The sequence below is a fragment of the Streptomyces cavernae genome (assembly GCF_004023625.1).
Taxonomy (GTDB): domain Bacteria; phylum Actinomycetota; class Actinomycetes; order Streptomycetales; family Streptomycetaceae; genus Streptomyces; species Streptomyces cavernae.
Genome location: NZ_ML137711.1, coordinates 147,207 through 204,877 on the forward strand (window position 1 = coordinate 147,207; position 57,671 = coordinate 204,877).

General features: G+C 70.7%; 44 protein-coding genes and 1 tRNA gene (1 of these 45 only partly in view). 31 read left to right on the forward strand and 14 right to left on the reverse strand.

What is annotated here, in order from left to right; all coding sequences use genetic code 11:
* The first annotated feature begins 185 nt into the window (after positions 1 to 185).
* The 8 genes from EF387_RS05610 (at position 186) to EF387_RS05645 (ending at position 13,652) form a co-directional block, all read left to right on the forward strand.
* Positions 186 to 773 carry a small secreted protein gene (locus EF387_RS05610; RefSeq protein ID WP_128375347.1) on the forward strand — a complete coding sequence of 196 codons (588 nt, stop codon included), beginning with the start codon at positions 186 to 188 and terminating at the stop codon, positions 771 to 773.
* Positions 774 to 1,077: 304 nt separating this feature from the next.
* Positions 1,078 to 2,613 (forward strand): DUF7059 domain-containing protein, encoded by a 1,536-nt coding sequence (locus EF387_RS05615; protein ID WP_128375348.1) that lies wholly within the window; start codon positions 1,078 to 1,080, stop codon positions 2,611 to 2,613.
* Positions 2,614 to 3,132: 519 nt separating this feature from the next.
* Positions 3,133 to 3,330 carry a hypothetical protein gene (locus tag EF387_RS05620; RefSeq protein WP_128375349.1) on the forward strand — a complete coding sequence of 66 codons (198 nt, stop codon included), beginning with the start codon at positions 3,133 to 3,135 and terminating at the stop codon, positions 3,328 to 3,330.
* A gap of 498 nt (positions 3,331 to 3,828) precedes the next feature.
* Positions 3,829 to 6,699 (forward strand): type I DNA topoisomerase, encoded by a 2,871-nt coding sequence (topA, locus tag EF387_RS05625; protein ID WP_128375350.1) that lies wholly within the window; start codon positions 3,829 to 3,831, stop codon positions 6,697 to 6,699.
* A gap of 290 nt (positions 6,700 to 6,989) precedes the next feature.
* The gene (tmk, locus tag EF387_RS05630) at positions 6,990 to 10,211 is read left to right on the forward strand and encodes a dTMP kinase (RefSeq protein ID WP_128375351.1); all 3,222 of its coding nucleotides are present in this window, start codon (positions 6,990 to 6,992) and stop codon (positions 10,209 to 10,211) included.
* Positions 10,212 to 10,532: 321 nt separating this feature from the next.
* Positions 10,533 to 11,738: a DNA polymerase III subunit delta' gene (locus tag EF387_RS05635; protein WP_128375352.1), complete on the forward strand. Its 1,206-nt coding sequence runs from the start codon at positions 10,533 to 10,535 to the stop codon at positions 11,736 to 11,738.
* Positions 11,739 to 11,867: 129 nt separating this feature from the next.
* Complete coding sequence (locus tag EF387_RS05640) at positions 11,868 to 13,469, forward strand: alpha/beta hydrolase (protein WP_128375353.1); 1,602 nt, start codon at positions 11,868 to 11,870, stop codon at positions 13,467 to 13,469.
* A 109-nt stretch (positions 13,470 to 13,578) separates the two neighbouring features.
* Positions 13,579 to 13,652: transfer RNA gene (locus EF387_RS05645), tRNA-Thr, on the forward strand.
* Between the two features lie 218 nt (positions 13,653 to 13,870).
* Here EF387_RS05645 and EF387_RS05650 read toward each other — a convergent pair.
* The 3 genes from EF387_RS05650 to EF387_RS05660 all read right to left on the reverse strand — a co-directional run bounded on the left by EF387_RS05650 (position 13,871) and on the right by EF387_RS05660 (position 20,243).
* A complete protein-coding gene (locus EF387_RS05650) occupies positions 13,871 to 15,979 on the reverse strand; it encodes a glycoside hydrolase (RefSeq protein ID WP_128375354.1) in 2,109 nt (702 codons plus the stop codon).
* 486 nt (positions 15,980 to 16,465) lie between these two features.
* Positions 16,466 to 18,025 carry a sigma-70 family RNA polymerase sigma factor gene (locus EF387_RS05655; RefSeq protein WP_128375355.1) on the reverse strand — a complete coding sequence of 520 codons (1,560 nt, stop codon included), beginning with the start codon at positions 18,023 to 18,025 and terminating at the stop codon, positions 16,466 to 16,468.
* A 223-nt stretch (positions 18,026 to 18,248) separates the two neighbouring features.
* Complete coding sequence (locus tag EF387_RS05660) at positions 18,249 to 20,243, reverse strand: ALF repeat-containing protein (protein ID WP_128375356.1); 1,995 nt, start codon at positions 20,241 to 20,243, stop codon at positions 18,249 to 18,251.
* Between the two features lie 761 nt (positions 20,244 to 21,004).
* Here EF387_RS05660 and EF387_RS05665 point away from each other — a divergent pair.
* Together EF387_RS05665 and EF387_RS05670 are read left to right on the forward strand one after the other, a co-directional pair.
* Positions 21,005 to 21,586 (forward strand): hypothetical protein, encoded by a 582-nt coding sequence (locus EF387_RS05665; RefSeq protein WP_128375357.1) that lies wholly within the window; start codon positions 21,005 to 21,007, stop codon positions 21,584 to 21,586.
* A 47-nt stretch (positions 21,587 to 21,633) separates the two neighbouring features.
* A complete protein-coding gene (locus tag EF387_RS05670; protein WP_128375358.1) occupies positions 21,634 to 23,850 on the forward strand; it encodes a trypsin-like serine protease in 2,217 nt (738 codons plus the stop codon).
* Positions 23,851 to 23,952: 102 nt separating this feature from the next.
* On the opposite strand, the gene EF387_RS47050 is transcribed toward EF387_RS05670, so the two are convergent.
* Entirely contained in the window at positions 23,953 to 24,264 is a 312-nt protein-coding gene (locus EF387_RS47050) for a hypothetical protein (protein WP_162467080.1), read from the reverse strand.
* 204 nt (positions 24,265 to 24,468) lie between these two features.
* On the opposite strand from EF387_RS47050, the gene EF387_RS05675 reads away from it, so the two are divergent.
* A complete protein-coding gene (locus EF387_RS05675; protein ID WP_238431354.1) occupies positions 24,469 to 24,900 on the forward strand; it encodes an MBL fold metallo-hydrolase in 432 nt (143 codons plus the stop codon).
* A gap of 384 nt (positions 24,901 to 25,284) precedes the next feature.
* Positions 25,285 to 26,340: a glycosyltransferase family 2 protein gene (locus EF387_RS05680; RefSeq protein WP_128375359.1), complete on the forward strand. Its 1,056-nt coding sequence runs from the start codon at positions 25,285 to 25,287 to the stop codon at positions 26,338 to 26,340.
* A 399-nt stretch (positions 26,341 to 26,739) separates the two neighbouring features.
* Here the strand turns inward: EF387_RS05680 and EF387_RS05685 are convergent, their stop codons facing one another.
* Complete coding sequence (locus EF387_RS05685; RefSeq protein WP_162467086.1) at positions 26,740 to 27,501, reverse strand: SDR family NAD(P)-dependent oxidoreductase; 762 nt, start codon at positions 27,499 to 27,501, stop codon at positions 26,740 to 26,742.
* A 468-nt stretch (positions 27,502 to 27,969) separates the two neighbouring features.
* Here EF387_RS05685 and EF387_RS05690 point away from each other — a divergent pair, with 468 nt between their 5' ends.
* Positions 27,970 to 29,229, forward strand: coding sequence for a mandelate racemase/muconate lactonizing enzyme family protein (locus EF387_RS05690; RefSeq protein ID WP_128375361.1), 1,260 nt, complete (start codon positions 27,970 to 27,972; stop codon positions 29,227 to 29,229).
* A gap of 489 nt (positions 29,230 to 29,718) precedes the next feature.
* On the opposite strand, the gene EF387_RS05695 is transcribed toward EF387_RS05690, so the two are convergent.
* Entirely contained in the window at positions 29,719 to 30,501 is a 783-nt protein-coding gene (locus EF387_RS05695; protein ID WP_162467087.1) for a FadR/GntR family transcriptional regulator, read from the reverse strand.
* A 290-nt stretch (positions 30,502 to 30,791) separates the two neighbouring features.
* Here EF387_RS05695 and EF387_RS05700 point away from each other — a divergent pair, with 290 nt between their 5' ends.
* The 6 genes from EF387_RS05700 (at position 30,792) to EF387_RS05725 (ending at position 41,242) form a co-directional block, all read left to right on the forward strand.
* On the forward strand, positions 30,792 to 32,054 hold the full coding sequence (locus EF387_RS05700; RefSeq protein ID WP_128375363.1) for an ABC transporter substrate-binding protein: 1,263 nt from the start codon (positions 30,792 to 30,794) through the stop codon (positions 32,052 to 32,054).
* Positions 32,047 to 33,015: a carbohydrate ABC transporter permease gene (locus tag EF387_RS05705; protein ID WP_128375364.1), complete on the forward strand. Its 969-nt coding sequence runs from the start codon at positions 32,047 to 32,049 to the stop codon at positions 33,013 to 33,015. Before EF387_RS05700 ends, EF387_RS05705 begins: the two co-directional genes overlap by 8 nt.
* Positions 33,012 to 33,929 carry a carbohydrate ABC transporter permease gene (locus tag EF387_RS05710; RefSeq protein ID WP_128375365.1) on the forward strand — a complete coding sequence of 306 codons (918 nt, stop codon included), beginning with the start codon at positions 33,012 to 33,014 and terminating at the stop codon, positions 33,927 to 33,929. Before EF387_RS05705 ends, EF387_RS05710 begins: the two co-directional genes overlap by 4 nt.
* Complete coding sequence (locus EF387_RS05715) at positions 33,926 to 36,190, forward strand: hypothetical protein (RefSeq protein ID WP_128375366.1); 2,265 nt, start codon at positions 33,926 to 33,928, stop codon at positions 36,188 to 36,190. The genes EF387_RS05710 and EF387_RS05715 overlap by 4 nt, the downstream gene beginning before the upstream one ends.
* 281 nt (positions 36,191 to 36,471) lie before the next feature.
* Entirely contained in the window at positions 36,472 to 37,320 is an 849-nt protein-coding gene (locus tag EF387_RS05720) for a glycosyltransferase family protein (protein ID WP_238431357.1), read from the forward strand.
* Between the two features lie 271 nt (positions 37,321 to 37,591).
* Positions 37,592 to 41,242 (forward strand): AfsR/SARP family transcriptional regulator, encoded by a 3,651-nt coding sequence (locus EF387_RS05725; RefSeq protein ID WP_128375368.1) that lies wholly within the window; start codon positions 37,592 to 37,594, stop codon positions 41,240 to 41,242.
* Positions 41,243 to 41,321: 79 nt separating this feature from the next.
* Here EF387_RS05725 and EF387_RS05730 read toward each other — a convergent pair whose 3' ends face one another.
* A complete protein-coding gene (locus EF387_RS05730; RefSeq protein WP_128375369.1) occupies positions 41,322 to 43,034 on the reverse strand; it encodes a bifunctional 3'-5' exonuclease/DNA polymerase in 1,713 nt (570 codons plus the stop codon).
* 195 nt (positions 43,035 to 43,229) lie between these two features.
* Positions 43,230 to 43,955, reverse strand: coding sequence for a Clp protease N-terminal domain-containing protein (locus EF387_RS05735; protein ID WP_128375370.1), 726 nt, complete (start codon positions 43,953 to 43,955; stop codon positions 43,230 to 43,232).
* Positions 43,956 to 44,123: 168 nt separating this feature from the next.
* On the opposite strand from EF387_RS05735, the gene EF387_RS05740 reads away from it, so the two are divergent.
* Positions 44,124 to 45,296, forward strand: coding sequence for a DUF2786 domain-containing protein (locus EF387_RS05740; RefSeq protein WP_128375371.1), 1,173 nt, complete (start codon positions 44,124 to 44,126; stop codon positions 45,294 to 45,296).
* 245 nt (positions 45,297 to 45,541) lie between these two features.
* Here EF387_RS05740 and EF387_RS05745 read toward each other — a convergent pair whose 3' ends face one another.
* The 3 genes from EF387_RS05745 to rpmB are packed head-to-tail and all read right to left on the reverse strand — an operon-like array spanning position 45,542 to position 46,652.
* Positions 45,542 to 46,060, reverse strand: coding sequence for a hypothetical protein (locus EF387_RS05745; protein ID WP_128375372.1), 519 nt, complete (start codon positions 46,058 to 46,060; stop codon positions 45,542 to 45,544).
* A gap of 50 nt (positions 46,061 to 46,110) precedes the next feature.
* Positions 46,111 to 46,416 carry a 30S ribosomal protein S14 gene (gene rpsN, locus EF387_RS05750; RefSeq protein WP_128375373.1) on the reverse strand — a complete coding sequence of 102 codons (306 nt, stop codon included), beginning with the start codon at positions 46,414 to 46,416 and terminating at the stop codon, positions 46,111 to 46,113.
* Positions 46,416 to 46,652, reverse strand: coding sequence for a 50S ribosomal protein L28 (gene rpmB / locus EF387_RS05755; RefSeq protein WP_128375374.1), 237 nt, complete (start codon positions 46,650 to 46,652; stop codon positions 46,416 to 46,418). Before rpmB ends, rpsN begins: the two co-directional genes overlap by 1 nt.
* Before the next feature lie 61 nt (positions 46,653 to 46,713).
* Here rpmB and rpmG point away from each other — a divergent pair, with 61 nt between their 5' ends.
* From rpmG to EF387_RS05780, 5 genes are all read left to right on the forward strand, one after another.
* Positions 46,714 to 46,878, forward strand: coding sequence for a 50S ribosomal protein L33 (gene rpmG, locus EF387_RS05760; RefSeq protein ID WP_128375375.1), 165 nt, complete (start codon positions 46,714 to 46,716; stop codon positions 46,876 to 46,878).
* 5 nt (positions 46,879 to 46,883) lie between these two features.
* The gene (locus EF387_RS05765) at positions 46,884 to 47,138 is read left to right on the forward strand and encodes a type B 50S ribosomal protein L31 (protein WP_128375376.1); all 255 of its coding nucleotides are present in this window, start codon (positions 46,884 to 46,886) and stop codon (positions 47,136 to 47,138) included.
* Positions 47,138 to 48,292: a GTP-binding protein gene (locus tag EF387_RS05770; protein WP_128375377.1), complete on the forward strand. Its 1,155-nt coding sequence runs from the start codon at positions 47,138 to 47,140 to the stop codon at positions 48,290 to 48,292. The genes EF387_RS05765 and EF387_RS05770 overlap by 1 nt, the downstream gene beginning before the upstream one ends.
* A complete protein-coding gene (gene rpsR / locus EF387_RS05775) occupies positions 48,293 to 48,526 on the forward strand; it encodes a 30S ribosomal protein S18 (protein WP_128375378.1) in 234 nt (77 codons plus the stop codon).
* A 406-nt stretch (positions 48,527 to 48,932) separates the two neighbouring features.
* Entirely contained in the window at positions 48,933 to 49,175 is a 243-nt protein-coding gene (locus EF387_RS05780; RefSeq protein WP_128375379.1) for a DUF397 domain-containing protein, read from the forward strand.
* A 140-nt stretch (positions 49,176 to 49,315) separates the two neighbouring features.
* On the opposite strand, the gene EF387_RS05785 is transcribed toward EF387_RS05780, so the two are convergent.
* Entirely contained in the window at positions 49,316 to 49,801 is a 486-nt protein-coding gene (locus EF387_RS05785) for an ATP-binding protein (protein WP_162467088.1), read from the reverse strand.
* Between the two features lie 288 nt (positions 49,802 to 50,089).
* Between EF387_RS05785 and EF387_RS05790 the strand changes: the two genes are divergently transcribed.
* From EF387_RS05790 to EF387_RS05815, 6 genes are all read left to right on the forward strand, one after another.
* Entirely contained in the window at positions 50,090 to 50,956 is an 867-nt protein-coding gene (locus EF387_RS05790) for a helix-turn-helix domain-containing protein (RefSeq protein ID WP_128375381.1), read from the forward strand.
* Between the two features lie 64 nt (positions 50,957 to 51,020).
* Complete coding sequence (locus EF387_RS05795; protein ID WP_128375382.1) at positions 51,021 to 52,478, forward strand: aldehyde dehydrogenase family protein; 1,458 nt, start codon at positions 51,021 to 51,023, stop codon at positions 52,476 to 52,478.
* A 92-nt stretch (positions 52,479 to 52,570) separates the two neighbouring features.
* On the forward strand, positions 52,571 to 53,119 hold the full coding sequence (locus EF387_RS05800) for a DinB family protein (protein WP_128375383.1): 549 nt from the start codon (positions 52,571 to 52,573) through the stop codon (positions 53,117 to 53,119).
* A 44-nt stretch (positions 53,120 to 53,163) separates the two neighbouring features.
* A complete protein-coding gene (locus EF387_RS05805; RefSeq protein WP_128375384.1) occupies positions 53,164 to 53,805 on the forward strand; it encodes a PadR family transcriptional regulator in 642 nt (213 codons plus the stop codon).
* A 105-nt stretch (positions 53,806 to 53,910) separates the two neighbouring features.
* A complete protein-coding gene (locus EF387_RS05810) occupies positions 53,911 to 54,864 on the forward strand; it encodes an ATP-binding cassette domain-containing protein (RefSeq protein WP_128375385.1) in 954 nt (317 codons plus the stop codon).
* Positions 54,861 to 55,622: an ABC transporter permease gene (locus tag EF387_RS05815; protein ID WP_128375386.1), complete on the forward strand. Its 762-nt coding sequence runs from the start codon at positions 54,861 to 54,863 to the stop codon at positions 55,620 to 55,622. The genes EF387_RS05810 and EF387_RS05815 overlap by 4 nt, the downstream gene beginning before the upstream one ends.
* On the opposite strand, the gene EF387_RS05820 is transcribed toward EF387_RS05815, so the two are convergent.
* Both EF387_RS05820 and gad read right to left on the reverse strand, forming a co-directional pair.
* Positions 55,619 to 56,245, reverse strand: a complete 627-nt coding sequence (locus tag EF387_RS05820; protein ID WP_238431355.1) for a Uma2 family endonuclease — start codon at positions 56,243 to 56,245, stop codon at positions 55,619 to 55,621. The genes EF387_RS05815 and EF387_RS05820 overlap by 4 nt on opposite strands.
* A 105-nt stretch (positions 56,246 to 56,350) precedes the next feature.
* On the reverse strand, positions 56,351 to 57,671 hold the 3' portion of the coding sequence (gad, locus tag EF387_RS05825; RefSeq protein WP_128375387.1) for a glutamate decarboxylase. The gene runs 92 nt beyond the window's last position; the window shows 1,321 of its 1,413 coding nt (coding positions 93-1,413); the start codon falls outside the window, past its right edge; it ends in the stop codon at positions 56,351 to 56,353.

The window sequence follows — 57,671 nt, forward strand, 5'->3', positions numbered from 1 at the left end:
TTCTTGTTTTTTTTGTTCTTGCCGTGGGGGGGGGTTGGCTGGGGTTGTAGGCCCCCCCCCCCCCCGCCCGTGTGTATGTCGTGAGCCTTCTCTCGTGCATGACAAATACTCACCAAAGCATATATATCGGTCATCCTGCCTGCGGCTGTCGTCCCTCCTGCGTGTATGTTCCGGGGCCGAGAGCCATGGAAGGGACCAATCCGGTGAACAAGAAGCTCGCGGTCGCACTGTCCGGCGGTGCGGTACTGGTACTGGCGCTGTCCGGATGTAGCAGCGACGACAGCAGCGAGAAACTGAACGCCTGGGCCAAGGAGGTCTGCGACGCGGTGCAGCCGCAGGCCAAGAAGATCGAGGCCGCGAACGCCGCGATCCAGAAGCAGACCTCGGACAACAGCACGCCGGAAGACGTCCAGAAGACCGATTCGCAGGCGTTCAAGGACATGTCCGATGCGTACCGGGCGATGGGCACGGCCGTTTCCAAGGCCGGAGCGCCGGACGTGGAAGAGGGCAAGGCCAAGCAGAAGAACGCGGTCGAGGAGCTCAACTCCATCGCCTCCGCCTACGCCGACCTCCAGAAGAAGGTGGAGGGGCTCGAGACAAAGGACCAGGCGAAGTTCGCCGAGGGCCTCAAGGACATCGCCACCCAGCTCGACCAGCTGAGCAAGACCGGGAGCGACGCCCTGAAGAAGCTGGAGGAGGGGGACGTGGCCAAGGCCATGACCCAGCAGAAGAGCTGCCAGGCCGCGACCACGGCACCCGCCACGCAGAGCTGAGGTTCCGTTTCACGACGGCAAACACGCTCGGTCGGGGGTGGGGTCTGCGGTGCGTGCGGTTTGCGGTGCGTGCGGTCTGTGGTGCCTGCGGTTTCAGGTGCATGGGGTCTGTGCCGCGTGCGGTTTGCCCTGCGTGCGGTTTGAGGTGCGTGCTGTGCGCGCGGTTTGCGGTGCGGTCCGGGCACCGTCGCGTCGGTGAACGCCGGTGGCGGGGCCGTCCCGCGGGGATGCGGCCCCTTCGGCGACCGTCGGGGGCGGAGTCGGTGAGCGTCCCCTCGGGGCCGTGGAACGTCACAATGGGGCCGTGAGTACCTCCAGCCTGCCCCCTCTGCCCCCTCTGCCCTCCTCCGGCCGACGCGACGTCGCCGACCGGCTGCGGGCTGCCCTCCTCGAGGCCTCCTTCACCGCTGACGGGTTGCTCGAACTCCTCGGTGCGCCCGCGTACGCGGCGCTCGCGCGGAGTGAGACCGTGCCCGCGCTACGGGCCACCCGCGGTGACACCCCGCTGGAGGCGCTCGTACGACTGTTCCTGTTGCAACAGCCCGTGCCGTACGCGCGCGTGGCGGGCGTGCTGCCCGTCGATGACTGTCTGGACGCCGGATGGCTCTCCAGGGTGGGTGACGAGGTCGCGGCCACCGTCGATGTCCGGCCCTACGGCGGGCCCGGGGGCGAGGACTGGTTCGTCGTGTCCGACCTGGGGTGCGCCGTCGGCGGGGCGGGCGGCATCGGCAGCCGGGGCCGTCAGGCGGACGCGGACGTCGTACTCGGTGTGGGCGGTGCGTCCACCACGCTCGCCGGCATCACCGTCCGGACACCGGTGTCCGCCGCCCTCGATCTCGGCACCGGCTCCGGGATCCAGGCCCTCCACGCCGCCCAGCACGCCACCCGGGTGACCGCCACCGACCTCAACCCCCGCGCGCTGCACATCACCGCGCTGACCCTCGCCCTGTCCGGAGCCCAGCCGGCGGATCTGCGCGAGGGATCGTTGTTCGAACCGGTGGGAGAGGAGAGGTACGACCTCATCGTCTCCAACCCGCCCTTCGTGATCTCGCCCGGCGCCCGGCTCACCTACCGGGACGGGGGCATGAGCGGGGACGATCTGTGCCGGACGCTCGTTCAGCAGGCGGGCGAGCATCTGAACGAGGGCGGGTTCGCGCAGTTTCTCGCCAACTGGCAGCACGTGGAGGGGGAGGACTGGCAGGAGCGGCTGCGCTCCTGGGTGCCGCGCGGCTGCGACGCGTGGATCGTGCAGCGCGAGGTGCAGGACGTCACGCAGTACGCGGAGTTGTGGCTGCGGGACGCGGGTGACCACCGCGGGGACATGACGGAGTACCAGGCGCACTACGACGCCTGGCTCGACGAGTTCGAGGCACGCAAGGTGAGGGCGATCGGCTTCGGCTGGATCACCCTGCGCAGGACGGACGCTGACGAACCGTCGGTCACCGTGGAGGAATGGCCGCACTCGGTCGAGCAACCGCTCGGGGACGCGGTGCGCGCGCACTTCGAGCGCGTCGACTACCTCCGTACGCACGACGACGCGGCACTGCTCGCCGACCGGTTCCGGCTCGCGGCCGAGATCGTGCAGGAGCAGGTCGGGCTGCCCGGCGCCGAGGACCCGGAGCACGTGGTCCTGCGACAGCACCGCGGCATGCGACGGGCCACCAAGGTCGACACGGTGGGCGCCGGCTTCGCGGGGGTGTGTGACGGGTCGTTGAGCGCGGGCCGGATCCTGGACGCGATCGCGCAACTGATGGGCGAGGACCCTGTTCTGCTGCGCGACCGGACGCCCGCTCAGATCCGCGTTCTGGTCGAGCAGGGGTTCCTGGTGCCGTCGGCCTGAGGCCTGCGGTGTCAGGGCCCTCGGCTACGCCCTGACGCCGACGAAAGAGGGTTCGGCGCGGCGGTGACCGTACGGCAGGTCTCGTACTCGGCCGGCATGCCGCGATCGGTGGCGAAGTCGGCCGGTTCCGTGACGCCGGCCGGCTGCGCCGAACCGCGCCCCGAGAAGGTTCCGGCCGGCGCGGGACCAACTCCGGGCGACGTATTCGAGTCGACTTGCGCGCCCGGATCGGGCCGCGGGGGCCTCGGCCGGACCCGCGGCGACGACGACCGGAACGCCTGATCCACCGCGGTCGTGTGCACGGTGACGCACGGCACGGAAGGATCAGCCCCCGGAGAGAACCCGGAGAGACGCCCAAGCCCGGCACGCCGAGACCCCGGGCTGTGGCAGCCGCGGGCAAGGGCCATGAGGTACGCATGGGCCGCTGTCCCCCCGGTGTTCATCCGGGGTTCGCGTCCCGGTCGCCCGGGCGTGTGAGCCTCCCGGTCCTGGGAACCCAGGGGGCGGAAGGAACCAGTCATGGAGAGCGGACCGGCGGTCTTCGCGGGGACGGTGTTCGCACTGTTCGGGGGCGGTCTGCTGATGTGGACGACGGTTCGGCTTAGGCAGGGCGCGCCGGTCGCCCGAGGTGTGAGCCAGATCGCTTCGGCGGCCCTCGCGAGTGTGACGGGAGTGGCGGCGCTGCTGCTCGGTGTCTGGTGCTTCACACAGATCTGACAACGCCTCCGGGATCATCCGCAGGCGGTGCGACGGTGATCCGACGGCGATCCCGACGGCATTCCGCAGGCGATCCGACGGTGACCCGGAGGCGACCTGAGGGCGATCTGAGGTGATCTGAGGTGATCTGAGGTGATCTGAGGGTTACCTCAAGGCGATCTGAAGGCGTTCCGACGGCGATTCGAGTACGGCGTTCCGGGCGGCGTGGAGCGTCTCCCTCCGGGAATCGCGGGCTGGACGGCCGGTAACTGAGAGGGCACCCTCCGGATGGGCCCGAAAGTGCCGGTGAGCACTCCGGGCGGCAGGAATGCCGGTAGTCGGGTTACCGTTCGAGTGGCCGTTGTGGGCTTTTCCCGTTTGACACGGGGGCGGGATGTACCGTCACACTCCGCAGCGTCAGCACGACCCCGCCCCAGGACTCAAGGCCTGGGGGCAGACCCGACCCCCGGGACGAAGGCCCTGGGGAGGACCCAGCGTCGACCGGAGAGAAGAGCGAAGTTGTCCCCGACCAGCGAGACCGCACGAGGCGGCCGCCGACTCGTCATCGTCGAGTCGCCTGCCAAGGCGAAGACGATCAAGGGCTACCTCGGCCCCGGCTACACCGTCGAGGCGAGCGTCGGGCACATCCGCGACCTTCCCAACGGCGCCGCGGAGGTGCCCGAGGAGTACACGGGCGAGGTGCGCCGCCTCGGCGTGGACGTCGAACATGACTTCCAGCCCGTCTACGTGGTCAACGCCGACAAGAAGTCGCAGGTCAGGAAGCTCAAGGAGCTGCTGCGCGACTCCGACGAACTCTTCCTCGCCACCGATGAGGACCGCGAGGGCGAGGCCATCGCCTGGCACCTCCTCGAGGTGCTGAAGCCCAAGGTCCCGGTCCACCGGATGGTCTTCCACGAGATCACCAAGGACGCGATCCGCGCGGCCGTCGCCAATCCGCGCGGTCTGAACCAGCGCATGGTCGACGCCCAGGAGACCCGCCGTATCCTCGACCGGCTCTACGGCTACGAGGTCTCGCCGGTGCTGTGGAAGAAGGTCATGCCCCGGCTGTCGGCCGGCCGCGTGCAGTCCGTCGCGACCCGCCTGGTGGTGGAGCGGGAGCGGGAGCGCATCGCGTTCCGCTCGGCCGAGTACTGGGACCTCACCGGCACCTTCGCCACCGGCCGCGCCGGTGACGCGTCGGACCCGTCGTCCCTGGTCGCGCGGCTGAACACGGTCGACGGCAGGCGCGTCGCCCAGGGCCGCGACTTCGACTCGCTCGGACAGCTCAAGACCGCGAACACGCTGCACCTGGACGAGGCGAACGCCCGGGCGCTGGCCGCCGCGCTGGAGAACACCCGGTTCGCGGTGCGCTCGGTCGAGTCCAAGCCGTACCGCCGCTCCCCGTACGCGCCGTTCCGTACGACGACGCTGCAGCAGGAGGCCAGCCGCAAGCTCGGCTTCGGCGCCAAGGCGACGATGCAGATCGCGCAGAAGCTGTACGAGAACGGCTTCATCACGTACATGCGTACGGACTCCACGACGCTGTCCGACACGGCCGTCGCCGCCGCCCGTGCCCAGGTCACGCAGCTGTACGGCGCCGACTACCTGCCGCCGCAGCCGCGGACGTACGCAGGCAAGGTCAAGAACGCGCAGGAGGCGCACGAGGCGATCCGGCCCTCCGGTGATCGCTTCCGTACCCCGGCCGAGACGGGACTGACCGGCGACCAGTTCAAGCTCTACGAGCTCATCTGGAAGCGGACCGTCGCCTCCCAGATGAAGGACGCCACCGGGAACAGCGTCACGGTGAAGATCGGCGGCACGGCTGCCGACGGCCGCGACGTCGAGTTCACCGCGTCCGGCAAGACGATCACGTTCCACGGCTTCCTCAAGGCCTACGTCGAGGGCGCCGACGACCCGAACGCCGAGCTCGACGACCGCGAGCGCCGGCTGCCGCAGGTGGCCGAGGGCGACGCGCTGACCGCCGAGCGGATCTCGGTCGACGGCCACGCGACCAAGCCCCCTGCTCGTTACACCGAGGCTTCGCTGGTCAAGGAGCTGGAAGAGCGGGAGATCGGCCGCCCGTCCACGTACGCGTCGATCATCGGCACGATCCTCGACCGCGGCTACGTCTTCAAGAAGGGCACGGCCCTGGTGCCGTCCTTCCTGAGCTTCGCCGTGGTCAACCTCCTGGAGAAGCACTTCGGGCGGCTCGTCGACTACGACTTCACCGCCAAGATGGAGGACGACCTCGACCGCATCGCGCGTGGCGAAGCGCAGGCCGTGCCGTGGCTGAAGCGGTTCTACTTCGGCGAGACCGCGCCCGACGCCGGCTCCGGCGCCGACAACGGCGTGGGCAGTGCCGCCGAAGCCGGCAACGGCGACGGGGACCACCTCGGCGGGCTCAAGGAACTCGTCACCGACCTGGGTGCCATCGACGCCCGCGAGGTGTCGTCCTTCCCGGTCGGCAGCGGCATCGTGCTGCGCGTCGGGCGCTACGGCCCGTACATCGAGCGCGGCGAGAAGGACTCCGAGAACCACCAGCGCGCGGACATCCCCGATGACCTGGCGCCGGACGAGCTGAGCGTCGAACTCGCCGAGGAACTGCTCGCCAAGCCGAGCGGTGACTTCGAGCTGGGGACGGACCCGGCCACGGGCCACCAGATCGTCGCCAAGGACGGCCGCTACGGCCCGTACGTCACCGAGGTGCTCCCGGAGGGCACCCCGAAGACGGGCAAGAACGCCGTCAAGCCGCGCACCGCCTCCCTCTTCAAGTCGATGTCCCTGGACACCGTGACCCTGGAGGACGCGCTCCGGCTGATGTCCCTGCCGCGGCTCGTCGGCAAGGACGCGGAGGGTGTGGAGATCACCGCGCAGAACGGGCGCTACGGCCCGTACCTGAAGAAGGGCACGGACTCGCGGTCGCTGCAGTCCGAGGACCAGCTCTTCACGATCACCCTGGACGAGGCTCTGGCGATCTACGCCCAGCCCAAGCAGCGCGGGCGGGCCGCCGCCAAGCCCCCGCTGAAGGAGCTGGGCACCGACCCGGTCAGCGAGAAGCCGGTGGTCGTCAAGGACGGCCGGTTCGGTCCGTACGTGACCGACGGCGAGACCAATGCGACGTTGCGCTCAGGCGACAGCGTCGAGACGATCACCCCGGAGCGGGGGTACGAGCTGCTCGCCGAGAAGCGTGCCAAGGGGCCCGCCAAGAAGACGGCGAAGAAGGCGCCCGCGAAGAAGACCGCCAAGACGGCCAAGACCGCCGCGGCGGCTCCGGCGAAGAAGGCGGCGGCCAAGAAGACCGCCGCGAAGAAGACGACGGCCAAGAAGACGACGGCTGCGAAGACGGCCGCGAAGAAGGCGACGGCCGCCAAGGCCGCCGCGGAGGACTGAGTCTCCGGCTCGCGGGCTGGCGGGCACTCGGGCTCTCCGGCCCCCTTCCGGCTCTCGCGGCTGCTGCCGCCTGTGCCGCTTGTGGCCGCGTCCGCGTTCTGGCGCTTTCGGCTTCTCCGGCTGTTCGGCTTCTCCGGTCCTTCCGGCTCTTCGGTCCTTCCGGCCGTTGTGCCGCTTGCCGCTTCACCGAGGGTTCGCAAAACGAACGCCCCGGCACCACTTGGTGTCGGGGCGTGCGCATGTTCGGACGGTCTTTCCAGGCTGTCGGTGGCCTTGGATAGTCTGTCAGGATGATGCGAGCCGACCAGCCAACGGCCCACACCTCCGACCCTGACGACGCGCTCGTGAAAGATTCCCGAGAGCGCGCCGTCCGTTCACTGCTGCGCACACCTCAGTTGAAGCGGTTGTGGAGCGCGCAGCTCGTCGGCGGCGTCGCGGACGTCCTCGGCGTGCTCGTCCTGGTCGTCCTCGCGCTCCAGGCGGCGATCGCCGAGGGGTCGTTCGGGGGCGGCTACCGCGGCGCGGCACTCGCCGTGGCGGCGGTGTTCGCGGTGCGCGCGCTGGCGACACTCCTCTTCGGAGCTGTCCTGCTCGGCCCGCTCACCTCGCTGACCTCGAAGGACGGGCCCCTCGACCGACGCTGGACCATGGTCGGCGCGGACGGACTGCGCGTCGTGCTGCTGATCATCGCCCCCCTGTGGATCGACTGGATTCCGGCCAACGCACTCGCCGTCCTCCTGGTCACTGCCTTCGTGACCGGTGTCGCCGAGCGGCTGTGGACGGTGTGCCGGGAGAGCGCGGCGCCCGCGTTGCTGCCCGCGCCGCCCCTGGAGGGTGCGGCGGTCCGCCCGCTGCCGGACCATCTGGACGCGCTGCGCCGGCTGTCGCTGCGCACGGGGTTCGTCGCCGTCCCGCTCGCCGCCGCGACGCTGGTCGTGGCCTCGCTCGTCAACAATCTGCTGGGCGCCGGACTCGACTGGTTCGGCACACACCAGGCGGCGCTCGCCTCGTACGTGGCCGCCGGCCTGTTCGCGGCGTCGCTGTCCGTGCTGATCTTCCTCGAACTGCCCGACACCCGCACGCCCCGCGCGCGGTCGCCCCTGGAAGGACTGCGCCGGCCCAGGTCCGGCAACGGCGCCGACAAGGGGCGCACGGGCGCGCTGACACCGCTGGTACTCGCCTGCGCCGCCGTGGCCGGAGCGGTTGCCGTCGCCGTCTCCGTCTCCGTCCTGCACGCCAAGGACCTCGACGGCGGGCCGGTCCTCTACGGGCTGCTCGTCCTCACGCTGACCGGCGGAACGGTCATCGGCATCAGGACGGCGCCGCGGCTGCTGCCCGCGTTCTCCCGACGGCGTCTGCTCGCCCTGGCCATCGCCTGCACGGGGATAGCGCTGCTCGCGGCCGGGCTCGTCCCGGACGTCACCACCGTGCTGCTGATCGAGGCGTTCGCGGGCTTCTGCGCGGGCGTCGCCGCGAACACCGGGCACACGCTCCTCGACCAGGAGACCGAGGAACAGCGCCGGGCACGCGTCACCGAGCACCTGCACGCGGTCGTGCGGGTCTTCCTGGCGCTGGGTGCGCTGCTGGGCCCCTGCGTGGCCGCGCTGATCGGACCGCACCGCCTGGAGAACGGCAAGTTCGTGTTCGCGCACGGCGGCGCCGCCTTCACCCTCATGCTGGTGGGCGCGCTGCTGCTGCCGGTCGCGGCGCTGGTCCTGGCGAAGGCGGACGACCGCTCCGGAGTCCCGCTGCGGCAGGACCTGCGGGATGCGCTGCGCGGCGGCGACGACCCGGCGCAGGCACCCGCCGCCACCGGCTTCTTCATCGCCCTGGAAGGCGGCGACGGGGCCGGCAAGTCGACGCAGGCGGAGGCCCTCGCCGAGTGGATCCGGGCCAAGGGTCACGAGGTCGTGCTGACCCGGGAGCCCGGGGCGACCCCGGTCGGCAAGCGGCTGCGGTCGATCCTGCTGGACGTCTCCTCGGCCGGGCTCTCGCACCGGGCGGAGGCGCTGCTGTACGCCGCCGACCGCGCGGAACACGTCGACACGGTGGTACGGCCCGCGCTCGAGCGGGGCGCGGTCGTCATCTCCGACCGGTACATCGACTCGTCCGTCGCCTATCAGGGGGCCGGGCGGGACCTGTCCCCGACCGAGATCGCGCGGATCTCCCGGTGGGCCACCGCCGGGCTCGTACCGCATCTGACGGTTCTGCTGGACGTGTCACCGGAAACCGCCCGGGAGCGGTTCACGGAGGCCCCGGACCGGCTGGAGTCCGAACCCGCGGAGTTCCACACGCGCGTGCGGTCCGGTTTCCTCACCCTCGCCGCGGCCGACCCGGGCCGCTACCTCGTCGTCGACGCAGGCCAGGAGGCCGAGGCCGTCACCACGGTGATCCGGCACCGGCTCGACATGATGCTGCCGCTCTCCGAGGCCGAGGTGAAGGCCCAGGAGGAGGCCCGGCGCAAGGCCGAGGAAGAGGCGCGCCGCAGGGCCGAGGAAGAGGCCGCGCGCAAGGCCGAGGAGGAGCGGCTGGAGCGCGAGCGCCAGGAACAGCTCGCCCGGCTGCGGGCCGAGGAGGAGGAACGCAAGCGGCGCGAGCTGGAGGAGGCCCAGCGGCGCGAGGCAGAGCGGCAGGCGGAGGAGGCCCGGCGGCGTGCCGAGGAGGCCCGCCGCCTGGCCGAGGAGGAGCGGGCGCGGCGTCTCGCCGAGGAGCAGGCCGCCGCCGCCGAGGCGGAACGGCGGCGCAAGCAGGCCGAGGAGGAGGCCCGGCTGCGGGCCGAGGCCGAGGCACGCCGCATGGAGAAGCAGCGCAAGGCGGAGGAGGCCCTGCTGCGGGCCGAGCAGGCGCGCGTGGCAGCGGCCGCGGCAGCGGCGGCCGAGGTCTCGTCGGCGGCCGAGGCCGTCGGTTCCGGTGCCGAGGCCGGTGGTTCCAGTGCTGCCGCCACGGACCAGCAGGTCACCGAGGAGACGACGGTGTTGCGGCCGGTCACCGAGGAGACGAAGGTGCTGCGGCCGGTGCGGCACCCGGAGCCCGGTCCGGCGCCGGCGGCGGGCCCTGAGCCGGCCGTTGGCACCGAGCCTGCGTCGGGCCCCGAGCCGGCCTCGGGCCCCGACGCGGAGGAGACGGCCGTGCTGCCGCAGCCACCGCATGGAGCCGCGGACGAGACGGCCGTGCTGCCTCCCGTGCCCGCCGACAACTCCGCGGACGAGACTGCGCTGCTGCCCCCCGTGCCGGCCGACAACTCCGCCGATGAGACCGCAGTGCTGCCCCCCGTACGGGACGATCGCGTGCCCCCGGGATACTTCCGCGACGAGCGGCCCGGAGCCGAGGACCGGACCCGGCCGCTTCCGCAGGTCGACGAGGAAGGCCGACCGCGTCGCCGCTCCCGCTCGGACTGGGCGGAGGAGACACCGCTGGACGACCTGCCGACGCTGGCCGACGAACTGCTCGGACCGCACCAGGACGACGAGCGGGACGACCGCAACGGCCGGCGGGGACGCCGCGGGCGCTGAGTCCTCGGCGGACCGTGAGTCTTCCGCGGGCTGAGCCATGGGCGGGCGAATGAGTCGTGCGCGGGCGCTGAGTCTTCCGGGGCGGTGAGTCCTCCGAGCGGTGAGGCGGCCCGCAGACGCGGAGTCCGTGGAGCCGGTGTAGTTGCGAGTCCGTGGAGTCCGTGGAGTCCGTGGAGTCCATTGAGTCCCACGAGTCATGGAGTCCGTGCAGCCATGGAGTCCATTGAGTCAGTGGTCGGTGGAGTCCGTGGCCCCGGCTGTCAGTGCCCTCCCGCACAATGGGACCCGACGAGTCGGTGTGCGACAGAAGGGCGGCACTCCATGCCCGTGTGGGACGACCTGGTGGGCCAGGAGAAGGTCAGCGCCCAACTCGACGCCGCCGCCCGGGACGCCGACGCTCTGGTGACGGCCGTCGGCACGGACGCCCCGCTGCCCGATGCGTCCAAGATGACGCACGCCTGGCTCTTCACCGGCCCGCCCGGCTCGGGCCGCTCCACGGCCGCCCGCGCCTTCGCCGCCGCCCTCCAGTGCGTCAGCCCCGACCGCGCGCTCGGCGGAGCCCCCGGCTGCGGGTTCTGCGACGGCTGTCACACCAGCCTGGTCGGCACCCACGCCGATGTGGAGATCGTCCGCACGGACCTGCTGTCGATCGGCGTCAAGGAGACCCGCGAGCTGGTGCGCCGGGCCCAGCTGTCACCGGCCGGCGGACGCTGGCAGGTCATCGTCCTCGAGGACGCCGACCGGCTCACCGAGGGCGCGGGCAACGTCCTGCTGAAGGCAGTCGAGGAGCCCGCTCCGCGTACGGTGTGGCTGCTGTGCGCGCCCTCGCTGGAGGACGTGCTGCCCACCATCCGCTCCCGCTGCCGCCACCTCACCCTGCGCACTCCGCCGGTGGACGCGGTCGCGGACGTCCTCGTCCGGCGCGACGGCATCGAGCCGGACGTGGCCGCCGCGGCGGCCCGCGCCACGCAGGGGCACATCGGTCGTGCCCGCCGCCTGGCCACGGACCAGCGCGCCCGGGAGCGCCGCGCGGCCGTACTCAAGCTTCCGCTCCGCGTCGACGAGATCGGCGGTTGCCTCAAGGCCGCCCAGGAGCTGATCGACGCGGCGTCGGAAGAGGCCAAGCAGGTCGCCGAGGAGATTGACGTCAAGGAGACGGAGGAGCTGAAGGCGGCGCTCGGCGCGGCGCAGGGCGGGCGCATGCCACGTGGCACCGCGGGGGTGATGAAGGAGTTGGAGGACAAGCAGAAGCGCCGCCGGACACGTACGCAGCGCGACAGCCTCGACCTGGCCCTCATCGACCTCACCGCCTTCTACCGCGACGTCCTCGCCCTCCAGTTCGGCTCGCAGGTCGCCATCGCCAACACGGAGGCGCGGGACGTGCTGGAACGGCTGGCCCGGGGATCGGCGCCGGAGGCCACGCTCCGCCGTATCGAGGCCATCTCGGCGTGCCGAGAGGCCCTGGACCGCAACGTGGCGCCGTTGCTGGCGGTGGAGGCCATGGCAGTGGCCCTGCGGGAGGGGTGAGCCGGCAGGGGCGGGCCGGTCGGGTCAGGCCGGCTCAGGTCGGTCACCGCTGGTCCCGCCCTGTCACTCGTACGAGCCAGATCGGCGACCCTGAGCAATGCAGTGATCGCTTACGGTTACGCTCGCCCAATGCACATCAGGCGCCACCTCCGGAACCGGGGCAACCGTTCCCTCCGCCGCTGCGGCACGCTGCTGGCCGCGGCCGGACTGCTCCTCACGGCCCTCCCGTCCTGTTCGCCGGGCAACTCCCCGGCCAGTTCACGGACGACGATGGCGGTCACGGGAGACGCGGCGCCCGCCGGGCCGTACGCGCCCACGCCTGCCGCGCTCGCACCGTTCTACGGCCAGAAACTGCAGTGGCGCGGTTGCCCGGAAGCCGGTTTCGAGTGCGCCACGTTCAGGGCACCGCTCGACTACGACAAGCCGTCCGCGGGTGATATCCGGCTGGCCGTGGCCCGCAAGAAGGCGACCGGCCCCGGGAAGCGGCTCGGTTCGCTGCTGGTCAACCCCGGCGGGCCGGGCGGCTCGGCGGTCGACTACCTCCAGTCGTACGCCGCCCTCGGCTACCCGGCCCAGGTCCGGGCCCGCTACGACATGGTCGCCGTCGACCCCCGCGGTGTCGCCCGCAGCGAGCCGGTCGAATGCCTCACCGGCCCGCGGATGGACGCGTACACCCAGACCGACAGCACACCGGACGACCGCTCGGAGGCCGATCGGCTGGTCGCCGCGTTCAAGGAGTTCGCCGAGGGGTGCGGGCGGCGCTCGGCGGGCGTACTGCGGCATGTTTCCACGGTCGAGACGGCCCGTGACATGGACGTGCTGCGCGCGGCGCTCGGGGACCCGACGCTGACGTACGTGGGCGCCTCGTACGGGACCTTCCTCGGCGCGACCTACGCGGAGCTGTTTCCCAGGCGGGTGGGCCGGCTGGTCCTGGACGGTGCGATGGACCCCGCGCTGCCCTCGCGCCGGCTGAGCCTGGACCAGACGGCGGGCTTCGAGACGGCCTTCCGGTCCTTCACCGAGGACTGTGTGCGGCGCGCGGACTGCCCGCTGGGCACGCGCACGGACCGGGCGACAGCCACCTTGAAGGCGTTCTTCCGGCAACTGGACGAGACCCCGCTGCCCACGGGCTCGGCGGACGGCCGCAGGCTGGGGGAGGCGCTCGCCACGACGGGGGTGATCGCGGCGATGTACGACGAGGCGTCCTGGCCCCGACTGCGCGGTGCGCTGACCGCGGCGATGCGGAAGAAGGACGGGACGGGTCTGCTGGGCTTCTCGGACAGCTACTACGAACGGGACCAGCGCGGCCAGTACGGAAACCTGATGTTCGCGAACGCGGCGGTGAACTGTCTGGACCTGCCCGCGGCCTTCGCCTCGCCCGCCGAGGTGGAGGAGTCGCTCCCGGCCTTCGAGAAGGCCTCGCCGGTCTTCGGCCGGGCGCTGGCGTGGGCGTCGCTGAACTGCGCGTACTGGCCGGTGCGGGCCACGGGTGTGCCGCACCGTATCGAGGCGAAGGGCGCGGCCCCGATCGTGGTGGTGGGCACCACCCGAGACCCGGCCACCCCTTACGTGTGGGCGAAGTCCCTGGCCGCCCAGCTGTCCTCGGCCCGGCTGCTCACCTACGACGGCGACGGACACACCGCCTACGGCCGGGGCAACGACTGCGTGGACCGGGCGATCAACCGCTACCTGCTGAACGGAACCCCGCCCACCGCGGGAATGCGCTGCTGAGAGCCCCCACCCGCCCCGGAAGCCCACCGCCCGGGCCCCGTGGTCGGAGCACCCCCGGAAACTGTGTAGAATTTCCACCGTTGCCGACGACACCATGGTCGGACGACCAGCCGCCTTAGCTCAGATGGCCAGAGCAACGCACTCGTAATGCGTAGGTCTCGGGTTCGAATCCCGAAGGCGGCTCTACCCTTTGATCAGGGAAAACGGTTCCAACAAAGACCCTCCGTGAAGATCACGGAGGGTCTTTGCATGAGCGGATGACGAAGCGCCGGAGCGGGGGCCCGCGGCCACCGCACGATCTTCGGGATTCCACACAACCCCCTGTCGATCGCGCGGTGGCCGCTCCCGTACCCGGCCCGGCCAGAAGGGCCGACGCAAGGTGGCGAAGTGGGACCGGAGTATCAGCAGGCGGAGTTGGATTGAGTCAACAGCCCGAGTCGCCAGGGCAGGCTGTTGTAGTCGGTGCTGGAGTTGGGGTCTCTGCCTTGGTACAGGTACTGCATCCCGCAGGGGCTGATGGTCAGGGTCTGGTCGTACCCGGCGCGGATCATCTCCCCGTGGCTGATGTCCCTGGTCCAGGCGCCCGCGGGGAAGGTGACGTTGGCGGCCCCTGCGAACGGGCTGCTCTCACTGGCCGCCAGTGCGGTCCATGAGCCGTCGATGCTGTTCGACGTCCAGGATCGGAAGTAGCGTCGGCCGTCCGACCCGATCGCCTCCACGATCAGCAGGTACTGGTTCTTGCCCTGGACCTTGTAGACGTTGGCCGCCTCGAAGAGGTTGTTGCGGTTGGCGTCCTGCGCGGCGATGACGGTGTTGGTCATCCCGTTGGGGAACTGCGACAGAGTGGTCTGCGACCGGTACAGCTGGCCGTTGTCGTCGGAGGAGAACAGATAGCAGTTCGCCGAGTCGCAGATCACCCACATGTCCACCCAGTACCCATTGCCGATGTTCTGCGAAATGATCGTCGGCATTGAGGAGTAGAAGCCCTTCGGGGCGCTCCACCCGTTCGGGTTGCTGATATCCGCATTGGTCGAGTACGACGCGTTGTCACCGGTCTGGTACACCAGGTACCACAGCTTCTGTGGTGCGAAGTAGAACACCTGCGGCGCGGCCCGGTACCCTCGGCCGATCGGCGATTGGTCCAGGTAGTACTGGGTGGCCGAACCCGCCTGCGACCAGTCGGTGAAGCTCAGGTACACCATGCTGTACCCGGACGAGTCGGCCACGCTGGCGAACACGTGGTATTTGCCGTTGTAGTAGACCACCGACGGGTCCTTGATCCCGGCGACGTTGTGGCTCGCATCCGGCTTCGGCGCGATCAACACCCCGCTGGAACTCCATTGGAACGTCGACGGCAGGGAGCCGCTGGCGGACGGGGAGGGGGACGCGGTGGTCCCGCTGGCCGTCGGGCGAACTCGTCGGGTCTTGGTGCGCGGCTGATCAGTCGACGACGAGCTGGTGGACGGGCCGGCGGACGGACTGGCGGACGAGCCGGTGCCGGCGCCCAGGGTGCTGATCACGGCGTCGTAGGCCGGCTTCGGATTGCCGCCGCTGTCGAACAGGAGCGGGTTGTCCGTGCTCCGCCACGAGTCGCTGTCGCGGATGCCCCACACGGTGATGCCGGTGCACCGCGACACGTTCAGGCACGCCTTGACGGTGTTGGCGTACGCGGTCGGCGGGGCGGTGGCGATGTCCAGCTCGGTGATCTGCACGTCCACGCCCAGCGCCGCGAAGTTCGACAGCGTGGTGCCGAAGCCGGCCGGCGGCCCGCCGGTGCCGAAGTGGCTCTGGAACCCGACACAGTCGATGGGTACGCCGCGGGACTTGAAGTCGCGCACCATCGCGTAAACGCCTTGAGTCTTGGCGTCCGTCCAGTTCTCGATGTTGTAGTCGTTGTAGCAGAGCTTGGCCGCCGGGTCGGCCGCCCGGGCGGTGCGGAACGCCTCCTCGATGAACCCGTCGCCCAGCACGTTCTGGAACACCGAGCTGCGGTGCTGGGTGGATCCGTCGGCGAACGCCTCGTTGACCACGTCCCAGGAGTGGATCTTGCCCTTGAAATGGGTCATCGCGGTGGTGATGTGGTTGTTCATCACGCTGCGCAGCGTGGCAGCGTCGGTGATGCCGCTGACCCAGGTGGGCAACTGGGAGTGCCACACCAGAGTGTGACCGCGCAGCTGCTGCCCGTGGGAGGCCGCGTGGCTGACGATCTGGTCGGCCGGACCGAAGTTGAACGATCCCCGGGACGGTTCCGTGGCGTCCCACTTCATCTCGTTCTCCGGGGTGATCATGTTGAATTCCCGGTCCAAGATCGTGGAGTACGTCGAGTCACCGAGCCTTCCGGCGGCCACGGCGGTGCCGAAGTACCTGCCCGAGGGGGCCGCCTGCGTACCCAGGGTGGCGGCTCCGGCGGAGTTGGGGAGGAGCGTCACGGCACCGGCCACGGCCGCAGCGGCTGACAGTCCTATCACCACTGCTCGGCGACGCCGGCCGAGCCGGTGCAGGCCCTTCATGATTCTCCTCGAAGGTCGCGGGTCACCCTGAGTGCCGTGATCGTGTGCGCATCGGCCGGTACGGCCTGATCCGTCGCGGGGTGGGTGCGGTGCAGGACGTGGGGCCGTCTCTGCGTACCGGTCGCCCGGGGTTCGTGGGTGTGTCGCGTCATTGGAGCGGCTTTCTTCAGGGGATACGTCAACGGGGGAAGTCGGGGAACCTGCCACGTCGGCACGTCATGGTGAGCGGCGGGAAAGGCGCCCCACGAAGTGGAGGCCTCCGAACTCGCGTCCTCGTAACAGAAAAGTCGCGCCGTCCCGACGATTGCTCAGTGATGTATCTCGCGGGCAAAAAGCGTTATGCCGAGCCCCGCCGTCCGGCCGTCCCTGTGGAAAGGGTGCGCCGCTCTGATCGTCAGTGAAGGTATTTGGAGTGAGCTCAAGCAGCTCAAGCAGCTCAAGCAGCTCAAGCAGCTCAAGCAGCTCAAGCAGCTCAAGGAGCGGTTTTCAAGCCCAGGCCCTGCGTACGACGAAGGAAGCCTGGCCGGCGAAGGCCCTCGTGCCGTCGGAGCCGTCCAGCCAGATGCCACCGTCGCGGTGGCGGATGACCGATCCGGGATAGTTGTGCGCGTGCAGGGTCACCGACCCGGCGACCGCCCCGGTGCGCGGACAGAAGGTGGCGTCTTCGCGGAAAAGTTCGCTGCCGTCGTTGGTGCTCAGCCGTAGCCGCAGGTAACTATGGCGCAGATAGCGGCCGTCGGCGGCGCGGAAGGTGACGCACCGTGTATCGGCCAGCCCCCGGACAACCGTGAAGGTGACCCGCTGCCGCGTCTGCGCGCTGCTGGACGCGGAGACCCGGCCGAGCGTCGCGAAGCCGCCGGCATACGTGAGGTACAGGCCGGGCTCGTCCACGGACTCCAGCGACTGTGCGCCCAGCGGAACCATGCCCGCGACGGCGGACGGACTCACCGGGGACGGTCCGGCCGACGTGGTGGAGCGCGACGGGGCCGGCGTGGGACTGCCGACCGTGGGAGCGGCGGTGACGCCGGGCACCCGATGCGCCGGTTCGGGCCAGGTCGCGTAGGTGGCGGTCCCGGCGATGACCACCGCGCCGGTGGTGAGACCCACCAGCGGATGAGCGGTCACCGCGTAGAGTTTGCCGATCAGCGAGCTGTGCAGACCGCCTGCTCCCGACGACGCCGCCGCCGTGCCGACGGCGACCTGTGCCGTGGCCAGCCCGGCGGCGCTCGCGGCCGTACCCGACAGCAGGCCCTTGGCGGCCAGCGCGGCGAGGAGCCCGGCCGGGACGGCCAGCGGCGCGAGGCTGAGGAGCAGTAGTTCGGCCGGAACCCGTTCTGTGGTCCTCGCCATGCAGACCGGGCAGCCGCGGGTGTGCCGCGCGATCCGCTTGCGCCACACCGAGGTGCGAAGACCGTCCCAGCCGACGACGGTCTCGTCCAACTGCGGACAGCGCGGGTCGGCCTCCAGCGCGGCGACGATCGTCCGGCTCAGTTCCAGCTGTTCGCGCATGCGTTGCAGGCTCACTCCGACGTGGGCGACCGTGAGCCCCGTCGCGGCGGCGATGTCGTCACGGCTCAGCGAGCCGGCGCGTTCCTGCCACCACAGCGACAGCAGCACCCGATGGTCCGGGTCGAGCCACCGGCCGGCTTCGACAACCTGACGGCGCTCGTCCGAAGCATGCAGACGCAGGATCGCCATGTCCTCAGGTTTGGCGTCGGCGTCCGGTATGTGGTGTGCGTCGTCGATGACCGTGGTCCGGCCGGCGAAGGCGCGTTGCCGGTGCCAGTGGGTACTGATCTGGCGGAGCGTGATCGACACCAGCCAGGACCGGAAGCTCTCCGGGGCACGCAGGGCAGGCAGGTCGCGCACCACGCGCAGCAGGGTTTCCTGGACGACGTCGTCGACGTCGGCATGTCCGCTCAGGCTTCGCCCGACGATGTTGTAGAGCAACGGCAGGTACGCGGCGATCAGCTCCTCGCGCGCCCGATCGTCACCGGCCTGCGCCGCGACCACGAGCCGCGCGTGGTCCGCATCCGTGAGCCTCATTCCCACCACCTCAGGGGAGCGATCCGCCGGTATGGCGCCACACCATAGCGTTTGCAAACTTATGCGGGTAGCCGACGGCCAAAACGGCCCATTCCAGACCGACGATCCCGGAGGGAGACAGCTTCGACCCAGGAGATGCCGTGCCGTGCAAAAAAGGTCGTGGCCACGTCAACGGCGCCGAACGCGTGGGACGGGGTCGGAACGGCCGGGGCGGACGCCGTCGTCATCTTCTGGCTGCTCCATCTGCTCGGCGAGGCCACACCGGCGATCGCCAAAGCCGTCCAGGTGCTGCGGCCCGGATCACTCCCGAGGTGATGAAGTCGCCCACCGCCTGGGAACTGGAGCTCGCCAGAGCGCTCTGTGCCGCCGCCGCGATGGCGGGGCTGGATATCTGGGCGATGTACAGGACGGTCTCCCGGTCGTCCTGGTGCTGGGCGATGCCCCGGTCCAGGTCGACCCAGGAGAGAACGTCGTCGTCGCTGCCTGCCAGTGCGAACTGTGCGGCGTCCCGCGTCCACGCGCCCTTCGCCTTCAGCAGATTGGTGGCGGCCCTGCGGCCCAGCGTGGCGGCGAGTTCCAGGTCGCCGTCCTCCCACAGGGCCTTCTCGGCCTGGCGGATCAGGTCCTTGGTGGCCTGGTCCATCTGGGCTTCCTGAGCGCGCTTGTTCTCGTACTCGGCCCGCTCCTCCACTTCGGCCTCGGACAGCAGTCGGGCCTCCTCCAGGCCCTGCTGCTTCTCCTGTTCCAGCCGGGCGAGCTCCGCTTCCCGGGCCGCCTTCTCCACCGCGATGGCGTTGTTCACGGCCTTGGTCGCGGTGTCGGCCGCCTTGACCGCCGCGGCGGCGTGGGCGGTGGACTTGTTGGCGAAGTCGATGGCCTGGCCGGCGAACTTCACCGCCTCATCGGCCGCGTCGGCCGCCTTCTCGGCGTGCTCCGCGGCGGAGTTGGCGGCGTCGCGTGCCGCGCGTGCCGCTGTGGCGGCCGTATTGGCCAGGGCCCGCGCGGTGGAGGCGGCGTTGGTGGCGCGGTTGGCGGCGGCGGTCGCGATGGACGCCTGCCGCTTGGCCTCCGCCGCCTGCGACTGGGCCACTCCGGCCGCGGCGGCGGCCTGGGCGGCGGCGGTGGCGGCGGCGGCGGTGGCGGCGGCGGCGGAGTTGCGCGCGGCGGAGGCCGCCGCGTCTCCGGCGCTGGTGGCCTGAGCCGAGGCGGCCGCGGCGTAGTCGGCGGCCTTGGCCGCGGAACGGGCCTTCGCGGCGGAGTTGCGGGCGGCGACCGCGGCGTTCTTGGCGGCATCGGCCTTGGTGGCGTCCTTGGACGCGGCGATGGCGGCGTTGTAGGCGCGGGACGCGGCGCCGCCGGCGGTCGAGGCGGCCTGCGAGGCGGCGGTGGCCGCCCAGGACGCGCGGCGGGAGGCGGCCACCGCGGCGTTGGAGGCGTTGATGGCGGTCCGGGCGGCGTTCGCCGCACCCTGGGCCGCACTGGCCGCCTTGCGGGCCGCGGCCGCGGACTTCTGTACGTCGTTCTTGGCGGCCTCGGCCTCGGCAGCGGCCTTCTCCGCCGCCTCCTTGGCCTTCGCCGCGGAGGCCTTGGCCCGCTCGGAGGCCTCCACGGCCAGGTCGGTCTCGGCCTGTGCCCGCTTGCCCTCCCGTTCGACCACCGCGACGAGTTCCTCGATGGTGGCCGACTCCTGGTCACGGGCACGGGCGATGTGCTGGCCCGTGTCGAGGAACCACTGGACGTCCGTTGCGGTTCCGCCCAGCGCGCGGTCGGCGTACTTGCGCACCTCGGGCCCGGCGTTGAACAGCATGGCGGAGACCTGGACCCGGGCGTCCTCCCGGCGGGCGGTGAACTGACCCTTCGTCAGAAAGTCCTCCAGCGCCGCCTGCGTGCCGGTGTCCAGGGCGGCGGACGCACTGCGCCGGACCGCCTTGTCGCCGGTGGCCGACACGGTGGCGGTCGCCACGCGCAGGTCTTCCAGGAGAGCCGGCCTGAAGCCGTCCTTGAGGAAGTCGGCGATGCTGCTGTCGCCTTTGTCGAGGGCGGCGACGGCGTCGCGGCGCAGGCCCTTGCCCGTACGGGAGAGGTAGCTGACGATCGCGACGCGGTTGTCCTCGACGGTCGTCTTCGGCAGGGTCTCGTCGAGGAAGGTCCGGATGTCGGCGTCGGTGCCGGCGAGCGCGTACGCCGCCGCCGCCCTGGTGGCCTTCCCGCCCGTCATCCATGCCGTGACGACCTTCGCCCGGTCGGTGTCCGGCGCGGGAGCGGATCGGCCGCGGTCGCCACGGTGTCCCCGGTGGCGGCGGCGCGGGCGACGGGCGTCAGCACCAGCGGCGAGGAAGCGGCGGCGGTGACCGCTGCGAGTGTGCCGAGAAGGCGTCTGCGGCTCCAGAACATCGTCTGCGTATGCGTGTGGTCCTCATGGTCTCTGCCCGTGAAGGCAGATCGGCGATTCACTGACACGGCAGGCTTCCCCCGCATGCCCGGGCAGTCATAGGTGGCACCAGAGAGGCGTATGCGTCACCTGCGCAATGACGTGACCATACCAACGCACGTCCATGTGGCAATTAATTTGGCCCGGTGAATGAAAAACAGCACGGGGCGCTCGGGGGAGGTTCGCCGGTAAACCTGCGGCGGGGCGAGAGGGTGCGGGTCGCATTCGTTATCGCTTCTTTATGGAATTCTGCACAACCGCCCCCCAGGTGTGTTCAGGGTCACAGTCCGATCCCCAACTTCCCGTCCTTTTTGAGGGAGTTGGAGCAGTGGACAAAGACGCAGAAGCGATGTGGCATACCAACGGCGAAGCGGCTCCCCGGACTTGGGAGAGCCCTTTTCTTCACGGGGGACGACGATGTGGAAACACTCGAGGAATGACTTATTCCCCCCGGATGGCTGGGGGTTCCATCCGAATTGCGGACGCCTTCACGCCTGACTTGAACCACGTTTGTGCATCGCTCGGGAAGCAAAGAGCTTAGGAATTCGATGAAGGCACGCACCATAATTGCGGCCAAGCCGCAGTTGAAGAGATTCATTGCGCGCACGGTGGGCGCGGCAGCGGTCGGCGCTCTGGCGTGGACCGCACTGGCGACCGGTGCCCCCGGCGGGACCGGTGGGTCCGGGGGTTCCGCCGGGTCCGACGGGTCCCGCTCGGGGGCGGGCGCCGCGGCCGTCGTCGCGGACGACGCACCCGGCTACGCGGTCGAGAACTTCGACTACCCGGGAGCCGACAAGATCCTCGCCGAGCAGAGCATCGTCCTCAAGCGCGGCGACGGCCACATAACGCTGGCCGACTGCGCGAGCGGCACCGGCCTCATCCAGATCATGGCCCGCAAGCAGTCGGAGACGGTCTGCTTCCGCGTCGTCGGCAACTCCGGATGGCTGACCATGGAGATTCCCGCGGTGTACGCCGTCAAGGGCAACGACTACGAGACCCAGGTCGACATGACCGTCGGCACCGAGGAGAAGTCCTTCGACATCGACAAGAACACCTGGACCGCGGTGGGTGAGAGCGCGGACGAACAGGGCCGGGAGCACATGCTCGTGGAGATCAGGACCTCCAAATAGCCCCCGGAAAACGCCCGTTGTCCGATCAGCCAGCAAGGAATCGACTTATGCGACCCATCAGACCTGTGCGCCTCGCCGCACTGGCAGCATCCCTGATCGCGGGATCCGTCGTGCTCACCGCCGTGCCCGCGTCCGCCGTGACCGGCCCCGCGGTCGCCTCCGGCGACACCACCTATGCCTACACCGCGCAGCTTCTGATCGGTGACTGGGACCGGGGCTGCTCCGGTGTCCTGGTCGACAAGGAATGGCTGCTCACCGCGGCCAGTTGCTTCGCCGCGAACCCGGCCGCGAGTCTGGCGGTGCCCGCAGGCAAGCCGGCCAAGAAGACGACCGCGACCATCGGCCGCGGCGACCTCACCGGCACCGGCGGCGCCGTCCGCACGGTCGTGGAACTCGTCCCGCGCGCCGACCGCGACGTGGTCCTGGCCCGCCTGAACCGGCCCGTCACCAACGTCGCCCCCATCGCCCTGGCCTCCGCCGCGCCCACCGCGGGCGAGGAGCTGAAGTTCGCCGGGTACGGGCGCACCAAGACCGAGTGGGCGCCGCTGCAACTGCACACCGGCGCGTACTCCGTGAGTGCCTCGGACGCCACCACCGCCACGGTCACCGGCAAGGACGGCACGGCCGCGTGCATGGGTGACACCGGTGGCCCCGTGGTGCGCGTGGTGAACGGCACGGCCCAGTTGGTGGCCCTCAACAGCCGCTCCTACCAGGGTGGTTGCTTCGGCATCGACGCCACTGTGACCGACACGGGCGGGATCGCCGCCCGGGTCGACGGCCTGGCTTCCTGGGTGAACTCCCAGGTCGGCGCGACCCGTATCACCGACTTCAACTGCGACGGCGTCGAGGACATCGCCGTCTCGGACCCCAGGGCGACGGTCGGCGGCAAGACGACCGCGGGGCTCGTCCGGGTCGTGTACGGCGGCGGCAAGGGCACCGCCGAGATCAACCAGGACCTCGACTGGGTGGAGGGCAACGCCGAGGCTGGCGACTGGTTCGGTGAGACCCTCGCGACCGTCGACTACGACGAGGACGGCTGCACCGACCTGGTCGTCGGCGTCCCCTCCGAGGACATCGGAAGCACCGCCGACGCCGGCATGGTCGAGGTCCTGCACGGCGCTGCGGGCGGCCTGGGATCGGGCGCGACGAAGGACACCCACTTCGAGCAGGGTGTCGGTTCGGGTTCGATCAAGGCGTCCGGCAGTGAGAGCGGCGACCGTATGGGACACGCCCTCGCCGCCGGCACCACCGCCTCCGGTGAGCCGTTCGTGGTGATCGGTGTGCCCGGCGAGGCACTCGGTTCCGTCGCCAAGGCGGGCCAGGTGTTCTATGTGCACGGCACCACAAATGTCTCCATCTCCCAGGACAGCACGAATGTTCCGGGCGCGGTGGAGGCCAACGACGGCTTCGGCGGCTCCGTCGCGGCCGACGCCAACCACATCGCCGTCGGCGCCCCCACCGAGACCATCGGCTCCGACGCGAACTCCGGCAACCTGGCGGTCTTCGACCCCAACAAGCTGAACGCCGAGGGCAGGCCCACCCCGTTGTTCGGCATGGACCAGGACCTGGACACCGTCTCCGGCGAGGCCGAGGCCGGTGACCTGTTCGGCAAGTCCCTGGCTCTGGTGCCCTACCGCCCGTCGGGCGCGGCGGCCGCCACCGAGTCGATCCTGGCGGTCGGTTCGCCGGGTGAGGACCTGGCCATCGACGGCGCCAACAAGGCCGACACCGGTCGTGTCGTCGCGTTCCGCATCACCGCGGCGGGCACATACAGCCAGTCCAACGAGTACATGTCGGGCACCGCCTCCGACGATGTGACCGGCACCTCCGAGGCCGGCGACCGCTTCGGTGCGACGGTGACCGCCGTGAACACCGCGCCGCGTGCGGTGAGCACCGCGGCGACGCTGAAGATGGCGGTCGGCATCCCGGACGAGGCCGTCGGTTCGGCTACCAAGTCGGGCGCGATCACGGTCTTCTCGCTCCTGGGTGCTCCCGGTGCCAACCACAAGTGGCTCGAGGCGGGCAACGCCGCCGGTATCCCCGGTACGCCGGGTGCCAACCAGACCCTGGGCTCGAGCATCCACTTCACCGGTACCAGGCTGTACGTCGGCATGCCGAACGGGCCGTCCACCTACGGCGCCCTGCACGCCCTGCCGATGTCCAACGTGACCGCGGGCGGAACGGCCGCCGCGGTGACCACGTACCAGCCCGGCCAGGGCGGACTCCCGGCCGCGGGCGTCGACTTCGGCTACGCGGCTCGGTAACCCACGAGTCCCGCGGGGTCGGCCAGGGGGAGGCCGGCCCCTTCGGACCGGCTGGACACGACAGCATGGGCCGGAACGCCACAGGTGTTCTGAACGGGGGGTTCATGAGGTGATGTATTGAGGGCGGCGAGGATGCGGGGGGTGGTCCGGGTGCTCGAAGCGGTGTCCCGTTTCACGCAGTGGTGCGCGTCGCTGTCGTAGGGAGAGTCGTACCGCAGCGAGGCGGGCGGCAGCCCGTGGGCCGTCCCGCCGGCACAGTAATCCGGTCGCATCCCAGTAGTAGTGGTGGACCCAGACCTGGCGGAGGATCCCCACCTGCGGCAGCCGCCGCAGGTGGGGCGGGGCCCAGGCTGCCGACGCCGCAGTGAGGATCATCTGGCCGTCCTGGCCGAACTCCTCGGCCCGCGCGGTCACGGCCGCCTCCCGCCCGGGCTGCCCGCGCGGTCACGGCCGCCTCCCGCCCGGGCTGCCCGCGCGGTCACGGCCGCCTCCCGCCCGGGCTGCCCGCGCGATCACGGCCGCCTTCCCGCCCGGCAGCTTGCCGATCCGCCGCCGGCCTTGCCCGTCTACGCCCCGCACGGCGCGGTCGATGCCGTTCTCGCCCTCGACTAACCGAGCATGCTCGCCGAGGCGTACCGCCTCCATGAGTTCGACCCCGGCGAGCGGTTCGACATCGTCCCCTTCACCACGGACACCTGGCTCCTGCGGCACTTCGTGCCCAACGCCGGCACTCGGCTCGCTACGCCCGAGGCCGTGCTCGCCTGCACCGGCGACACCGGTCCCGGTCCCGACATCCCGCGCCTCGCGCAAGGCGCGGATCTGTTCTCGTCGGAGGCAACGTACGTCCACCAGGTACCGACCGCCGACGCACCGTACCTGCTGACCGCACGACTGGCCGGTCAGTACGCCCACCAGGCAGGCGCTGCTCGACTCATGCGCACTCACCTCTGGCCGGGCACGGATCCGGCAGTCGCCCGAGAAGCAGCCGCGGAGTCTGGTTCGCGGTTGCCTGATCCACGCCGGGGGACGGTGTTCAGCGACGCGCGGTGATCGTGCAGGTGACGTTGGTGGTCCCGCCGGTCGCCCATGCGGTGACGAAGACCGCAGCCTCACGGCAACGGCCGCTCATGTCCGTGCGGCGGGCGTGCTGTCGTCGCGCTGGTGGATTCCCTCGTCCGCTCTGGGGGCAGATCGGACATGCTTCGTGTTTACGGCGTAAGCGTACGGAGTTGACTTGCACCTCAAATCGGGTCATAGTCGGTAAATATACGACGTAAACTTACTAGCGGGGAAGCCGCTGGATACGAGGAGAAGCGCTATGTATGGATCTCTCGCTCACACGGGGATCTCGTGGCCTCTGTACGCGCTCGTGGGGATCATCGCCCTGATCATCGGCATGATCGTCAAGCTCAGTGACCGGGTTCGGGGGCGTCGATGAGTTTCTCGATCACCGCGCTGGTGCCCGCCCACAACGAGGAGCAGGGACTCGGGGACACCTTGGAGTCCCTGCTGGCCCAGACGGAGCCGTTCGACGAGATCATCGTCGTGGACGACTGCTCGACCGACCGGACCTGGGAAGTGGCCCTCGCCTACGGGGTCACCGTGATCACGCCCGACAGCAATCAGGGCAGCAAGGCGAAGGCCCAGAACTACGGGCTCGCTTCGGTGCGGACGGACCTCGTGCTCCCCGTGGACGCGGATACGTTGCTGGCGCCCGACTACGTCGAGCTGATCAAGGTCCCGTTCCGTGACGGCCGGGTTGCGGTCGCCGCCGGGTGCGTCCAGACGCGGTTCGAGAACACCGCCACAGAGCGCGGACGGTCCATCGAGTACCTCTTCGGCTTCCACTTCCAGCGCCCGATCCAGAACGCCGCGAACAGCCCCGTCGTGTGCTCCGGGTGCTGCTCCGCCTTCCGGACGGACGAACTGCGCCGGTTCGGGGGCTTCCCCGAACGGACCATCGTCGAGGACATGGATTACACCTGGAGCAAACAGATCGAGGGCCGCAAAGCCGTCTACGTCGGGGACGCGATGGCGTGGGCCGCCGACCCCTCCGATCTCAAGTACCTGCGCAAGCAGGTCTGGCGCTGGATGGCGGGCTTCTTCCAGAACGTGCGCATCCATTCCCGCCACATGGTCCGAAACAAGCCGCTGCTGCTGCTCTGGGTCCTCATCGCGGTGTGGGACATCCTGACGGCACCGCTCTGGTACGCGATGCCCTTCGTCCTGATCTTCGGCATGCACCAGAGCGTGACCGTCACCCTCCTGTGGTGGGCCGTCGCGGAGTTGGTGCTGCTGACACCCCCACTGCTGTACGCCGCGAGACGCCGGAAGCTGCCTTATCTGCGGGTGATGCGGAACCTGCCGTACGTCTACCTCAACAAGATGGTCAACGTCTGGTACGCCTGGCGGGCCCTGATCGTGGAACTCGTCGCGGTCCCGCTGAAGCTCACCCAGGGGCTGTGCGTGTACGAGAAGGGCCGGGCGTGACCCGCGCCGACCGGGCCGTGACGCGGCGGCCACCCCACCCGTCCCGCTTCGCTCGGCCGGCCGTTCCCGTCCAGCGACGGGTAGGCGTGCAGGGCCGACGCGAGGCGGTGACCGGCACGGTGCCGGAGCGACACCGTGCCACTCCACTCCTGGGCGCCGATCAGGGTGAGCCCGGCCGCGTCGGAGAACTCCAGGTCCGCGAGGAGATCGGCCGCCGCGCGCCCGGCGACTTCCGGGGCGCGGTGACCCAGCAGGTGCCGAGCACCCTCGCTCCAGCCTGTGACGATGCCCGCCAGGCTGACGGTGGCCGTGGCCGTGGCGTCGGCCGGGTACCCGATTCGGACAAGTCGGATGGGGTGCGGTGGTTGGGGAAGGGGCCGTCGGTCCCGCGCTCCGGTGTCACCCCCCGGTCAGGAGCGAACAGCCGCCGTCCGCGAGCAGCACCGTCCCGGTGATGTAGTCCGCCGCCGGGGAGCACAAGATCGCCGCCGCCTGGGCCACTTCACGGGGGGACTGGAGCGCGCCCAAGGGGATGGCGCGGTCCGCCTTGGCGCGGTACTGGGGTTCCTCGCGGTACTGGCGCGCGGCCAGCCCTGTGTTGACGATGCCGGGGGCCAGGACGTTGACGCGGATGCGATGCGGGGCGAGCTCCAGGGCGGCGGAGCGGGCGAGCATCTCCAAGCCGGCCTTGGAGACGGAGTAGGCCGACGTCTCGGGCCACGGTCTGGAACCGATCCAGGAGCCGGTCAGGATGATGCGGCCCTCGGTGCCGGCCGCCACCATCTGGCGGGCCGCCGCCTGGGTCAGATGGAAGACGCCGGTGAGGTTGACGTCGAGTTGGGCCTCCCAGTCCGCCGTGGTGATCTTGAGGAACGGGGCGGAGCGGACGATGCCCGCGTTGCCGATCGCGGTGTCCAGTCCCTGGACACGCGCCAGCGCCGCGCCGATGGCGTCCGGGTCGGTGGTGTCGGCGACGTCGTAGCGCAGGGTGCCCGGGAACGGGCCGAGGTCCGCGATGCGGCCTGCGGCCTCGATCTCGTCGACGATGTCGATCAGTACGACATCGGCTCCGCGGGACGCGAGCTCATGTCCGATGGCGAGGCCGATCCCGCCGACACCCCCGGTGATGGCGACCTGTCGCCCGACGAGATCCTGCGACACCTCGGGGCCCCCTTCTCTGTGTCTGACGCCTGATGGCTGATGGCCTATGCCTGACGGTTGATGGCTGATGGCCTGGCTCCTCATGGCTGGTGCCTGAGTCGATGCCTGATGCGGTGATGCCTGATGCCTGAGTACCTGATGCCTGATGCCTGGGGTCTGATGACTGATGGGCCGTGGCGGTCGATGCCGTGCCTTCAGGGCTGCGCTCCGATGCCTGCTGGCGGTGCCTGTGTGTTGCGTGGTGAGGCGGTGCATGGCGAGCCCGCGCGACCAAGTCCGGTCCAGTCCTTTGGCAATAGCTTGGTCTAACTGGTCTGACCGAAACTCCTACCCCGTGCGCCGCCTGTCAAGAGGTACCCGGCGGTTCGGCCCGCTTGACCCACGGCGCGGTCTCGGCCACGCTCCAGACTGACCGGTAAGACCGGCATGACCAGATCGCAGGCCGCGTCACCACATGACCCCGTGACCATGACCAACCTGACCATCGCGCGGACGCGCGGACCACAGTGGAGGACGATCATGCACATCACCGCACTGGAGACCGTGCGCTCGGATCTCCAGCCCAACGTCTGCCAGGTGCTCGTCCACACATCCGAGGGGCTCGAGGGGCTGGGCGAGACATTCTGGGGTCCCGAGGCCGTTGAGGGGTATCTGCACGAGTCGGCCGCCCCGGTGCTGCTCGGACTGGAGGACCCGGCCCCTGAGAGGGTGGCGCGGCTCCTCGCGCCGTACGTCGGGTTCGGCGGCTCGGGAGCCGAGACGCGTGGCAACGGTGCCGTCGACATCGCGCTGTGGGACCTGCTTGGCAAACGCGCCGGGCTGCCGGTGACCGCGCTGCTCGGCGGGCCGGCACAGGAGTCGCTGCGGGTGTACAACACCTGCGCCGGGACCGGATACATCCGTGACGAGGGCCGTCAGACGTCCACCAACTGGGGACTCGCCGCGGAGGCCGACCCGTACGAGGACCTGGAGGCGTTCCTGCACCGGCCCGGTGAGCTGGCCCGCTCCCTGCTCGATGAGGGCATCACGGCCATGAAGGTCTGGCCCTTCGACTCGGCCGCCGAGCGCACCGGTGGGCTGCACGTCTCAACGGCCGACATCCGGCAGGGCATGAAGGTGCTGGAGGAGATCCGGGGGGCGGCGGGCGACCGGATGGACATCCTCGTCGAACTGCACGGACTGTGGTCGGCCAAGGCCGCCGTCGAGATCCTGCGCGCCCTCGCGGACATCGAGCCGTTCTGGGTGGAGGACCCACTGCGGCCCGACGGAGTGGACGGCTACCGCACCCTCCGGGCGCGCACCTCCGTGCCGATCGCCACGGGGGAGACGCTGGGGGGCAGCCGTGCCTTCAAACCGCTGCTGGAGAGCGGGTCCATTGATGTCGCCATCGTCGACATCGGCTGGGCGGGCGGGCTGACCGAGGCGCGCAGGGTCGCCGCGCTCGCCGAGGTGTACGGGGTGTCGGTGGCGCCGCACGACTGCACTGGGCCCGTGTCGTTCGCCACCTGCGTGCAGTTCGTGGCGAGCCAGCCGAACGGGCTGATCGCCGAGACCGTACGGGCCTTCCATCACAGTTGGTACGGGTTGATGGCGCAGGGGTTGCCGGTTCCGACGGAGGGACGGGTACGGCCCACGGTCGCACCGGGGTTGGGGGTCAGCCTGCGGGCGGACCACCTCGCCCGTGCGAGCACACGGCGCCGGGTGTCCCGGCTGGGGGACCGGCGCTGAGCGGAGGTCCCACCGGGGTTCCGCCTCCACGGCCCCCAAGTCCGCGCGCCGGGCGCCGCTCCGGGCTCCTGCCCTGGTTGGCGCCTGCATGTGGCGTGCTGCGTCCGGGCCGGTCGGCGCTTGGGACCCCTTAGGGGTCCTTGCACTATGCCCGCCCGGGTCGCGCGGCCTGGCACCGCTCCCCCAAGCTCTCGGCTCCGCTCGAGCAGGGGGCACCCCCATCGCCGCGTTGCCGAAAAGCCCACGTAGCTCCTCCCCCAAGCTCTCGGCTCCGCTCGAGCAGGGGGCACCCCCATCCAGGGCTCTCCGGCGCCTTGCGATGCACGGCACCAGACCACGCGACCTCATCGGACGCTCATAGTGCAAGGACCCCTCAGGGCCGCTGTCGTGGTGGGCGCGTGCGCGTGGGGGCGCTGCGTCCGGATCGGTCGGGGCCTGGGATGCTGCCCCGGCCCTTGCCATGGTCGGCGCCCGAACTCCGTCGGCTCGTCAGGCACCGGACCGGCTGGAAACCCCTGCCCACCCAGTCAGTTCGTCGTCCAGCCGTGCCACATGGATGCCCCGTCGCGCCAGCACGTCGTCCAGTGGTGTGTCCAGGTCCGGGCCGTAGAAGTCCAGGGCCAGGCGCAGGTGTTCGGCCATGGCCGCGCGTGCCGCCTCCGGGTCGCGGCGGGCGATCCCGTCGTAGATCGTCTGGTGCCAGGGGTCGCCCGCCTCCAGGACCTCGCGGTCGCTGAGGCTGCGCAGCATCAGGCCGTAGACCAGGGTGCGGATGGAGCCGAACATCACCGCGATCACCGGGTTGCCTCCGGCGTGCGCCACCGCCTCGTGGAACGCGAGGTCGGAGCGGGCGAGGGAGGTGAGCTCGCGAGCCATCTGGTGGGCCTCGAGGGCCTGTCGCACGAGGTCGATCTGCTCGTCGGTGCCGTGCGACGCGGCCATCGCCGCCGCCTCGCACTCCAGCATCGTGCGTGCCGTGACCAGGTCCCGCGGGGTGACCCCGGTGCGCTGGGCCATACGTGCCAGCGGGCGGGCCAGATCGCTGGCACCCACGGCGCGCACGAACGAGCCACGCCCGGGGTGGATCTCGATGTAGCCGCGCTCCTGCAGCCCCCGCAGCACCTCCCGGATCACCGGCCGGCTCACGTTGTACTCGGTGCACAGGCTGCGCTCGGAGGGCAGCCGGTCGCCGACCTGGAGCGTCCCGCTCAGGATTCGCCGCTCCAACTGGCCCAGTACGGCGTCCTGGTTGGGATAGAGCGGCTGGGCCATGGTGTCCGGTTCCTCTCGGGAGCGGGGCGATGTCCGGGCGTCCGCGCAAGGGATACGTCGCAGGATCGCGGGTGCGTTGCAGGATCGCAGGATAGACCGGTCAGACCGTCGTACGGAGAGCCCAACCACGCCGACCACGCGCACACACACCGGTCTCCGCGGGCGCGCACGGGCTCGCAACATCTTCCGCACCCCACCTTGACGCCCCCCGACCCCGATGGGAAGGTGTGCCCCGCGGACAGCCCGGTCTGACCAGTCAGACCACCGGATCCACCGAGAGGTAGTGGGACATGAGGGTCACAACAGACTCATCCTCGCCACGGCGGACTCAGCGCCACCGCCTCGCGGCGGTAGCGCTCGCCGCCGCCGTCTCCCTGGTCGCCGCCTGCGGTGGCGGCAGCGGTACGACCAGCTCCGACGGCACGGAGACGATCACCGTCGCGCTCACCGGCCTCGGTCCGGAAGGCAAGGCCACCACCGACGCAATCAAGGCGTTCGAGAGAGCCAATCCGAAGATCAAGGTGAAGGTGCAGGTGCTGTCCACCGACGCCACCCAGTACCAGCAGCAGATCCAGCAGCGGCTCATCGCCGGTTCCGGGGCCCCCGACGTCTTCAAGGTCGACGGCATCTACGCCGCCGCCTTCGCCAAGTCCGGCTGGCTGCTGGACCTCGCCAAGGTGAAGGCCGACACCTCCAAGTTCCTGCCGACCTCACTGACCGCGGGCGAGTACGACGGCAAGACGTACGCCGTGCCGTGGTTCGTCAACACCGAGGGCCTCTTCTACCGCACCGACCTCGTCAAGACGCCGCCCACGACGGCCGACGAGCTCGTCACCGCCGCCAAGGAGGCGATGGCGATGGACCCCAAGCTCAAGTACGGACTGGCCTTCGAAGGCGCCAAGTACGAAGGCGTGATCACCGCGTTCATGGCGATGGCGGGCGGCTTCGGCGGCAAGCTCGACCCGGAGAACCTCGACACCCCGGAGAACCGGCAGGCCCTCGCGTTCATGGACGACGCCATCCACAAGTACAAGATCTCGCCGAGCGCGGTCACCGGCTGGAAGGAGGGCGAGGTCCAGCAGGCCTTCAGCTCCGGTCAGGCGGCCTTCGCCATCAACTGGCCGTTCGTCTTCTCCACCACCAAGGGCACCCCCACCGAGGGCAAGGTCGGATTCGTGCCGTTCGCCGGCAAGGGCGCCACGCTCGGCGCGGAGATGCTCGCCCTCAACGCCAAGAGCAGCCACACCACCGCCGCCTGGAAGCTGATCGAGTACCTCACCAGCACGGACGTCCAGGTCTCCCGGGCCATCGCAGCCGGTAACCCGCCGTCCGTCGCGGCCGCCTACAACGACGAACTGTTCAAGGAAGCGCCGTACTTCAAGGAGGTCGAGAAGGTGGCGAAGGTCGCGGTGCAGCGGCCCGTCTCACCCGCCTACCCGAAGGTCTCCGACCAGCTGCAGACCATGCTTTCCTCTGTCGTGTCCGACCTGACCGCACCGGACAAGGCCCTGTCCGACGCGGCCTCCAAGGTCCGGGACGCGGCCAATGGCTAGCGGTGTCACCGTCTCCCCTAGCGGTGTCACCGCCTCCCATGGGGGAAGTCGGCCGCCGCTGCGGCGGGCACGCGCCGCAGCGGCGGACCGGCGACTGGGCTGGCTGCTGCTGACACCGACCCTGGCGATCCTGCTTGCGGTGACCGCCTTCCCGTTCGCGTACAACCTGTGGAACTCCGTCCACCAGGTGAACCTGACCGATCCGAACGGCGGCGGCTTCACCGGACTCGGCAACTACCGATCCCTGTTCGCCGACCCGGTGTTCCGGCAGACCCTGCTGCGGACCCTGGTGTTCACCGCGGTCTCGGTGGCCACGCAGATCGTCGCCGGGCTGGTCGTGGCGCTCGTGCTCAACCGCTCCTTCCGCGGGCGCGGCTGGGTGCGGGCCGCCGTACTGGTTCCGTGGGCGGTGCCCACGGTGGTGGCGGCCACCTCGTGGAAGACCATGCTGGACCCGCAGACCGGATTCGTGAACCAGCTGCTCAGCGCGTTGCACCTGCCCGGGGCGGACACCAACTGGCTCGGCGGCGAGTGGACGGCGTGGGTGGCGATCGGGATCACCGACGCCTGGAAGACCGTGCCGTTCGTGGCCATCATCCTGCTCGCCGGACTTCAGGTGATCCCCGACGAGCTGTACGAGGCGGCCCGGATCGACGGCGCGGGCGCCTGGCACTCTTTCTGGCACATCACGCTGCCGCTGCTCAAGCCGGCACTGCTGGTGGCGCTGATCTTCCGAACGCTCTCCGCGCTGCTCGTCTTCGACGTCGTCTTCATCCTCACCGGCGGCGGCCCCGGCAACACGACCGAGACGCTGTCCTTCATCAACTGGCGCGAGTTCCTGGTGTCGACGGACTTCGGCACGGGCGGCGCCGTCTCCGTCGTCCTGGTGGTGCTGTCCCTGCTGGTCGCGGCAGGTTACGTACGGCTGTTCCGGACGGACGAGGGGGCGACGGAGCGATGACCGGGCAGTTGCACGTGGCCGGGCCGCACCAACGCGTCACCGCGCGGCCCACGGCCGGACACACCCCCGCGCAGGCCCGCCGCCGGCGTGCCGCGCGGCTGCGCCGGGTTGGCTTCGCGCTGCTCGTGGCGGCGATCGTGGCGGTCTCGCTTTTCCCCTTCCTGTGGATCCTGCGCACCTCACTGATGAGCTCGCAGGAGTTCTCCGAGGGCGTCTCGGGCTTCCTGCCCAAGCACCTCACCTTCTCCAGCTACGCCGACAACCTCTCCGACGAGAACTTCCTGCGTCCGCTGCTCAACAGCGTCGTCATCTGTCTGATCAGCACCGTGCTGTCGGTGGTGTGCGCGACGCTGGCCGGTTACGCGCTGTCCCGGCTGCGGGTGCGCGGCGCCGGTGTCGTGCTGGGCTTCGTGCTCTTCGCCGGGTTCTTCCCGGTCCTCGCCATGGTCGGCCCGCTCTTCCTGGTCTACCGCAACCTCGGACTGCTGGACTCGCCGGGCGGGCTGGTCCTCGCGTACATGGTCTACACGCTGCCGATCGCCACCTGGCTGCTCAAGAGCTTCTTCGACCAGGTGCCGCGCAGCCTGGAGGAGGCGGCGATGGTCGACGGCGCCTCCCGCCTGAGGGTGTTGTGGCACATCGTGGTGCCCGTGGCGATGCCCGCGGTCTTCACCTCCGCGATCATCTCCTTCATCCTTGCCTGGAACGACTTCGCCTTCGCCACCTCCTTCCTGCAGACCCCGGACCGCTTCACCGCGCCGCTGGCCATCGTCAACCTGGGCCAGAGCCAGTTCCAGGTCTTCTACAACCGCATCGACGCGGCGGTGGTCCTGATCACCCTGCCCGTCGTGCTGCTCGTGCTGTTCGCGCAGCGCCGCATCGTCTCGGGACTGACCGCCGGAGCCGTCAAGTGACCCGTCCCACCAGCAGCCCCACGACCCGTCCCACGTCCGGTCGGCCGACCAACGAAACGACCGGTCCCACCATCGACTTCCGGCATGCGCCCGTCTCCTGCTGGACCTTGCTGTGCCGCCCCGACGACCCGCACAAGAGCCTCGTACGAGAGGACGGCGCTCTCCTCAGCGGCTTCCACGCGGCCGGGTTCGACGCGTGGTCCTTCGAGGAGACGGTGGCGTTCTGCGCGCAGACCACACACCGCCCGGTCCGGATCCGTCAGGACACCGAGAGCGCGCGGCGGGCCATCGTCCGTACCGTCGTCACCTACCCGAACCAGACGCTGGAGCTGACCGCCTTCGCCCACTACGGGCCGGGCGGCACCCGTCACGACGTGGTCCTCTGGACGATCACCGCTGCCGAGGACGCGACCGGACTACTCACCGGACTGCACATCGACGCCCAGCTGCGCGGCCGGACACTCGCGAGCACCGGCTCCCCGCACGAGGTGTACGCCGTCACCGGCACCCCGGCCACCCCGCGGTGGACGGACGACCTGCCCACCGTCGCAGCCACCGACCCCGTTCCCGAGGGCGCCTGGCGGCTGATCTCCTGCGGTCATCCCCTGGTCGGCGGCTCCGCCCATGGGTTTCGGCCGGCCGACGGGCTGGTCACCCGGCCGGTGGTGCTGAGCGCGGGGGAGAGCGTGAGCGGAGCGGTCGTCGTCCCGCTGAGCGAGGGGGAATGGGACCTTGCCGGGGCCCGCGCCGCACTCGACAACGAGCGCCGCTACTGGGACGAACTCGACGTCCAGCCATTGCCGTTGACCGTGCCGGACCCGGCCGTGCAGGACATGCTCACCGCCTGCGCCCGCAACATGCTCCAGGCCCGCGAGATCGAGCAGGGCCTGCCGGTGCTGCACGTCGGGCCGACCATCTACCGGGGGCTGTGGCTGGTCGACGGTCACTTCCTGCTGGAGGCGGCGCGCTATCTGGGGCTGGACGACACCGCCGACGCGGGCCTCGAAGTGGTGATGCGCCGGGTCCGACCGGACGGATCCATCGTGCAGTTGGAGAGCGAGCCGTACGTCAAGGAGACCGGCATCGCCGTCTCCACCCTCGTACGGCAGGCCGAACTCACCTCTGACGTGGACGAGTTGCGCCGCCGCTGGGCCACCGTGCGGGGAGCCGTTGCGCACATCGCCGAACTGATGGAGCGGGCCGCTGGGTTGCCCGCCGGTCATCCGCTGAAGGGGCTGCTGCCGGAGGCGTTCGGGGACGGCGGGCTGGGCGGCTGCCGCGCCGAGTACACCACCACGATGTGGATCCTGACCGGCCTGAAGTACGCGGTCGCGGGGGCCCGCATGCTCGGCGAGACCGCTGACGCCGAGCGGTTCGGCGACCTCTTCGACAGCCTGCTCGACGCCTTCCAGCGCTCGGCGAAGGTACAGCGGCGCACCACGGAGGACGGGCTGCGGTATCTGCCGATGAACCTGCCGGGTAGCGGCCGGCACCAGTTCACCCCGCACGTCCCGGATGCCGAGGTGCCGGTGTGGCGGCGGGTCCGGCCCGAGACCGCGACATGGGCGCTGTGCCACGCCATCTGGCCCGGGGAGGTCTTCGCCGCCGACGACGAGGTGGTGCGGGATCTGCTCGAGCTGTACGACGCCCGCGACGACGAGCAGGGTGTCCCGGCCACCACCGGCTGGCTGCCGTACCAGGCGGTGTGGACCTACCAGGCGTCCTTCGCCGCGCACGCCTGGCTGTACGCGGGTCGCCCCGACAAGGCGGCCGACTACCTCTACGCCTTCGCCAACCACGCCGCACCGACCCGTGTCTGGCGCGAGGAACAGCCGCTGACGGGCAGCGGGCACGTCCAGATCTGCGGGGACATGCCGCACAACTGGGCCTCGGCCGAGTTCGTCCGCCTGGTCCGCCATCTGCTGGTCTTCGAACGCGGGCCGGGGCTGGACCTGCTGCCCGCCGCACCCGAGCACTGGTTCCGGGTTGGTGCCGAGATCCATGTCGATCGCACGCCCACACGGTTCGGACGGGTCACTCTCGATGTGCGGGTGGGCGAGCGCGGGATGGAGGTGCGGGTGTTGCGGACGGGGTCGGGCCCCGGGGCGGATGTGGGGGCCGAGCCGGTGGTGGGCCGGCTGCGACTGCCCGGGCGGTTCGGTGCCGACGTGCGGGTCGACGGTGTGTCCGTGCCGGCTGCGGACCAGCTCACGCTCTACCTGGCGGACGGTGCCCCGGTCGTCGTGGAGGCGTACGCCTGACCGGACTTGCGCTTGCGGCTGGTGCCGGGCAGCGGGTCGATGGCTGTGGGTGGAGGTTTTCGGGGGACCTGTGCGAGATCTTGCTCACGTTCGGTGGGGGCTGAGGTGTGACCGGTGGTGCCGCCCATCACTGGTGGGGCCGGAATTCGTACGACGTGGCGAGGGCAGGCGTACTTAAGGGGTCCTTATTGTGAACGGCTAGAGTCGCCCGCACTGTTGCCGAGCGCTGTGGGGTGGGGGCCGTGTCCGAGGAGCCGCGGATCGCCGTCGCCGTGGTGACCATGGGGAACCGGCCCCTCGAGGTCGACGCGCTGCTCGCCTCCGTCGCCAAGCAGGACGTGGAACCCGCCCGGATCGTCGTGGTCGGGAACGGCTGCCCGCTGCCCGATTTCCCCGGCATTCCCGGGGAGTTGACCACGATCGAGGTGGACGAGAACCTCGGCTGCCCCGGTGGACGGAACGTGGCCCTGCGCCGGCTCCGGGAGTTCGGGGACATCGATGTGGTGGTCGAGCTCGACGACGACGGACTGCTGATCGACCAGGACGTGCTCCGCAGGGTGCGGGAGCTGTTCGCGGCCGACCCGGGGCTCGGCGTCGTCGGATTCCGGATCGCCGACGAGCACGGCGAGACCCAGCGCCGGCACGTGCCGCGGCTCGGGGCCGCCGACCCGATGCGCGGGGGAGAGGTGACCGGGTTCCTCGGCGGCGGGCACGCGTTCTCCATGCGCATGCTGGACCAGATCGGCGACTGGCCCGCCGAGTTCTTCTTCGCGCACGAGGAGACCGACCTGGCCTGGCGGGCCATCGACGCCGGGTGGACCGTGCTCTACGAACCCGCCCTGCTGCTCCAGCACCCCAGGACCTCGCCCGCCCGGCACGCCATCTACCACCGGGTGACCGCCCGCAACCGCGTCTGGCTGGTCCGCCGTCGGCTGCCGTTGCCGCTGATCCCCGTCCACCTGGGGGTCTGGGTGGCGCTCACTCTCGTGCGCGCACGGTCGCTGGCCGGGCTGCGGGCCTGGTTCGGCGGGTTCGCCGAGGGATGGCGGCAGTCGGGCGGGGAACGACGGCCGATGCGCTGGCGGACCGTTTGGCGGCTGACGCGGCTGGGCCGGCCACCGGTCATCTGACGAGAGACGACATAGGCCCTGGTCGTTCACCTCCGACGACCAGGGCCCGTTCAAGCCGCCGGATCCGGCCACGGCGGCGACACTCCCCCGAGTTGCGCGTACTACGCGCGCACCGTCGGGGCCAGATCCGATGCGTTGATCAGATCAGGTTGCGCCAACCGATCGCTAACATGAGGCCAACGACTCATGAGAGAGCCGTGTTCAGGGTGGCCGAAAGACGTCGGATGGCTCGGAGGCGCCGGAGGGCGCGGGAAGGCAGCAGGGCGACGGGATGCGTTTCGGGCTTCTCGGACCGACGGTGATCTATGACGCCGCCGGTGCGCCCCGGCCGGTCGGCAGCCCCAAGATACGGGCGCTCCTCGCGGCACTGCTGCTGGAACCGGGGCGGGTGGTCTCGGTCGACTCCCTCAAGGACGCCCTATGGGGCGGGTCCCCGCCGGCCTCCGCGCAGGCGTCGCTGCAGAACCACGTCACGCGGCTGCGGAGACTGCTCGACGATCCCGACCGGCTGCGCGCGGTACCGCCCGGCTACCGGCTGCGGGTCGAGGACGGGGAACTGGACGTACGCATCTTCGAGCGCCGTGTCGCGGCGGCGCGCGCGGCGCACGCCAGGGGTGACTGGGAGCAGGTCGCGCGCGAGGCCGCGGCGGCGCTGGAGCTGTGGCGCGGTAGCCCGCTCAGCGGGCTGCCCGGCGAACTCGGCGGCCACGCGCTCGTACCCCGCCTGGAGGAGGCCCGGCTACTGCTTCTGGAATGGCGCTACGACGCCGAACTGCACCCCGCCCGGCCGGACACCCCCGAAGGGCTGGCCGGGCTGGGCCCCGAACTCGCCGCGCTCGTCGCCGAGCACCCGCTGAGGGAGGCCTTCCACCGTCAGCTGATGCTCGTACTGCACCGGACCGGTCGCCAGGCCGAGGCGCTCGCGGTCCACCGCGACCTGCGCGCACGGCTCGTCGAGGAACTGGGCATCGAGCCGGGGCCCGCCGTACGGGCAGCCCACCAGGAGATCCTGCGGGACCCGGGTGCGCCGCGGCGCGTGGTGGGAGCGCGACCACGCGGAGGCAGGGGCGCCGGAGGCGCGGACGGTTCCTTCGGAGGCGCCGGTGGTTTCAGAGGCGTGGGTGGTTTCGGACCGAAACCACAAAGCGGGGATGGTTCCGAAGGCGGCGAGCGTTCCGGAGGTGCTGAGCGTTCCGGAGGTGCCGGGGGTGGAAGTGCCGGAGGTGCCCGAGCCAACGGCGGTGAGCCCTATCGCGAGGGCGCCGACCCCGCGGGCAGGGGCCCTCGGGGCCCACGAACGGTGGCACGCCGGCACGCCGACGGCACCCCGGCTCATCCCGCCGCCGTCCAACCGGACACGGCCGATGTCTCCGACCAGGCCGCCGACCACGCCGCCGCCGCCGACGCCGGGCCGCCCGCTTCCGGCTCCGCGCCCGCCCCCTTGGCCCAACTCCCGCCCGCGCCCGCCCACTTCACCGGTCGCGGTGACGTGGTGGCGAGCGTGCGCCGGTCCCTGGACGCGCCCACGGCTGTCGCCGTGATCAGCGGTATGGCCGGTGTCGGCAAGAGCGCCCTGGCCCTGCATGTGGCCCATGACCTGCGTGAACGTTTCCCCGACGGTCAGGTGTATGTGAACCTGCACGGCGCCACGCCGGGCATGACACCGCTCACCCCCGGCCAGGCCCTCGCCGCGCTGCTGCGCGACCTTGGTGCCGACCCCCGCCGGATCCCGGAACACCCGGACGAGGCCTCCTCGTTGCTGCGGTCCCTGCTCGCGCCCACCCGCACGCTCATGGTGCTGGACGACGCCGCGACCGCGGCCCAGGTACGGCCGCTGCTGCCCGCCGGTGCGGGCTGCGCCGTGCTCGTGACGAGTCGGTCGCCGCTCACGGCGCTCGACGGGGCGCACCGCTTTCCGCTCACGCCGCTCTCGGACGACGACAGCGCGGCGCTGCTGCGTGCCGTGTCCGGGCGGGCCGGCCTCGACGGCGGACATCCGCTGGTCGAACTCACCGGCCGGCTGCCGCTGGCCCTGCGTATCGTCGCGGCCCGGCTCGCCGCCCGGCGTGCGCTCACCCCGGACGCGTTGGCCGGGCAACTCGCCGCGACCGGGGGGCGGTTGCACCACCTCGAGTACGACGACCTGAGCGTACGCAGGTCCCTCGCGGTCGCCCTCGAGGCACTGCACTCCTCCGAACGCCAGGTGGACCGGGACGCGGCGCTGGCGATGAGCCGGATCGGGACGCTGGACCTGCCCGTCTACGGAGCGCCGCTGCTGGCCCGGCTCACCGGCACCGACGAGCGCCGCGCCGAGGCCGCGCTGGACCGGCTGGTCGACGTGGCCCTGCTGGAGGAGACGGCGTACGGGCGGTACGCGCCGCACGACCTCGTACGCGACTTCGCACGCGAGACCGCGACGCCGCCATCTCCGGGCGCACCGACGCCGTCCGTGGTCCGGGCGGCACTGCACTGGTACGCCGACTCCGCCCGGCAGAGCATGCTGGCGATCCAGTCCCCGGGCAATGAGCGAGACGAGCGGCTGCGCCTGTCGGAGGCGGAACTGGACCTGGACGGCACCCCGGCCGCCGCGCCGCCGTTCGCCTCCGCCGAGGAGGCCTTCGCCTGGGGCGACCGAGAGTTGGCGAACATCGTCGCGCTGGTCGAGTACTGCGCCACGTCAGGCATGACCGGGACGGCGGCCGGTGGGACGGCGGACACCGGTGGGGCGAGGGCAGCTGGTGGGACGCCGACGGCTGGTGGGACGCCGACGGCTGGTGGGACGGCGGCTGGGTCGGCCGACGCCGGTAGGACGGTGGAGGCCGGCCGGAGGACGACGGCGGGAGCGGCGGGGGCCGGCAGAACGGTGGAGGCCGGTGGTTCGGCGGACGCCGGGAGGACTGCCGCGGCCGGTGGGACGACGGTGGGGCCGGTGGACTCCGGCAGAACGGTAGAGGCCGCGCTGACGGCTGTGGACGGGATGGCGGGGGAACGGGACGGGGCACCGGATGCGTGCCGGCTCGTCCCCGCTCTCGTCCGCTGCCTCTTCCCCTATCTGCAGCGCACCGGCCGGCTCGGTGAGCTGGACGTGCTCGGCCGGATCGCGCTGGAGGCCGCACGGGCGCTCGGCGACGACGCGGCCGAGGCCTTCGCGCTCACCGACCGGGCCGGGCTGCACTTCCTGTCCGGGCGCGCGAACGAGGCGCTCGCTCTCAACGACCAGGGCCTCGCGCTCTGGCGCCGGCTCGGCGTCGACCCGTGTGTACGTAACTGCCTCAACAATCGCGGCCTGCTCCTCGAAGGTCTCGGCCGGTACGCGGAGAGCGAGGCCGCGCTGCGGCAGAGCCTCGAGCTGTCGCGGTCCCTGGGCGACAAGTACGGCGAGGCCGTCACGTTCAGCCACCTCGGCAACCTCTACGAGCACACCGACGCACGGGCCGCCATCGCCCACCACGAGCGGAGCCTCGCGCTCGGCGAGGTCGTGGGCAGTGACCTGGTCCGGCAGACCGCGCACTGCAACGTCGGCTACGCCCGGCTCACCCTCGGAGAACCGGCCGCCGCCGTGGACTCCTTCGAGGAGTCGCTGCGGCTCCTGGCCCACAACGAGGACTGGCAGGGCGAGTCGCAGACCCGGCTCGGCTTCGTCCGTGCGCTGCGCGGGCTCGGCCGCGCGGAGCGGGCGGCGCACGAGTGCGCGGGCCTGCTGGAACGCGCCGAGCGGCGCGCCGACCGCTATATGAGCGGCCTGGCCCGCCACCAGCAGGGCCTCCTGTTGCACGCGGCCGGCCGCACCCGGGAGGCGTACGAACAGTGGGGGCTGGCCCTCGCCGCCCTGGACGGCACGGACAGCCCCGTCGTCGCGGAACTCAGGCGCCTCCTGGCCGACGCCGACGAGCGGGCACCCGGAAACGGCGGCCCCGGATGACGCACAAGATCGGGCGCGGTCCCGCGCGGGACGCGGCACGCGGCAGGAGACACCCGGCTCACGGCACCGGCCGCGCACCTCACTTGGCGTCCGCGTAACACTCGACCACAGCCGTCGTGAACGGGAAACGCACCGGCGTCTGCCCGAAGGTCAGCCGTCCGGCCAGCTCCGACGCCTCCCGGATCGCCGCCACCACGGCGTCCGTCTCCTCGGCCGGACAGTGCACGATCACCTCGTCGTGCTGGAAGAACACCAGCTCGGCGGCGAGTTCCGCGCAGGTGCGGCGGAGCGCGGCGAGCAGCAGCAGGGCCCAGTCGGCGGCACTGCCCTGCACCACGAAATTGCGGGTGAAGCGGCCTCGCGCGCGGTGGGGGTGCCTTCCTGCGCGGGCGGAGTCGAGAGCCTGGGGGACCGTGGAGGCGTAGCCGGGGGTGTATTCGAGGGCCCCCTCGTCGTCCTGCGGGATTCCGGCCTCGTCCACGGCGTCCGAGGCCCCTTCCGCCCGGGGACACGTGCGCCCCAGCCAGGTGCGGACCAGCCGGCCCTCCTCCCCGGCCCGCGCCGCCTCGTCCACATAGGCGACGGCCCGGGGGAAGCGCCGCCGCAGTGCGGCCAGGTTCTTCAGGCCGTCCCCGGACGTCTGTCCGTACACCGCGCCGAGCACGGCGAGTTTCGCCTGGTCCCGGTCGCCGGCGAAGGCGTGGTCCGACACCGACTGGTAGAGGTCGGTGGCCCGGGCCGCGACGTCCATCAGCCCCGGATCGCGGGAGATGGCGGCCAGTACCCGCGGCTCCAACTGGTCGGCGTCCGCCACCACCAGCCGCCAGCCCGGGTCGGCGACCACGGCCCGCCGGATCACCTTGGGGATCTGCAGCGCGCCCCCGCCGTTGGTGACCCAGCGCCCGCTGACCGTCCCGCCGGGCAGGTACTCCGGCCGGAACCGCCCGTCGCGGACCCAGTCCTGCAGCCAGGACCAGCCGTGGGCGACCCGGATGCGGTACAGCTTCTTGTACTCGACCAGCGGCTTCACCGCCGGGTGGTCGATGGTCTCCAGCTCCCGGCGACGGGTGGAGCGGATCTTGATCCCGGCCTCCGCGAACGCCTTCACCACATCGGCCGGCAGATCGGGCCGCACCCGTCGGCCGAACGCCGCCGACACCTCGTCGGCGAGTTCGGCAAGCCGCCGCGGCTCGCCGCCCGCGTACCGCTCGCCGAGCAGTTCGCGCAGCACGTCGAGGTGCACGTCCGCGCGCCAGGGCAGTCCGGCCGCGGTCATCTCGGCGGCCACCAGCATCCCCGCGGACTCGGCGGCGGTCAGCAGCCGCATCCTGTCCGGGTGCTCGGCCACGTCATGGCGGCGCTGCTGCTCGGCGTAGACGGCGAGCAGGTCAGTCAGCGGCAGCCGTACGGGGCGCGGTTCGAAGAGGGAGGACTGAGAGCCGGGCTCGGCGGCGCGAAGGGGCGGATCGGGGGGCACCGGGCCGCCACGCAGCCGGGCCAGCGCCGCGGCGGCGGAGCGGGGCTCCCCGAGCCGGCCCTCGTGACCGATCAGCAGCGCCTCGGCGGCCTCGACGTCGTAGCACCGCTCGACTCGCACCCCCGTGGCGAGCAGTTGCGGATACACCTCGGCCGTCGACCGCCAGACCCACCGGGTCACATCGGGCCGTCGCCGAACCGCCTCGACGAGGTCCGGCTCGCGCAGCACCGGCCCGGTGGGCAGCCCGTCCGGGCCGAGCGCGGCGAGTTCCACGCCTCCGTCCTCGGCCGGTGCGAGAGCCCAGCGGTCACCCATGCCGCGAGTGTCGCAGGAGGGTCTGACAACGGACCCGCCCGGCGGCCGGCAACTCGCGCGCCCGCCGCCGAACACGGCCTGAGCACACGGCCTCGATGCGCACGGCCTCAAGGGCACGGCTTCAAGGGCACGGCTTCAAGCGCACGGCCTCAAGGGCACGGCCTCAAGCGCACGGCCCCGAAGCGCTCCGGCGCATCAGCTCTTCTGCTGGAAGGCCGCCAGCGCCTCGGCCACGTACGCCTCCACCGCTTCCTTGCTGATGCCGAGCCCGCTCAGTACGCCCTCGCCGTTCTCGAACTCGAGGAGGGCCAGCAGGATGTGCTCGGTGCCGATGTAGTTGTGACCCAGGCGGAGGGCCTCGCGGAAGGTGAGTTCCAGGGCCTTCTTCGCCTCGGGGCCGTACGGGATCAGCTCGGGGACCTCGTCGGCGGCCGGCGGTAGCGCCGCCGTGGCGGCCTGGCGGACCGTGTCCAGCAGGACCCCCTGGTCCGTGATCGCCTTGGCGGCCAGCGCCTCGGGCTCGGCCAGCAGCCCGAGGATCAGGTGTTCGGGGCGGCCTTCGGGGTTGCGAGCCGCGACCGCTTCGTTGTGGGCGGCCATCACCGCGTTCCGGGCGCGCGGGGTGTAGCGGCCGAAACCTTGGCTGGGGTCGAGGTCCGTGGTCTCGCCCTTGGGGACGAAGCGCTTCTGGGCGGCCTGCCGGGTGACGCCCATGCTCTTGCCGATCTCCGTCCAGGACGCGCCCGAGCGGCGTGCCTGGTCGACGAAGTGGCCGATCAGGTGATCGGCGACGTCGCCCAGGTGGTCGGCGGCGATGACGGCGTCCTGGAGCTGGTCGAGCGGCTGCGTGTGAACCTTCTTGATGGCCTCGATCAGGTCGTCGAGGCGAATGGGGTTGGTGCTGCCGAGAGGATTCGTCATGAGGCAACCTTAGGTTGACACTTGGAGGGTGTCAACCTAAGGTTGACAGTGGCCGGAAGGGGGCGCCGGAGTGACGCCGAACCCTTGGAGCGGCGAGTTGTCCACAGGGTGTGGACGAACGACACCCATCGGCGCGGGAGTGACACCCGCCCATGACACGATCAACGGGTGAGTACGAGCAGCAGCACGGTCGAACGCGCCTTCACGGCCGCACTCTACGAGGACACCGACGCCGGCCTCGACACGGGAGCCTCCCTGCTCGCCGCCGACCCGGAGGCAGATGCCGAACTGGCGCGGCGCGGCGAGGAGTTCGTCGCCCAGGCCTATCGCAGGGGGTGGTGGCCGGCCGATGTCGTACGGGTGGTGCGGCGCGAGCTCGACGACACGCACATGCGCCTGGTGTCCTCGCTCGTCCTCGCCGAGGCGCGGCGGCGCGAGCCGCACCCGGCGCGCTGGGCCCGGCAACTGGCCGAGCTGTCGGGCGAGTCGTCGGGCGACCGGAAACCGCGCACCGACCGCTTCTCGTACGCGACCGCCGTCCTGGAGCTGTACCGGCTGCTGCTGCGGCTGCCGGCTCTCGAGCCGCTCGAAGCGGCCGGACCCGCGCCCCGCTCGTCACGGATGCTGACCCGGATCCGGGCGCTGCTGGCCAAGGCCGAGGCCACCGGGTTCCCCGAGGAGGCCGAGGCGCTGACCGCGAAGGCGCAGGAGTTGATGGCGCGGCACAGCATCGACGAGGCGGTCCTCGCGGCACGCGCCGACGCGCGGGGCGGGGCGGACGCGCCCGGTGCCTGCCGTATCGGTGTCGACCCGCCGTACGAAACGGCCAAGGCGGTCCTCCTCGACGCCATCGCCACGGCGAACCGCTGCCGCACGGTGTGGAACGAACCGCTCGGCTTCTCCACGGTCGTCGGCTTCGACGCGGACCTCGAGGCCGTGGAACTCCTCTACACGTCCCTCCTGATCCAGGCGACCACGGCGATGACCAGGGCGGAGGCCGCCCAGCGCGCGGCGGGCCGCAAGCGTACTAAGACCTTCCGCCAGTCCTTCCTGGCCTCCTACGCCCACCGGATCGGCGACCGCCTGTCCGCGACGGCGACGGAGGTGACCGCGACGACGGACGGCTCGCTCCTGCCGGTACTGGCGGCACGGGACCTGGCGGTGGAGGAGCGGCTGGACCGCATGTTCCCCGAAACGGTGACGACGCGGGTACGCGGTGTCAGCGACGCGGCGGGCTGGACGGAGGGCGCGGCGGCGGCGGACCGGGCCGACACCGGAGCGGCCGGCCCGGCCCCGCGGAGCACCGCCTCCCGACGTGCCGTTCCGGGACGGGACGGGTAGGGGCCGTCCCCCGGGACGGACGGGATAGGGGTGGGGCGGACGGGGCGAACGAACCCGGCCCCGCCCAGCCCCCGCCCGCGGGTTCAGGACGCGGAGGGGAGGTCGGTCGGGAACCCGGAGGGAACCTTTGCATCACCCGCCCCGCCCAGCCCCCGCCCGCGGGTTCAGGACGCGGAGGGGAGGTCGGTCGGGAACCCGGAGGGAACCTTTGCGTCACCCGCCCCGCCCAGCCCCCGCCCGCGGGTTCAGGACGCGGAGGGGAGGTCGGTCGGGAACCCGGAGGGAACCTTTCCGCCCTCGGACTTCTGGAACTCCTCCGTCTTGAAGCCCTCCCAGGCCACCTTCATGGACGAGGACCCCAGCTCCGAGATCATGCCCTCGGAGCGGTCCTTGTTCCCGTCCGTGCAGTTCAGGCGGATCATCCGCATCCCGGCCGCCTCCCCGGCGGTCCCGCTGCACACGGACCCGCCGGTGGAGAAGAGGGCGGCCTGCTTCCCGTTGACCACCAGTGCCACCGCCTTGCCGTCCGTGGTCGCCAGCCAGCTCCCCTGGAGGTCGTCGTCGGCCGAGCCGTCGGCGGACGCGGTCGCCGTGGGGGACGCGCTCGCGCTGGAACTCGCGGTGGCCGACGGCTCCTTGGAGTCGCCGTCACCGTCGCCGTCGCCGCTGCAGGCGGTGAGGGCGAGCGCGGCCGCCAGCCCCGCCGCCGCGGCCGCGATCCGCGCCCGCCTGCGCTGGAAGGTCGCAGAAGTCGCAGAAGTCACTGTGGTCCCCCTGTGGCTGGAAAGGTTGCCGGAACTGAACGCCCCGCAAGCTACCAGGAGGACTTCCGCACACCGGGCAGATGGCCCGCGTGCGCCTGCACCCGCACATTGACCCGCGAAAGCCCGAACGCCCGCAGATATCCGCGCGGCCGCCCGTCGACGGCGTCCCGGTTGCGCACGCGGACGGCGCCGGCGTCCCGCGGTTGCCTGCGCAGTTCGCGCTGGGCGGCGAGGCGCTCGGCCTCCGTGGAGCCCGGCCGGCGGATGATCTCCTTCAGCTCCTTGCGGCGCTCGGCGTACCGGGCGACCACCTCGCGCCGCTTGTCGTTCTTCGCGACCTTGCTCTTCTTCGCCATCAGACCTTCACTCCCCGGGCCCGGATCCGGGCGACGGCCGCCTCGACGCCGATCGCGTCGACGGTCCTGATCGCCCTGGCGCTCAGGAGCAGCCGTACGTACCGGCCCTCGCTCGGCAGCCAGTAGCGCTTGCGCTGGATGTTCGGGTCGAAGCGGCGCGGTGTGCGCCGGTGCGAGTGCGAGATCGCGTTGCCGAAGCCGGGTGCGGTGCCGGTGAGCATGCAGTGGGCGGACATGGTGACGAACGTCTCCTCACCTGTTGTTGGTAATGGGATCCATTTTCAGTAAGATACCAGCATGGCACGCAACGAACTGCGACCCGTGGTGAAACTCCGCTCCACCGCCGGAACCGGCTACACCTACGTGACCCGCAAGAACCGCCGCAACGACCCCGACCGGATGACCCTGCGCAAGTACGACCCGGTCGTCGGGCGGCACGTCGACTTCCGAGAGGAGCGCTGAGCGACATGCGCGAGGGAATCCACCCGGCGTACGGACCGGTCGTCTTCCGTGACCGCGCCGCGAACCACGCCTTTCTCACCCGGTCGACGATGACCAGCGCGAAGACGATCGAGTGGGAGGACGGCAACACCTACCCGGTCGTCGACGTCGAGATCTCGAACGTGAGCCACCCCTTCTACACCGGCACCGCGCGCGTCCTGGACACGGCGGGCCGGGTGGAGCGCTTCGAGAAGCGGTACGGCAAGCGCGGGGCCAGCTGATGGCGGACGGCGAGCTGTCCGTCGTGATCGTCGGCGGGCTGCACGCCGAGGCCCGTGCCGCAGCCGTCGAGCAACTGCTGGCGGCCGTGCCCGGCAGTGTGGTGTTGCACCACGACCTCTCCACCGCCGGGCACGGCACGGTGGTGCGTACGGTGCGTGACGCGCGCGGCCCGCTGTCGACGGGCGAGGCGCCGCTGGTCAACGACTGTGCCTGCTGCGCACTGCGCGAGGACCTGGTGCCCGAGCTGGAGCGGCTCGCGGCGGCGGGGGAGGCCCGCCTCGCCGTCGTCGAGCTGTGGGACTCGGTCGAACCCAGGGCGATGGCCGAGGTGGTGGCGGACAGTGGGCTACCGCTGACCCAAGTCATCACCGCGATCGATCCCGCGCTGGTGCTGCCGTACCTCGGCAACGGTGACGACCTCGCGGAGGCCGGCCTCGCGGCGGCCGCCTCCGATCAGCGCACCATCGCGGACACCTTCGCCCGGCAGCTCGAGTACGCCCCCGTGCTCGCCGTTCTGCCCGGCGGTGATACCGAGGACCAGGCCCTGCTCACCCAGCTCCATCCGACCGCCCGCAGAGTCCCCGTCGGTCACGGTGACCCGGCGGGCATCGCGGCTCAGGAGCTCGCGGCGGCCGCGTTCGCCGGCTTCGACGTGGAGGCGGCCGCCGCCGCGCAGCACGCCGCCAGTGCGCTGCTCCCCGCCGAGGCCGACGCCTGCGGAGTCGCCACCCTCGTGTGGCGTCGGCGCCGGCCCTTCCACCCGGAGCGCCTGTACGCGGCACTGGAGGACCTGACCTGCGCGGCGGCCCGCAGCCGGGGGCGCTTCTGGCTCGCCGACCGGCCCGACACGCTGCTGCACTGGGACGCGGCCGGCGGCGCGCTGTGTGTGGAGAGCGCGGGGCCCTGGCTCGCCTCCCTGCCGGACGCGGCCTGGGAACTGGTGCCGCCCGTACGCCGGGCCGCCGCCGCGCTGGACTGGCACCCGGAGCACGGCGACCGCTGCCAGCACCTCGTCTTCACCTCACCCGGCCTGGACCGCGAAGGGCTGCAACTCCTGCTCGACTCCTGCCTGTTGACCGATGCCGAGTACACCGCCGGGCGGGCCGCCTGGAAGCGGTTGCCGCCCGTCTTCGACTCCCTCCTGGAGGCCTGAATGCGCCGCAAGGGCGACCGTTCCGCCGTCAAGTCCCGCCCCAATCCACTGGATCATGCAGGCATCACGTACATCGACTACAAGGACACCGAAACGCTGCGGAAGTTCATCTCCGACCGGGGCAAGATCCGCAGCCGCCGCGTGACTCGCGTCACGGCAAGGCAGCAACGCCTCCTCACCCGGGCGATCAAGAACGCCCGGGAGATGGCCCTGCTGCCCTACTCGTCCCGGTAGGCAGAGCTTCGCAATGTAAGTAATCCACATCCCGTTTGCACCGAAAACGCCGCCGCGACGCCGTCGTGACGCCGCCGCGATCGCCCCCGACGATCCGCCGCCGGACTTGCCCTGACAAGAGGTGATTTCCGGAAGCGCTCCGCAAGGATCCAGCCACCCTGGGCGTCTTCACCGGACGGTCGCCGGGCGAATGGAACAGGAATGGCGGCGCTTACGTCTCTCCCTTGGGCACAAGGCAACGAACCAGGCCGAGTTCAGGGCAGACGGCGTCCCGGCTGTAACCGCAGGACCACCCCTCGTGCACGTGCATCTGCCCATGCATCTGCATGTGATCAGAGCTATGATCCGACGCAGTTGACCATTGCCTTCATGGCACAACAGCCACTGCACCATCGGGGAGCGACCTGTGGACCACGTGTACAACGGCATGGCGGCCACGGAGTTGCAGGACGTGGTCTGGCAGAAGAGCCGGCACAGCAACTCGCAGGGTTCCTGCGTGGAGTTCGCCCAGCTTCCCGACGGCGGCGTCGCCGTCCGGAATTCGAACTTCCCGGAGGGGCCGGCGCTGGTGTACACCCGCGCCGAGATCGAGGCCATGCTCCTGGGGGTCAAGGACGGCGAGTTCGACCACCTGGTCGCGGGCGGCTGACCACCGTCCCGCGTCCCGTCCCGGACGGCCGATCACCGTCCCGTGCCCGGTCCCGGACGGCCGATCACCGTCCCGGCAGGCGAAAGCCCCCGCTCGGCGTGCCGCCGTGCGAGGTGGTCGTTGGTCGATTCAGGAACGGCTCACAGCCGGAACAGCGCCCACACGACCTTCCCGTTGAGCGCGCCCGCGAGCGGGTGCCACCCCCAGCTGTCGGCGAACGAGTCGACCAGGAACAGACCGCGCCCCGACTCGGCCGAGAAGTCCTCCGAAGCGCCCGCCACCGGGTTGTCGTGGCTGGGGTCGCGCACCGCGCACACCAGTCGCGAGGTCCAGCGCATCAAGTGCAGCCGCACGGGCGGCTCGTGACCTTCCCCGCGCGGGGTGTCCGAGGGCAGCGCGTGGCGCAGCGCGTTGGTGACGAGTTCCGAGACCACCAGGCAGACGTCGTCGTAACGGTCGCCTACGTCCCACTGGTCGAGGGTGCGGCGGGTGAACCGCCGTGCTTCGCGTACCGCTTCGTAGCGGGCGGGCAGGGCGCAGGAGGCAGAGCTGGACACGGCCGCGGGATCGAGCGGCGGAAGCCCCTGCCTTAAAGGCTCGAGCATGGTTGATCCATTCGTCCCCATGCGAGGCACTCCCGGGAGTTCGCGGTCGTTGCGATGCAGCGGTGGCGCGGGGACCATGGTTCCGAATGCGTACAGCAGATGCAAGGGCAGATGCACGTGCACGCGCCTGAAATGCATCGGTGTGAGCCGGTTACAGGTTATTTATTCCTCGGTCAAGCGGTGCGGCTCTTTCCGGTCCTTTCCATTTCCGTAACCGAACGAGTACGGGCTGGAGCGTTTTGATGGCAGACTTCGGGCTCTGTACGTGTGTTGGGGAGGGACTGGCCGAGTGACCGCAGAGGAGTCGAGGTGACCACAGGGGAGTCGAGCGGCTCAGTGGTGCGGCGCATCCTGCTGGGCTCGCAGCTCAGGCGATTGCGGGAGGGGCGCGGGATCACCCGCGAAGCGGCCGGTTACTCGATCCGTGCCTCCGAGTCGAAGATCAGCCGCATGGAGTTGGGACGGGTGAGCTTCAAGGCGAGGGACGTGGAGGACTTGCTGACGCTGTACGGCGTGACCGACGAAGCAGAGCGGGGCTCCCTGCTCGGGCTGGCCAGGGAGGCGAACGTCGCGGGCTGGTGGCACAGTTACTCGGACGTGCTGCCCGGGTGGTTCCAGACGTATGTGGGCCTGGAGGGCGCCGCGTCGTTGATCCGGGTCTACGAGGTGCAGTTCGTGCACGGTCTGCTGCAGACCGAGGCGTACGCGCACGCCGTCGTCACGCGCGGCATGGACAAGGGCGCGAGCAAGGCCGACATCGAGCGGCGGGTGGCGCTGCGTCTGGAGCGGCAGAAGATCCTCGTCTCGGAGCGCGCACCGGACTTCCACGTCGTCCTCGACGAGGCGGCGCTGCGCCGGCCGTACGGCGACCGTGCGGTGATGCGCGGTCAGCTGGAGCATCTGATCGAGGTCTCCGAGCGGCCGAACGTCACCCTCCAGGTGATGCCGTTCAGCTTCGGCGGGCATGCCGGGGAAGCCGGCGCCTTCGCGATGCTCAGCTTCCCGGAGTCGGACCTCTCCGATGTTGTGTACCTGGAGCAGATGACCAGCGCCCTGTATGTCGACAAACGAGAGGAGGTCACACAGTATGAAAAGGCCATGGAACGGCTGCAAGCGGACAGCCCGAATCCGGCGGCTACACGTGACCTCCTCCGAGGTCTGCTCCAACTCTCATAAGACAGAAGTACGATGACGTCTCAACAGGCATCATCTGCGCTTGCCTTCTGCGGTTGGGGATCCTATGTCCTTCTTCACTGACCTGGCCCACCAGTACATCGACGGCGAGTGGCGGACCGGCAGCGGCTCGTGGGACATCATCGACTTCAACCCGTACAACGGTGAGAAGCTGGCCGCGCTGACCGTCGCGACGGTCGCCGAGGTCGACGACGCCTATCGCGCGGCCGAGCGAGCGCAGAAGCAGTGGGCGCAGACAAGCCCCTACGACCGGCGACAGGTGATCGAGCGGGTGCTGCGCATCGTCGAGGCGCGGCGCGGCGAGATAGTCGAAGCGATCATGGACGAGCTCGGCGGCACCCGCGGCAAGGGGGAGTACGAAGTCGCGCTCGCCGAGAGCTTTCTGCGGGAGGCGATGCTGATCGCGATGCGTCCGCAGGGCGAGCTCCTGCCCTCGCCGCTCGCGGGCAAGGAGAACCGCGTCTTCCGGCTCCCGGTCGGTGTGGTGGCGGTGATCAGCCCCTTCAACTTCCCCTTCCTGATCACCTTGAAGTCGGTCGCCCCCGCGATCGCCCTCGGCAACGCCGTGGTCATCAAGCCGAACCAGAACGCCCCGGTCGTCGGCGGCGGCCTGATAGCCCGGATCTTCGAGGACGCGGGGCTGCCGGCCGGTGTGCTCAACGTGGTGGTCACCGACATAGCCGAGATCGGTGACGCGCTCATCGAGCACCCGGTGCCCAAGGTGATCTCCTTCGCCGGTTCCGACCGTGTCGGCCGCCATGTCGCGGCCGTGGCGGCCGCCCACTTCAAGCGCGCCGTACTGGAGTTGAGCGGCAACTGCGCACTGGTCGTGTGCGACGACGCCGACCTGGACTACGCGGTCGACGCGGCGATATTCAGCCGGTTCGTCTACGCGGGCCAGGTCTGCATGGCAGCCAACCGGATCCTGGTCGACCGGGCGGTGGAGCGGGAGTTCACCGAGAAGTTCGTCGCCCGCGTCGAGGCACTGAAGACCGGCGACCCGCGCGACCCGGAGACTCACATCGGCCCGGTCATCAACGAGTTCCAGGCCGAGGCGCTGACCGCCCTGATCGAGCAGGCCCTCGCCGACGGCGCCACGGCGCTGGTGCGGGGCCGGGCCGTCGGCAACCTCCTCGAGCCGACCGTCCTGACCGGTCTGCCCGACGACTCCCCGATCCTGCGCCAGGAACTCCTCGGCCCGGTCGCCCTGCTCATCCCGTTCGACGGCGAGGACGAGGCGGTGCGGATCGTCAACGACACCCCGTACGGGCTCAGCGGCGCCGTGCACACGGCCAACGTCGAGCGGGGCGTGGAGTTCGCAACCCGCATCGAGACCGGGATGTTCCACGTCAACGACTCCACGGTCAACGACGACCCACTGGTCCCCTTCGGCGGCGAGAAGTCCTCCGGGTACGGGCGCCTGAACGGTGAGTCGACGATCGAGGCGTTCACCACCCACAAGTGGATCTCGGTGCAGCACGGGAAGGCCACGTTCCCCTTCTGAGCATCCCCTCGACCGCCCTTGAGGACAGAACCTGACCGCAAGGGCCCGTAGCTTCGTCGGTGTCAGGAAGAACCGGCGAAAGGCGGCGGACGATGGTCACTCACGTGGGTGCGGAGGCACGCGGCGACGAGCGTGGGGCACTGCTGGCGTTCCTTCAGGAGCAGCGCGGCGGTATCCGGCGGGCGGTGCTCGGGCTGACCGAGGAGCAGTCGGCGAGCAGGCCGAGCGCCAGCGAACTGTCGCTGTCCGGCCTGATCAAGCATGTCGCCGAGGTCGAGCAGGGCTGGGTCGCGCGGGCCAAGGGTGAGGCGCCGGCGGTCGAGCGGAACGAGTCCAACTGGCACGAGTGCTTCCTGCTCGTCGGCGACGAGACCGTCGAGTCGCAACTCGCGTACTGGGAGAAGGTCGCCGCGGAGACGGAGGCGTTCATCCGCTCGGTGCCGAGCCTGGACGACACCTTCCCGCTGCCGGACCAGCCGTGGTTCCCGCCGGAGGGGCGGGTCTCGATGCGCTGGCTCGTGTTGACTCTGATCCGTGAGATGGCCCGGCACGCCGGTCACGCCGACATCATCCGCGAGTCGCTGGACGGGAAGACGGCCTTCGAACTGGTCGCCGAGGAGCGGGGATCGGGCTGGGGGTGATCCTGGGTGATCCCCGCGGTCCCGGGTGGTCCTACGCTGGCCCCATGTCAGCGATCCGCCTCCTCGTGCTGGGCGCGGTACGCCAGCACGGCCGCGCCCACGGCTACCAGGTGCGCAACGACCTGGAGTACTGGGGCGCCCATGAGTGGTCCAACGCCAAGCCCGGCTCGATCTACCACGCCCTGAAGCAGATGGCGAAGCAGGGACTGCTGCACGCGCACGAGATCGCGCCGTCCACGGTCGGCGGGCCGCCGCGCACCGAGTACGAGATCACGGAGGCGGGCACCCAGGAGTACCTGGCGCTGCTGCGGGAGGCCCTCGCCGCGCGGGAGCGGACCATCGACGTGCTCTCCGCGGCGATCGGTTTCATGGTCGACCTGGAACGCGCGGAGGTGGTCTCCCTGCTGCGGGAGCGGCTGCGCCGGCTCGCAGAGTGGCGGGGCGCCGTCACGGAGCACTACGTGCCCGTGGGCGGCCCGGAGAAGCTCGGTCACATCGGGGAGATCATGAACATGTGGGTTCACGCGGCCGACGGCGAGGCGGCGTGGACCCGAGGTCTCATCGAACGCATCGAGGGCGGGGCGTACACCTTCGCCGGGGAGGGTGAGCCGTTCGTCGGCGTGCTGGCGGAAGGCGTGGAGAACCCGTACGCGACGGGGGATTCGCATCCCGGAGATATCCGTTAATCAAGTTTGACTAATCTGCTGGCGGGGCATAGCCTCCGCTGGCGAGCAGGTAGTCAAGTTTGATTAGTTGACGTGGTGGCCATCCGTGGTGACCGGAGGAGACGCATGACCGAGGCGATCGTCATCGAGGGCGTACGCAAGCGATACGGGGACAAGGCCGCCCTGGACGGGCTGGACCTCACGGTGGGGCGGGGCACCGTCCATGGGCTGCTCGGCCCCAACGGCGCGGGCAAGACCACGGCGGTACGCGTGCTGACCACCCTGCTGCGGCCGGACGCGGGCCGCGCGGAGGTCGCCGGGTACGACGTCGTACGGCAGGCCGACCGGGTGCGCCGCCGGATCGGCCTGCTCGGCCAGCACGCCGCGCTCGACGAGGAGTTGGGTGGACGGCAGAACCTGGAGCTGTTCGGGCGCCTGTACCACCTGGGCGCCCGGCGGGCGGGTGCGCGCGCCGACGAACTCCTGAAGCGCTTCGGCTTGGCTGACGTGGGCCGAAAGTCGGTGAAGCAGTACAGCGGCGGCATGCGGCGCCGGCTCGACCTCGCCGTCTCGCTGATCACCGAGCCGGAGGTGCTGTTCCTGGACGAGCCGACCACCGGGCTCGACCCGCGCGGCCGGGCCGAGGTGTGGTCGTCGGTGCGCTCCCTGGTCGACAGCGGCACGACCGTGCTGCTCACCACCCAGTACCTCGAGGAGGCTGACCAACTGGCCCACCGGATCTCGGTCGTCGACCACGGCCGGGTCATCGCGGACGGCACCGCCGACGAACTCAAGGCCCGCACGGGCGGCGACCGCATCGATGTCGTCCTGCGCGACGCGGGGCAACTGGGCGCCGCCGTGGCCCTGCTGCCGGTCCCCGCCGAGGGCGTGACGGTGGACGCGGACCGCCGACTGATCAGCGCCCCGGTCACCGACCGCATGAAGGCGCTCGCCGAGGTGCTGCGGGCCCTGGACGAGGCCGGCATCGAGGCCGAGGACATCGCCCTGCGCAGGCCGACGCTGGACGAGGTGTTCCTGCACCTCACCGGAGAGGACCACCGAGTGAAGGAGGCCGTATGAACACCTATGCCCTGACCGACTCCTGGACCATGACCCGCCGCGAACTCGCCCACTGGGCACGCCAACCCGTGCAGGTGCTGGTGGGGCTGGTCTTCCCCGTGATGCTGCTGCTGATGTTCGGCTTCCTGATCGGCGGCGGGCGCGGGGTGCAAGGTGAGTACGTGGACTTCCTCGTCCCCGGGATGCTCGCGCTGACCATGGCATTCGGCCTCGAAGGGACCATGCTCCAGGTCACCCAGGACCTCAACAAGGGCGTCATCGACCGCTTCCGGTCGATGCCGATGACCAACGGGGCGGTCCTGGTGGGTCGTTGTGCGGCCGACATGCTCCAGTCGGCGATCGGGCTCGCGGTGCTGATCGGCGTCGGCTACGCGATCGGCTGGCGGGCGCACGCCGGCGCAGGGGAATTCCTCGGCGCGGTGGGGCTGTTGCTGCTGTTCCGGTTCGCGATGCTGTGGATCGGCATCCATCTGGCGATGGTCGCGGGGAAGCCGGAGATGGTGCAGGCCGTGCAGATCCTGGTGTGGCCGGTGGGCTTCCTCTCCAACGCGCTGGCCACGCCGGAGACCATGCCGGACTGGCTGGGCACGGTGGTGGAGTGGAACCCGATGTCCCAGACGGCCACGGCGGTACGGGAGTTGTTCGGCGGGCCGGGCGGGGAGGCCGGGCACGTGTGGGCGGCGGTGGTCTGGCCGCTGGCGCTGGTGGCGGTGTTCTTTCCGCTGGCGGTGCGGAGGTTCGGGCGGTTGAGCCGTTAGGTGTCAAGCAGGTCGTGCTGGTTGATTTCGATGGGGAAGGGGACCTCGGTGACGAGTGTGTCGGTGTGTGTCGAAAGTCCAGGCCGAGGAACGAAGACTCCGGTTTCCTCGTCACGCCGGAACTCGTGTACCACCGGGTCGTCCTTCTCCCCTCGCTCGACGCGCCAGTAGTGGGCGATGCCGGCTTCCGCGTACATGCCGGGCTTCAAGAAGCGGTCGTCCTTGAGCGAGCCGGGCGAGACCACCTCGACGGCGAGGACCACGCAAGCGACCGGGGTGCATTCCATGGTGCGCACGTCGGTCTCGGTCTTGTCGTACACGATGACGTCCGGCCAGAGGACGTTGTGGTTGTCGAACTGGATCGCCCGCTCGGCCTCGGCACCGTACGGAGACTGCTTGGCGAGCTCCATCGCCATGCACAGCCGGTTCCGGACCCGGTCGTGCCACCACTTCGTCGCTCCACGTACCACGATGTTCCCATCCACGAGCTCCCAGTCGAACGGGACGTCCAGTTCCTTGACCTGGTCCCATGTCCAGCCGTCCTCGGGCGGGAACGTCCAGTTCTCAGGAGTGGCCCGCGGGTGCTGCTCGGTGTGTGCCTCGGCGGCCATGACTGCTCCCATGCGGACGATCGTGGGCGGTGCTGTGCGTGCCTGTTTCCCTTTCGACGGTAGCGTCGTCACCCCCGCGAGTGGTGAGGCATCGTTCCTGCATGGGAGCAGGTGTCGTCAGTGGTGGAAGCCGGTGGCCGCACCCTTGTCGTGCGTCGACGGGTGCGGCTGCCGACGCAGTTCCGGGAGCAGACTGCCCAGGTCCTCCGCGAACAGTTCGGCGAGGTCCAGCGAGAACCCGTTGCGGCACACCACGCGCAAGACGGACAGGTCCTCGCGGTGGGGCGGGAACGTGTACGCGGGCACCAGCCAGCCCTTCTCGCGCATCCGCCGGGACACGTCGAAGACGTCGTACGCCGTGACGTCGTCGGCGGTGGTGAACGCGAACACGGGCAGCTCGTCGCCCCTGGTCAGCAGCCGGAAGTCGCCGAGCGCCTCCACCCGCTCGGCGAGCGCCCGCGCGATGTCCCGGGTGGACTGCTGCACCGCCCGGTAGCCCTCCCGGCCCAGCCTCAGGAACGTGTAGTACTGCGCCACGACCTGCGCCCCGGGCCGCGAGAAGTTGAGCGCGAAGGTGGGCATGTCACCGCCGAGGTAGTTGACCCGGAAGACCAGCTCCTCGGGCAGTTCCGCCTCCGACCGCCACAGCGCCCAGCCGACCCCCGGGTAGACCAGCCCGTACTTGTGCCCCGAGGTGTTGATGGAGGACACCCGCGGCAGGCGGAAGTCCCAGACCAGGTCCTCGTCGAGGAAGGGCGCGACCATCGCTCCGGAGGCGCCGTCGACATGGACGGGGACGTCCAGGCCGGTGCGTTCCTGGAGGTCGTCCAGTGCCGCGCACAGTTCGGCGATGGGCTCGTACGACCCGTCGAAGGTGGAGCCCAGGATGCCGACGACACCGATGGTGTTCTCGTCGCACAGCTCGACCGCCGCCCGCGGGTCGAGGTGGAAACGCTCGCCCTCCATCGGGATCAGCCGCGGCTCCACCTCCCAGTAGGTGCAGAACTTCTCCCAGCACACCTGGACGTTGACGCCCATCACCAGGTTGGGCCGGGCCTCGGCGGAGGGATAGCGGTCGGCGTTCCGCTTGGCCCAGCGCCGCTTGAGGGCCATTCCGGCGAGCATGCACGCCTCGCTGGACCCGGTGGTCGAACAACCCATCACGGCCGTGGGGTCCGGCGCGTTCCACAGGTCGGCGAGCATCGCCACACAGCGCCGCTCCAGCTCGGCCGTGCGCGGGTACTCGTCCTTGTCGATCATGTTCTTGTCCCGGCACTCGCCCATCAGGAGACCGGCCTGCGGTTCCATCCAGGTGGTGACGAAGGTGGCGAGGTTGAGCCGGGCGTTGCCGTCCAGCATCAGCTCGTCGTGGACCAGCTGGTACGCGGTCGTCGGCGGCATCGGCCCGTCCGGGATGCGGTGCTTGGGCGGGGCCGTG

Coding starts and splice junctions, on each gene's coding strand:
- EF387_RS05610 (WP_128375347.1), top strand. CDS start 186: ATGGAAGGGACCAATCCGGTGAACAAGAAGCTCGCGGTCGCACTGTCC.
- EF387_RS05620 (WP_128375349.1), top strand. CDS start 3,133: ATGGAGAGCGGACCGGCGGTCTTCGCGGGGACGGTGTTCGCACTGTTC.
- tmk (WP_128375351.1), top strand. CDS start 6,990: ATGATGCGAGCCGACCAGCCAACGGCCCACACCTCCGACCCTGACGAC.
- EF387_RS05635 (WP_128375352.1), top strand. CDS start 10,533: ATGCCCGTGTGGGACGACCTGGTGGGCCAGGAGAAGGTCAGCGCCCAA.
- EF387_RS05640 (WP_128375353.1), top strand. CDS start 11,868: ATGCACATCAGGCGCCACCTCCGGAACCGGGGCAACCGTTCCCTCCGC.
- EF387_RS05650 (WP_128375354.1), bottom strand. CDS start 15,979: ATGAAGGGCCTGCACCGGCTCGGCCGGCGTCGCCGAGCAGTGGTGATA.
- EF387_RS05655 (WP_128375355.1), bottom strand. CDS start 18,025: ATGAGGCTCACGGATGCGGACCACGCGCGGCTCGTGGTCGCGGCGCAG.
- EF387_RS05660 (WP_128375356.1), bottom strand. CDS start 20,243: ATGACGGGCGGGAAGGCCACCAGGGCGGCGGCGGCGTACGCGCTCGCC.
- EF387_RS05665 (WP_128375357.1), top strand. CDS start 21,005: ATGAAGGCACGCACCATAATTGCGGCCAAGCCGCAGTTGAAGAGATTC.
- EF387_RS05670 (WP_128375358.1), top strand. CDS start 21,634: ATGCGACCCATCAGACCTGTGCGCCTCGCCGCACTGGCAGCATCCCTG.
- EF387_RS05675 (WP_238431354.1), top strand. CDS start 24,469: ATGCTCGCCGAGGCGTACCGCCTCCATGAGTTCGACCCCGGCGAGCGG.
- EF387_RS05680 (WP_128375359.1), top strand. CDS start 25,285: ATGAGTTTCTCGATCACCGCGCTGGTGCCCGCCCACAACGAGGAGCAG.
- EF387_RS05690 (WP_128375361.1), top strand. CDS start 27,970: ATGACCAACCTGACCATCGCGCGGACGCGCGGACCACAGTGGAGGACG.
- EF387_RS05695 (WP_162467087.1), bottom strand. CDS start 30,501: ATGGCCCAGCCGCTCTATCCCAACCAGGACGCCGTACTGGGCCAGTTG.
- EF387_RS05700 (WP_128375363.1), top strand. CDS start 30,792: ATGAGGGTCACAACAGACTCATCCTCGCCACGGCGGACTCAGCGCCAC.
- EF387_RS05705 (WP_128375364.1), top strand. CDS start 32,047: ATGGCTAGCGGTGTCACCGTCTCCCCTAGCGGTGTCACCGCCTCCCAT.
- EF387_RS05710 (WP_128375365.1), top strand. CDS start 33,012: ATGACCGGGCAGTTGCACGTGGCCGGGCCGCACCAACGCGTCACCGCG.
- EF387_RS05720 (WP_238431357.1), top strand. CDS start 36,472: ATGGGGAACCGGCCCCTCGAGGTCGACGCGCTGCTCGCCTCCGTCGCC.
- EF387_RS05725 (WP_128375368.1), top strand. CDS start 37,592: ATGCGTTTCGGGCTTCTCGGACCGACGGTGATCTATGACGCCGCCGGT.
- EF387_RS05730 (WP_128375369.1), bottom strand. CDS start 43,034: ATGGGTGACCGCTGGGCTCTCGCACCGGCCGAGGACGGAGGCGTGGAA.
- EF387_RS05735 (WP_128375370.1), bottom strand. CDS start 43,955: ATGACGAATCCTCTCGGCAGCACCAACCCCATTCGCCTCGACGACCTG.
- rpsN (WP_128375373.1), bottom strand. CDS start 46,416: ATGGCGAAGAAGAGCAAGGTCGCGAAGAACGACAAGCGGCGCGAGGTG.
- rpmB (WP_128375374.1), bottom strand. CDS start 46,652: ATGTCCGCCCACTGCATGCTCACCGGCACCGCACCCGGCTTCGGCAAC.
- rpmG (WP_128375375.1), top strand. CDS start 46,714: ATGGCACGCAACGAACTGCGACCCGTGGTGAAACTCCGCTCCACCGCC.
- EF387_RS05765 (WP_128375376.1), top strand. CDS start 46,884: ATGCGCGAGGGAATCCACCCGGCGTACGGACCGGTCGTCTTCCGTGAC.
- EF387_RS05770 (WP_128375377.1), top strand. CDS start 47,138: ATGGCGGACGGCGAGCTGTCCGTCGTGATCGTCGGCGGGCTGCACGCC.
- rpsR (WP_128375378.1), top strand. CDS start 48,293: ATGCGCCGCAAGGGCGACCGTTCCGCCGTCAAGTCCCGCCCCAATCCA.
- EF387_RS05785 (WP_162467088.1), bottom strand. CDS start 49,801: ATGGGGACGAATGGATCAACCATGCTCGAGCCTTTAAGGCAGGGGCTT.
- EF387_RS05795 (WP_128375382.1), top strand. CDS start 51,021: ATGTCCTTCTTCACTGACCTGGCCCACCAGTACATCGACGGCGAGTGG.
- EF387_RS05800 (WP_128375383.1), top strand. CDS start 52,571: ATGGTCACTCACGTGGGTGCGGAGGCACGCGGCGACGAGCGTGGGGCA.
- EF387_RS05805 (WP_128375384.1), top strand. CDS start 53,164: ATGTCAGCGATCCGCCTCCTCGTGCTGGGCGCGGTACGCCAGCACGGC.
- EF387_RS05810 (WP_128375385.1), top strand. CDS start 53,911: ATGACCGAGGCGATCGTCATCGAGGGCGTACGCAAGCGATACGGGGAC.
- EF387_RS05815 (WP_128375386.1), top strand. CDS start 54,861: ATGAACACCTATGCCCTGACCGACTCCTGGACCATGACCCGCCGCGAA.
- EF387_RS05820 (WP_238431355.1), bottom strand. CDS start 56,245: ATGGGAGCAGTCATGGCCGCCGAGGCACACACCGAGCAGCACCCGCGG.